Genomic DNA, 54,585 nt, shown 5'->3' on the forward strand with positions numbered 1-54,585 from the left:
GTCAGCGCCGACGGCATTTCAGGACCAATCGCTGGATGTCGATTGGTCCTGAAATGCCGTCGGTCATGACCTTGCGCCGAAACGCCGAGGCTTACTTGTCCTTGAGCTTGGTCGCCTTGACGGGCGGCGCTTTCAGGGTCGGGGCAGCGGCGGGTTTCTTTGCGTCCTTCTTCGGCTTGCGGGCTTCTTTGCCCGCCTTCATCGCACCTTTAGCCATGATTCGTTTCCTCCGATTGTGGCAAGCGAAATGAACCAAGAGAAACGTCCGACCGCAAGAGGCATTATCTGGCGCGCCTGCGTCAGCCGGCGGCCGTCAACCGTTTCTAATTCGCTCGTAAACCGCGCTGGTCCGTGCGATGATCTTTTTTGCACTGCAGCACAGCCCGTGCCTTCGCCGGGTGATGATCCGGCAGGCCGGTCAGGACGACAATGCGAATCCATATCGGCTGCGAGATGAGCTTCGATTTTCCGCAGGAAACGCCGTTGATCGCGATGCTCAACGTCCACTATTCCCGCGCGTCCGATCTCGATCGGCCGGATTTCCTGACCTCGAACCCGCCGGTACCGATCGAGAGCTACCGCGACAGTTTCGGCAATTGGTGCAACCGTCTTGTTGCCCCGCCCGGGCGCTTTACCTTCGGCACGGACGCGGTGATCCGCGATCCCGGAACCTTCGAGATCGGCGATCTGGTGGCGTGGCAGCACGAGGTGCGCGACCTGCCGTCGGAGACATTGCTGTTCCTGCTGCCCAGCCGCTATTGCGAGAGCGACGTGCTGGCGAGCGAGGCGTGGCGGCTGTTCGGCCACACACCGCTCGGCATTCCACGCGTGCAGGCGGTCTGCGATTTCGTCCACAACCACATTATCTTCAATTACGGCAATGCGCGGCCGACGCGCACCGCGGCAGAGACCTATCGTGAGCAAAGCGGCGTCTGTCGCGACTTCGCCCATCTCGCCGTCGCCTTCTGTCGCGCCTTGAACATCCCGACGCGCTACTGCACCGGCTACATCAGCGACATCGGCCTGCCGAAACCGTGGTCGGACATGGATTTCGCCGCCTGGATGGAGGTCTATCTCGGCGGCCGCTGGCATGCCTTCGATCCGCGCAACAATGCGCCGCGCATCGGCCGTATCCTGATCGCCTCCGGCCGCGACGCAGCCGATGTGCCGCTGACCCATATTTTCGGGCCGGGCACGCTGGCCGGCTTCAAGGTCTGGACGGAAGAGGTCATCGAACAGGCGTCGGCGCAGCAGTCTTGAAACGCCGGATGCTTCGCGCGTTGTGAATGCCTGTGGAACTGCGGCTGCTGCGCCGTGAACGCGTCGAGGCGCAGCCGAAGGGAGGAGCGAAGATGAAAATCGACGGCGGGTGCCATTGCGGCGCTATCACCTACGAAGCGGAGGTCGATCCGGAAAAGACCAGTATTTGCCACTGCATCGATTGTCAGCAGCTGACGGGCACGGCCTTCCGCGTGACCGTGCCGGCGCCGGAGGACCACTACCGGATCACCAAGGGCACGCCGAAGATCTACATCAAGATCGCATCGAGCGGCGCCAGGCGCGCCCAGGCCTTTTGCGGCGAGTGCGGTTCGCACCTCTATGCCACGTCGGTCGGCGACGGGCCGAAAGTCTACGGCATCAGAGTCGGCACGGCGCGGCAGCGCGAACAACTGATCCCGAGAAAACAGATATGGCACCGCTCGGCGCTGCACTGGCTGCCGGAGTTCGAAGGCATGACGACCGTCGAGGAGCAATAGCCTCTCAGTCGTCGCCCTCGACGACCCTCAGTCTCAGCTGACCGGTCTTGGAGTCGGCGACGCGCGCACCCGCTTCGGCCTTCGCGCTGGCCCCCGATCCGGCGTCGCCCTCCGTCGGCTGCGCGCCGAACTCCAGCGCCTCGATCTTCTGGCCGCGCTTGGTCACCTTCGACGTCGAGACGAGGATATCGTCGATATCCTTGGCCGACTGGCCGAAATGGCTCTGCAGCTTGCGCACCCGCTCGTCGAGGCGCGAGACATCCTCCATCAGCCGGATGACTTCGCCCTGGATCAGATGCGCCTGTTCGCGCATGCGGGCGTCCTTGAGGATCGCCTGGATGACCTGGATCGACAGCATCAGCAGCGACGGCGAGACGATGACGATGCGGGCGCGGTGCGCCTTGTGGACAATCCCCTCGAAATTCTCGTGGATCTCCGCGAACACCGATTCCGACGGCACGAACATGAAGGCGGTGTCCTGCGTCTCGCCCTGGATCAGGTATTTTTCTGAAATATCGCGGACGTGCACCTCGATGTCGCGCCGAAACGCTTGGGCTGCGACCTTCTGCAAATCGACGCCTTCGGCGGCACGGATGGCGTTCCAGGCTTCCAGCGGAAACTTGGCGTCGATGGCAAGTGCGGGCGCGCCATTCGGCATCTTCACCAGGCAGTCGGGCCGGCTGCCGTTCGACAAGGTCGCCTGGAATTCGTAGGCACCGTGCGGCAGGCCGTCGGCGACGATCGCCTCCATGCGAGACTGGCCGAAGGCGCCGCGCGTCTGCTTGTTGGAGAGGATCGCCTGAAGCTGAACGACCTGGCCGGCGAGCGACTGGATGTTGCCCTGCGCCGTATCGATGACCGCCAGCCGCTCCTGCAGTCTGGCGAGGCTCTCATGCGTCGATTTCGTCTGCTCGGTCATGGTCTGGCCGAGACGGCCGGTCATCGCGTCGAGGCGTTGACCGATCGATTGTGTGAGTTCGGCCTGCCGCGCTCCGAACACTTCGGCGATGGCGCCGATGCGGCCCTGCATCTCGGCCTGGCTTTGCAAAATGCCGGCCATCCGCGCCTCCGCGTCACGGGCGTGGTCGGCGGCTTCGGCGGCAGCCACCGCACGCGCCTTGGCCGAGCGCCAGAGCGCGACGACAAGCGCCACGAACAGGCCCAGAAAAAGGATCGCGCCGAATGCCAGTGCGTGGCCGAGCGTGATCGTGGTGGCGCCGAGCCGGGCGATTGGTTCGGACAGGATGGTGGTCAGGTCATTCATATTGGGCAGCATAGATGATTCGGCCTGATGGCACAGATCAAAACGTGAACGCCGCTGCAAATGCCCCGGTTGACGCCTTTCGTGCGAGGTCTTAGGTGAGACGCCATGTCGATCAAACCGCTCATCATCCTTCCCGATCCCGTCCTGCGCCAGGTTTCGAAACCGGTCGAGCGCGTCGACGCCGCTTTGCGCAAACTTGCCGATGACATGCTGGACACGATGTATGATGCGCCGGGCATCGGTCTGGCGGCGATCCAGGTCGGCGAGCCGCTGCGCATGCTGGTGATCGACCTCGCCAAGGAAGACGAGCCGCCGGCGCCGCATGTCTTCATCAATCCCGAGATCCTTGAGAGCGCCGATCAGCGCTCGGTCTACGAGGAGGGTTGCCTGTCGATTCCGGATTACTATGCCGAGGTCGAGCGCCCCGCCGCTGTGCGGGTGAAATATCTCGATCGCGACGGCAAGCTGCAGGAGATCGAGGCCGAAGGGTTGATGGCGACTTGCCTGCAGCACGAAATCGACCATCTCAACGGAGTTCTGTTCATCGACCACATCTCGAAGCTGAAGCGCGACATGGTGGTGAAGAAGTTCAAGAAGCTCGCGAGGGACAAGACGCCGGGCAAGTTGGTGGGATAGGGCGATACTCGCGCAGTTTGATGCTGAACCTTTCGAGAATATTGGCGGGACAGCGCCCCTCTGCCCTGTTCCAGATCAGGAATGGAGACGCCGATGAGCGACATGCTGATCAGAAATATTCCCGAACCCTTGAAGCGGGAAATCGAGCAGGCGGCGCGTAAGAGCGGCCAGAGCGTCTCGGGCAAGGCGATCGCTCTTCTGCGCGAAGGCATGGTCGCCGAAAGGCAAGCCAGGCTGGAGCCGGGTCGCTCGGCATGGGACGCTATTCGCGCGACTTTCGCTGCTGAAAACGCAATTGGCGATGAATTCGCCAAGCTCATGAACGAAATCGAAGCAGAAAGGAAACGCGACTTCGGTCGCCGACCCGCAAAGTTCGCGACTTCGACTGAGCCGACTTAGCGGCCAGACCTAGACCGGACCCGGAACAAAAATGCCCCTGCGCGTCATCTTCATGGGTACGCCCGAATTCTCCGTGCCGACGCTGCGGGCGATCGCCGAAGCCGGGCATGAGATAGAAGCCGTCTATACCCAGCCACCGCGCGCCGCCGGTCGCCGCGGCCTGGAACTGACGCCGTCGCCGGTGCAGCGCGAGGCGGAGCGGCTGGGCATCGAGGTGCGGACGCCGGTGTCGCTGAAAAGCGAAGCTGAGCAGCAGGCGTTCCGCGCCTTGCGGGTCGACGTCGCCGTGGTCATCGCCTATGGATTGCTGTTGCCTAAACCAATTCTCGAGGCGCCGCGGCTCGGCTGCCTCAATGGTCACGCGTCGCTGTTGCCACGCTGGCGCGGCGCCGCCCCTATCCAGCGCGCCATCATGGCCGGCGATACCGAGACAGGTATGATGGTGATGCGGATGGAAGAGGGCTTGGACACCGGCCCGGTGGCGATGGTCGAAAAATGCGCCATCGGCCCCGATATGACGGCCGGCGAACTGCACGATCGGTTGATGCACATTAGTGCCGCGCTGATGGCGGAAGCGCTGGCACGAATGGAAAGGGATGCCCTGACATTTACCGCACAGGCGACGGAGGGGGTGACCTACGCCAAAAAGATCGATAAAGCGGAGACGCGCGTGGACTGGACGCGGCCTGCTGGCGAAGTCCACGATCATATTCGCGGCCTGTCGCCCTTTCCCGGCGCATGGTGCGAGACCGAAATTGGCGGCCGCTTGGAGCGGCTGAAACTGCTTCGCTCGACGCTTTCGGATGGCGCCGGCGAGCCGGGAGGAATTCTCGACGACCGGCTGACGGTCGCCTGCGGGTCAGGCGCGATCAGGCTGGTCGAAGTTCAACGTGCGGGCGGAAGGCCCATTGCCGCGCAGGAATTTCTGCGCGGGGCCAAGCTCGAAGAAGGAATGAAATTCTCATGAGCATGATGTCGATACGCGCGGCAACGCCGCGGGACCGCGAGGCGATCCGCCTCGTCGAGGAACACGCCTTCGGCCAGCAGGCGGAGGCCGGACTGGTCGACGCGCTGGTCAGCGGCGGCGATGCCATCGTCGAACTGGTGGCGGAAGAAGATGGACAGGTGGTCGGCCATATCCTGTTTTCGAGGCTTTTCGTGCAGAACGACGGCAAGAGCTTTCCGGCGGTGGCGCTGGCGCCTCTGGCGGTCGAGCCGTCATTCCATGGCACTGGCATCGGCGGTGCGCTGGTCCGCGAGGCGCATATCCGGCTGAAGGACGCCGGCGAGGTGCTGGCGGTTGTGCTTGGCGATCCCGCTTATTATGGCCGCTTCGGCTACAGTCATGCGCGCGCCGAAAGGTTCGAAAGCGAGTACCAGGGCGAAGCCCTGCAGGCGCTGGCCTGGGGCGAGGCGCCTGAGACCGGCAAGCTGGTCTATGCTTCGGCTTTTAGCTCCGCGCTCGCCGCCTAACCTCATCCTGCTTAGGAATGCCGCGTTTTCGCCTCGACATCGAATATGACGGCAGCCTCTATGCCGGCTGGCAGCGCCAGGCAGACCAACCTTCGGTGCAGCAGGCGATCGAACAGGCGATCGAGAAATTCTGCGGCGAACGGGTCTCGCTGCGCGGCGCCGGCCGCACCGATGCCGGCGTCCATGCGACCGGTCAGGTGGCGCATGTCGATCTCGTCAAGGCATGGCCTGATGACAAGGTGCGCGATGCCGTCAATGCCCACCTGCAAACGGCCAAGGCGCGCATCGCCATCCTCAAGGCGGCCGTCGTGCCTGATAGCTTCGATGCGCGTTTCTCGGCGATCGGCCGCCACTATCTCTACCGCATCGTCAACCGGCGCGCGCCGGCGGCACTCGACAAGGGCAAGATCTGGTGGGTGCCGAAGCGGCTCGACGCCGAGGCCATGCACGAGGCGGCAAAGGTGCTGCTGGGGCGGCATGATTTCACCACGTTCCGCTCGACCCAATGTCAGGCCGACAACCCGGTGCGGACGCTCGATCGGCTGGATGTCAGTCGGCTGGGGGACGTGATCGAAGTGCGAGCCTCGGCGCGCTCGTTCCTGCACAATCAGGTGCGCTCGATGGTCGGTTCGCTGAAGCGCGTCGGCGAAGGCGGCTGGACAATTGCCGACCTGAAGGCGGCGCTCGGCGCGCGCGACCGTGCAGCCTGTGGCCAGGTGGCGCCGCCCGACGGCCTTTTTCTCGTTGGGGTAGATTATCCGAAAGTCGACTAATTCGGCGCACCGATGCCGAGCAGCGCCTGCAGGCCGAACAGAATGACCAGCGACGCCACGAACATGCCGGCGAAGACGGCGGTGCCGACAGCCGCGCCCCTGCCGATGGCGACGTTTGTCATCCGCCAGGTCAGGATCATCGACAACGCAAACAAAAGCAGCGACGCCAGTACGGCGAACTCGTTGGTGGACGGCAGGAAAAGCCTGATCAACGCCGCTGGCAGCATCAGCCAGGCGATGATCGCCGACGCCCAGTTGCTGGCGACGACATAGTGGACAAAGCGTCCGCCAATGCCGGCGCGCGGCGCGACCAGGGCAAGGCCAACGAGCGGCAACACCCAGGCGCCGATGTCGACCGTCGCCAGACGGATCAGCATGCTGAAGCGCCCCGCGAATGCATTCGGATCGCCGATCTCGTTGGCAAGGCCGACCCAGCCGACGATCAGCGCCGGTGCCGCGACGATGATGGCGAAGAAGGAATTCCAGAAACCGTCGGCCGAAAGGTCGAGCTGGCGCAGCCCGTCGGCCTTGCCGAGCATCAGTCGCCAGGCGCCGGTCAGCGAAGCATAGGTTTCATCCGACGAAAGCATGATTACGGTATGCCTCGCTCGAACCAATCTTCGATAAAACGCTGATAGATCTGCGTCAGCGTCTCGAGGTCGGCAAGCGCGACGCGTTCATCGACCATGTGCATGGTCTTGCCGACCAGCCCGAACTCGACCACCGGACAATAGTCCTTGATGAAGCGCGCGTCGGAGGTGCCGCCGGAGGTGGAAAGCGCCGGCTTCCTGCCGATCACCGCCTTGACCGAACCGCTGAGCGCTTCGATCAGCCGGTCGTCTCGGGTGAGGAAGACGTGACTCGGCCGGTCGCGCCAGACGAGTTCGTAATCGACTAGGGTCGTCTTGCCGGCCCGGTATTTCTTGCGCTTCGCCGCCTTGTCGAGACGGTTGTGGATTTCCGCCTGGATGGTCTCGGCGGTCCATGTGTCGTTGAAGCGGATGTTGAAGGTGGCGGTCGCCTTTGCCGGAATGACATTGGTGGCTGGATTGCCGACGTCGATCGAGGTCACCTCCAGATTGGTCGGCTGGAAGTCCTTGGTGCCGCTATCGAAGACGGGGTGCAGCAAGGCGTCGACCAGCGTCATCAGCCCACGCACCGGATTGTCGGCAAGCTGCGGGTAGGCAGCGTGGCCCTGGCGGCCGTTGACGATGATGCTGCCGGACAAAGAGCCGCGCCGGCCGATCTTGATCATGTCGCCCAACGTGTCGGGATTGGTCGGCTCGCCGACGATAGACGCGTCCCATTTCTCGCCCTTGGCGGCCGCCCATTCGAGCAGCTTTGTCGTGCCGTTGATGGCCGGCCCTTCTTCGTCGCCGGTGATCAGCAGCGAGACCGAGCCTTTCAGGCCGCCTTTCGAACCGAGATGGCGCGCCACCGCGGCGATAAAGCAGGCGATGCCGCCCTTCATGTCGACGGCACCGCGGCCGAACATCTCGCCTTTGGCGATCTCGGCGGCGAAAGGCGGATGCGTCCATGAGGCCTCGTCGCCGACCGGCACCACGTCGGTATGCCCGGCGAACATCAGGTGCGGACCGTTGCCGGAGCGCCGTGCATAGAGATTTTCGATATCGGGTGTGCCGTCCTCGGAAAATACCGGCCGCTCGACGGAAAAGCCGAGTGGTTTCAACATTGTTTCCAGTGTGCTCAGTGCCCCGCCCTCAATGGGCGTCACCGAGGGGCAGCGGATGAGGGCGGCGAGATTTCCAGCAGGATCGGTCGGCAACGTCATGGGCAAAAGCGATAGTCGAAAGCGCAAGGCCTGTCACGGCCAGACATAAGGGCCAGCCATCCCGCCGACATTATGGTTCTCATGGCGTATAGTCGAAGGCCTAACGCATGTCGCCCAAAAGCATGCGCTCGGGCTTAAAGCGCGTCGCACGAATCGCTTCAGACCCAACGCGCCTTTAGGCTGGATATTGGATGGACGGAGGCGACAAAAGGCCCAATGATCACTAGGATCGTCAGTTCGCGGCCCGCACATGCGCCCAGTAACGGCCCTTGCCGGTGCGCTTGGCTTCGTAGAGCGCGTGATCGGAACAGGTGAGGAGGAGTTCCGGCTCGCCGCCGTCGGCAGGCGCAAAGGCGCTTCCAATGCTCAGCCCGATGGGTATTGCGGTGCCCACGCCAAGGTCGAAAGGCACCGAAATCTTCTCAATGGCCCGCTTTGCCAGGTAGGTGGCTTCAATCTCGGATGTGTCGGGTAGCAGGATGACGAATTCGTCACCGCCGATGCGAAAGACCACATCCCCCGCTCGGAAAGCGCGTTTCAATCGTTCGGCCACCTTGCGCAGCAGCATGTCGCCGACCGCGTGGCCGAAGCGGTCATTGACGTGTTTGAAGCCGTCGAGATCCATGCTGAGCACGGCAAACGGCCTGCCGCCATTTGCGGCCGGCGCCGCAAGCTCGCTGCACATGCCGCGCAGTTTCTCCTGGAGGAAGATGCGGTTCGGCAGGCCGGTCAGGGCGTCCTTGATCGCCAGATCGCGATTGTCCAGTTCGGCGCGGATCATGCGGGCGTTAATCGCATGATTTTGAAGCAACACGATGATGACGCCGGCCACATAGAACGGCACTTGAAATCCGACGATAGACATTCCCGGCGCTGGAGAAAACAGCGCGCCAACCAGGAAAGGCAGGCCTACGGCCAGCATAACGAATATGGCGTAGCGCGGAGTCGCTGCGTTGCGCGACGACACCACGCCGACGACGCCTGCGACATTCAGGGCAGCCAAAACGGCGAGCGCCATATGCCCGCTGACGACGCAGCCATAGCAGCCGAGGCCGAAAATCACCGACCACGGGCCCCCGGCGGCCATGAGGCCTGCCAGCGGCCCCGTTCCCCCACGCTTGCGGGCCCGCTCACATTCCCGCATCAGCAGGAAGCGGACGGCAAACAGGATGAGGTCGGCCGCGATCCAGGCGTAAGGCCACCGGTCGCCGGTGACGACCGCGGCGCTGACTGCCAGCACCAGGACGCTGATGGTGCCGAACAGGACAGCGAATTTGCGGTCGAAGGCGGTATCGAGAAGCCGCGCACGGACAGCTTCCGGTTCCGCTCTCATCGGCGAAGAAAACCAGGCGAACAGCCGCGCGCCGGCACTTCGCTTTCCGCGCGTTTTCGGGTTGGCCAAGGGTTCGTCGTGTGCCAGTCGAGCGCTCCGTGCCGGGCGACACAGTCTCCACGGGCATGCTGGACCAAGGTGATTAAGATTAGCTTAGGTACCTGGACGAGCCGACCGAAACGAACCGTCGATCAGGGTGATCTTTTGCCAGATCTTCCGCGACAGGTTGGAGCTCAGGGTTTCGATGTCGTTGACACCGTCGACGACCACATTGTCGTTGACCGACTGGGCGAACAGCGCGGCGATCTTGCCGGTGATCGACAGCATTTCGGAGCAATAGTCGAGGTAGCGGGCGAGATCGGCACGGTCGGTTATGCGTGCCGGTGAATGGGATGTCGGCTTGAAATCGGTTGAAAGCGCTGCCGGATCTTTGGTCAGCTGATGCATGTCGATGACATGGATCAGCGATCGCAAGCCGTGAAGCTTGCGAAACACCTGCTTGCGCTTGATGCGCTCCTCGGTTCGGATCAGGGCCAGGAAGCCGAGCATCGCGAGGATGATCATGTTGATCAGGGATTCGATGCCTTGCACCGACTGGATGGCATCGTGGGTGCCCGAGATACGGCCGAGCGGCAGGATGGTGCCGACGAACAGGAACGTCAGCGCGCCGGCGGCAATGGCGGCGATGACGACGCCGCGCAGCCACCAGATCGGCGCTTCCAGCGCCTTCGCCGCCTTGGCCAGATCACGCGACAGCGACACGAGTTCGATGGCGACGCCACGCAAGCCTGCATCGGGAAAACGCTCGGAGACGCGTTTTTCCAGTCGCTCGGCAGTTTCGATGATCAGTTTCGAATCAAGCGTGCGGTAGCGCATGGCTAGATACCCGACCGGCGCTCAGGATTCGGCCGGCGCATTGGTGCGTTTGCCGTAGCGATTGGGTCCGGGATCGCTTTTGAAGAAGGCCAAAATAATAAGGAGAATGGCGCCGACGATGAGAGAGATCAATGCGTAGTAGGTAGGCTTGCCGAAATCATGGAACCGCTTCGCCGTTAGCGCAAAGGTCGACCATGTCGAGACAACCACGGCGATCCACCAGGCGAGCGCCCAGTACTGACTTGCGGCAGTGCCTAGCGGCGTTCGCGAGAACTGGTAGAGCAGGAAAAGCTGAACCAGGAGCGGCAAAAGACCGGCCAAAACGTAGGCACTTGGGTTCACTCGCCCGGAAAGGCTGAAGAAAAGCCATAGAAATCGAGGTCTGTCGAGCAAGCGGGTGCGTCCGTTTTTTTGCGAAGGATCAATCGCGAAGCAGTTCGTTGATCGAGGTTTTGGAGCGGGTCCTGGCATCGACGCGCTTGACGATGACGGCGCAGTAGAGGCTCGGACCGGGCTCGCCATTGGGCAACGGCTTGCCGGGCATCGAGCCGGCGACGACGACGGAATTGGCCGGCACTTCGCCGTAGAAGACCTCACCGGTGGCGCGGTCGACGATCTTGGTCGACTGACCGATGAAGACGCCCATGCCGAGCACCGAGCCCTCGCGCACGATGCAGCCTTCGACCACCTCGGAGCGTGCGCCGATGAAGCAATTATCCTCGATGATGGTGGGGCCGGCCTGCATCGGCTCCAGCACGCCGCCGATGCCGACGCCGCCCGACAGATGCACATTCTTGCCGATCTGGGCACAGGAGCCGACCGAGGCCCATGTGTCGACCATGGTGCCGCTGTCGACGTAGGCGCCGACATTGACGAAGGACGGCATCAGCACGGCACCTGGCGCGACATAGGCGGAGCGCCGCACGATCGACGACGGCACGGCGCGGAAACCTGCCTTCTCGAAATCGATGGCGCTCCAGCCGTCGAATTTCGACGGCACCTTGTCCCACCACACAGCCTGGCCGGGACCACCCTTGATGATCTCCATCGGGTTGAGCCGGAACGACAGCAGCACCGCTTTCTTCAGCCACTGGTTGACATGCCATTTCCCGTCGGCCTGCCGCTCGGCAACGCGGGCGATACCCCGATCGAGCAGGTCGAGCGCCGACTGGATGGCGTCGCGCGTCGCGCCGCGGGTTGCCGTCGAAATCGTCTCGCGTTCCTCGAAGGCGGTTTCGATGGTGTTTTCGAGGCTCGTCTGATCGGGCTTCGACATGAATTCGCTCCATTACCAAGCTGTTAAGGGGCCGCACCTTAACCTGTTTTGAAAGTCGCCGGACCCTATGTGAAGGCTTGGTGAGGGTCAATCGCGGCTGCGTCACGGGACGGCGCAAGTGAATAATTGGACGGGTAGGTAATATGACTCCTATGGAAAAGGCGGGGTGGACGCCGCTGCCGCATTCGGACGAGGATCTGGAGCGGTCGAAAAGCGTGCCGGACACGCCGCAGACGCGTGCCGAGACCTACCGGTTGGCCTGGAACGATCCCGACTTCATGACGCGGCGCGAATTGCGCGCGGTCAGACTGCAACTCGAACTGTTGAAGCCGGAGATGATCCTGGCCGAGCGCGGCATCCGCTCGACCGTCATCCTGTTCGGCGGGGCGCGCATCCCCGAGCCGGACGGTGAAGCCTGGGCAGCCAAAAACGAGACGCAGAAGAAGAACCTCGAGAAAAACAGTAAATATTACGAGGAAGCGCGAAAATTCGCCCGCCTCTGCTCGCAGCAGTCGGCCACCTCTTATTATCGCGAATTCGTCGTGGTGACAGGCGGCGGACCCGGCGTCATGGAAGCCGGCAATCGCGGCGCCGACGATGTCGGCGCACCGTCGATCGGCCTCAACATCGTGTTGCCGCACGAGCAGGCGCCGAATGCCTATGTGACGCCGGAGCTCTGTTTCAACTTCCACTATTTCGCTGTCCGCAAGATGCACTTTGTCATGCGCGCCAAGGCTGTCGCGGTGTTTCCGGGCGGCTTCGGCACGATGGACGAATTCTTCGAGACGCTGACCCTGATCCAGACCGGCCGCATGGAGCGCGTGCCGGTGATCCTGTTCGGCAAGGCGTTCTGGAAAAGGGCGATCGACCTCGATTTCCTCGCCGAGCAAGGCACGATCACCCCCGGCGACCAGGATATCATCGATTTCGTCGACACCGCCGACGAGGCTTGGGGGATCATCAGCCGCTTCTACAAGCTTTAGGCCGCGGGCTGTATCGATCCGGCTGCACGAAGCAACTGCCTCAAGCGGTGACGTCGACGATCGCGGTGAGGAATTCGGCAAGGTCGTCGGTGACGAAATCCACATCGTCCTCGTTGGCCGGATCACGTTCCCAGATCTCCGAGAAGGTCGGCTCGAAGTTGCGCGGCACGACCAGCACCGTGGTCATGCCCAGCGATTTCGGCACGGACAGGTTGCGTGCCAGATCCTCAAACATCACCGCATTGTGGCCGGTGACGGCGTGGAGTTCCGCAAACTTCTCGTAGGTGCGGCGCGCCGGCTTGGGGTTCAGCCCGGCAGCGACGATATCGAAGATGTCGTCGAAATGGTCAAGGATGCCGAGCTGGCGCGCGGTGCGTTCGGCATGCCTGCGGTCGCCATTGGTGAAGATGAACTTGCGGCCGGGAAGCTGGCGGATGGCGGTGCCGAGAACGGGATCGGGAACCAGCCAGGAATAGTCGATATCATGGACCTTCTCGAGAAAATCGTCGGGATCGATGCCGTGGCGCGCCATCAGACCGTTCAGCGTCGTGCCGTATTCCCGGTAGAGTTCCTTCTGCAGCTTGCGGGCATCGTCGCGTGGCAGCGTCAGCAGTTCTCCGACATAGGCGGTCATCTTCACGTCGATCTGCGAGAACAGGTTCGAATGGTGCGGATAGAGCGTGTTGTCGAGGTCGAACACCCAGTCGGTGACATGGGCAAAACGGGCGGGATCCGGGAGCGTGGTCATGCAATCCTTATGGCACGAAACAATGCTTTTGGCAGAGGCTTTATCCACAACTTATGCGCGTTGCGAGTGGCGAAAATGGCGCCATGATTCAAATTTTAGGCATCGCCGAAAGGTGGCATTCAGCGCTTGCTGGCACAGAGACGGTTCAGGGGGAACCAGCGATGAGCCGCATATTTCTGAAGTCTGCCGCCGTCGCTTTCGCCTCCGTCGCGGTCTCGCTTTTGTTGACGCTGATCATCGTCCCGGCAATCGGCTTCCCGTTCAACCGCACGATCTGGCTAACATCCACGGTCTGCCCGCTCGCGCTTGCCTGGATCGCTAGCGCCTACACCTTCTGGCAGGGGGAGAGGTTGAAAAGCGCCCATCGCGACCTCGCCCGCGCTCATGCACAGCTCGCCGCAGCGCATCGGCGCCTGTCGGAAAAGGCGAGCCGCGACGACATGACCGGCATGCTCAACCGCGAGAGCTTCTTTGCGGCGCTCGAGGCCTCCCGGCGTAAATCCGATCGCGGAGCGTTGCTGATCATCGATGCCGACCACTTCAAGATCATCAACGACAGCTACGGCCATCTGACCGGCGACGAGGCGTTGCTCCTCATTGCAAGCGCGATCGAGCGCGGCGTGCGCAGCGGCGACGTGATCGGCCGCATCGGCGGCGAGGAATTCGGTGCGCTTCTGGTCGGTGCCACCGAACAGGAAGCCAAACGCGTCGCCGAACGCATTCGCGGTGAAGTCGAGCTGATCCGCTTCCGTCCCGTCGATGAGCGGGTCATACCCCTCACCGTCAGCATCGGCGGTGTCACCTGCGGCGAGGATGCCGGCGTGTCGGATCTGATGCGTGCCGCCGACCACCGCCTTTACCAGGCCAAGCATCGCGGCCGCAATCTGACCATCCTGGACAGGGACATTCCCGAAGCGGCCTGAGCGGTCCCATCGGGACGTGCTTTATCTGCCCGAAGTCCAAGACATCCTGGAACTTCCCGGCTTCCTCCCGGCTGGGCGACCACCGCGGCAAGGTCATCGGCGTGTAGAAGGCCGGCTCAGCCGACCTGCCGAGGGATCGCCATCACAGTGCGCCACCAATAACGCCGGCGCCGATCGGCTGGAGCGTCCGAGCCGCCCAGCGTCTAAAGTTTCGCCGGGTCGAGCGGCGGCTTGCCCTTGTGGCGTCCGATGATCGCTGCCATTTCGGCGACGTTCTGGAAGGCATCGCGCAAAACGTCGAAGGACGGCACCACGAAATAGGCGCGCTGGAACTTGTCGATCTCGTAGCTGGTGCGCATCACCGTTTCCAGATCGAAGGGGACATGGTGCGCGTCCTTGCTTTCAACCGCGAATTGAAGTTCCGCAAAGGACGACATCAGCCCGGCGCCGAAAGCCTTCAGCGGTTGGCCTGCTTCCTGGATCAGCCCGTATTCGACAGTGTACCAGTAGAGGCGGCTGATCATCTCGTCGCCGCCGAGCGCGATCAGATGCTCGGCCTTCTCGCCATACATCTGCATGAAATCGGCAAAGACCGGCTGCGTCAGCGCCGGCACATGGCCGAAGAAGTCGTGGAACATATCCGGCTCGACGATGTAGTCGAGCTCTTGTTTCGTCCGCAGCCAGTTGGTCACCGGGAAGCGGCGGTTGGCGAGGTGGACGAAGAAGGCTGGCGCGGGAATGAGGCCCGGCACGGCGACGATTTCCCAACCGGTAAGCTTGCGCAGCTTTTCGCTGACGACACCGAAATCCGGAATCTTGTCGAGCAGGCCCAGCGTGGCGACGCCGTCGAGATAGGACCGGTGTGCCAACTTTTTAGTCAGCTTCGTCTGGCGGTCGCACAGCGTACGCCACACCGCCTGCTCGTCAGCGGTGTAGTTGTAGCTCTGCTCCACGGTGAAATCGGCACGGCAGACCGAATAGTCGCCGCGAAGGCCTTGTGCCGCGCATTCGCGGGCGTAATCGGCAACGCTCATCGTCATGGCTGTTCTCCCTGGAAATCACGACTAACATTATAAAAGTTTAGCCGGGTCCGGTGAGGCAAATCCGCTTTGATGATGGCCCGAACAGGCGATTTGAGGTTAAAAGCCACCACAGAAAAGCTGCAGGAGAGTGAAAGTGCCTCAGTTTGACGATTTTGAGATCAAGATGCTCGATATCTTGCAGCGTGATGGGCGCAAGCCGGTGTCCGAACTGGCCCAGGAGATCGGCCTTTCGACGACGCCATGCGCGCGCCGCTTCGAGGCTCTTCAGAGCGCCGGCATCATCAAGGGCTTTGCCGCTGTGCTCAGCCGCCGCGCCATCGGCCTGATGGTCGAAGTGTTCATTCAGGTGCGCTTGGTAACCCACAGCGACGGTTCGCCCGAAACCTTCATCGCCGCCGTGCAGCGCATGGACGAGGTGTCGTCCTGCTGGACGATGACCGGCGACTACGATTTCCTGCTGCATGTGATGGTGCCGTCGGTCGATGAGCTCAACGCCTTTGTCATGCACCGGCTGATGCGGCTCGACGGCGTGCGCGATGTCCACACGCAGCTCGTGCTGCAGAACATCAAGGGGCCGGGCCACGTACCGCTTGGGCACCTCAGGCGATGAGTCTGTATCTCGCCGTCTGCATTTCTGCGGAAAAGCTGCACGGAAACTGCTGAACCGGGCCAGCTGCAGGCCCAGATCGCCGACCAGGATGACCGGACCATCGCAAAAGGTCCTTCATGAAAATCGTCCTGATCAATCCGCCGCATACCGCAATCGGCAGCCGCGTGCCCGACGACCATTTGCCGCCGCTCGGCCTGCTGGCACTGGGCGGCCCGCTGATCGACGCCGGCCATGACGTGCGGCTCGTCGATGCCGAGTTCGGACCGATGCCGCTTGCCGCGGCTGTGCAAGATGCGTTGAGCGATCATCCCGATTGCATTCTGATCGGCCATTCCGGTTCGACCTCGGCGCACCCGACAGCCCTGGAAATTGCACGAATGGTCAAGCACCGCGGCCCGGCGACGATGGTGATCTATGGCGGTGTGTTCCCGACCTATCACTGGCGCGACATCCTTGCCGAAACGGATGTCTTCGACTTCATCGTGCGCGGCGAAGGCGAGGCGACCATCGTAGCCCTGGTCGAGGCGCTGGACAGGCGCCGGCCGCTGTCTGACGTGGCGGGCATCGCCTTTCGCGACGATTTGCGCCGTCCCTTTGCCACCAAGCCGGCAGGCACCATCGCCGACCTTGATGAATACCGCGTCGGCTGGGACCTGATCGATGTCAGTCGTTACAGTTATTGGGGCGGCAAGCGCGCGGTGGTCATGCAGTTTTCCCGAGGCTGCCCGCATCTGTGCAACTATTGCGGCCAGCGCGGCTTCTGGACGCGATGGCGGCATCGCGACCCCGTGAAATTCGCGCAGGAGATCGCCTGGCTGCACCGCGAACACGGCGTCGAGCTGATCAACCTTGCCGACGAGAACCCGACCTCGTCCAAAAAAGCCTGGCGCGCCTTTCTCGATGCGATGATTGCGCAGAACGTGCCGGTGCTGATCGTCGGCTCAACCCGTGCCGACGACATCGTTCGCGATGCCGACAGCCTGCATCTCTACCGCAAGGCAGGCGTCATCCGTTGGCTGCTGGGCATGGAAAACACCGACGAGCAGACGCTTGCATTGATCCGCAAGGGCGGCAGCACTTCATCCGACCGCGAGGCGATCCGGCTGCTGCGCCTCAATGGCATCCTGTCGATGGCGACTTGGGTGGCCGGCTTCGAGGACGAGCGTTTTCGCGATCTCTGGCGCGGCTTCCGGCAGCTCATCGCCTACGACCCGGACCAGATCCAGGCGCTCTATGTCACGCCGCACCGCTGGACGCCGTTCTTCAGGATCGCCAGGGACCGCAAGGTGATCCAGCTGGACGCCCGCCTGTGGGACTACAAGCATCAGGTGCTGCAGATGACCCGGCTCAAGCCGTGGATGCTGTTCTTCAGCGTCAAGCTGATCGAACTGGCGGTACAGTCCCGGCCCAAGGCCCTGGCGCGCATCCTGTTCCACAAGGATCCAGAGCAACGGCATTCGATGCGCTGGTATACGAAAATGGGCCGCCGCGTCTGGTTCCGTGAAGTCTGGGGCTTTCTCGCGCGGGATCGCCGTCTTGACGACGGGCCGACACTGGCCGCGTTCTGGGGTGCACCGCAGGACGAGGAAGAGCAATCGATGACGTTCGTACATCAGGTCCGCAAGTCTGCTGAACCAGCCATCGGGATTTCGCCGAGCGCCTGAGTCCAACAATGCCCTACAAGCTGTCAGCCTGCGCTTATGGCACGATCAGCGTGCCGGCGCCGTGTTCGGTAAACAGTTCGAGCAGCACCGAATGCGGCGTCTTGCCGTTGAGGATGACGACGCCCTCGACGCCGCGCTCGATCGCCTCGATGCAGGTCTCGACCTTGGGGATCATGCCGCCCGACACCGTGCCGTCCTTGATCAAGGCCTTGGCCTCGGCCACGGTCAGCTCATCGATGAGCTTCTTGTTCTTGTCGAGCACGCCGGGCACGTCGGTGAGGAACAGAAGGCGTGTCGCCTGGCAGGCACCGGCAATCGCGCCGGCGAAGGTGTCGGCATTGATGTTGTAGGTGTGGCCGTCGCGGCCCGGCGCCACCGGCGCCAGCACCGGGATCATTTCGGACCGCGCCAGAAGGTCGAGCAGCGTGCGGTCGACCTCGATCGGCTCGCCGACGAAGCCGAGATCGAGCACGCGCTCGATATTGGAGTCCGGGTCGATCATGGTCTTGCGCGCCTTTTCGGCGAAAACCATATTGCCGTCCTTGCCGCACAGGCCGATCGCCCATTCGCCCTCGGCATTGATCAGCGCGACGATCTCCTTGTTGATCGAGCCGGCCAGCACCATCTCGACGATCTCGACCGTCTTCTGGTCGGTGACGCGCAGGCCGCCCTCGAACTTCGATTCGATGCCCATCTTGCTCAGCATGGCGCCGATCTGCGGCCCGCCGCCATGGACGACGATCGGGTTGACGCCGGATTGTTTCAGCAGCGCGATGTCGCGGGCGAAGGCCTTGCCGAGTGCAATGTCGCCCATGGCATGGCCGCCATATTTCACCACGACCGTCTTGTTTTCGTATCGCTGCATATAGGGCAGCGCCCTCGAAAGCAGAGCGGCCTGCATTTCGGCGGTGGCGGCGAGGTCCGTCATCGGCATGGTTCCCAGTTTGGCATGAACGGCGGCGTCTTAGCGGGAATTGGAGCAGGGGGCAAACGGCTTTGCTGTCACATCAGGTGAAATCGGCCCGCTTTTATGCCGGCAACTGCAGCGGCGCCCGCCGCTCCTGCCATCCCGAAATCTTTTCCATTTGCGCGGCGAAGGACAATAAGGTCTCCTCGTCGCCGGGGCGGCCGGCGGCCTGGATGCCGAGCGGCAGGCCGGCATCGGTGACATAAACAGGCAGCGCGATCGACGGCTGGCCGCTGACGTTCTGGATCGCCGGCCAGTGGGTGAACCACAGGCTCTTGTCCATCAACTGGCCGAACAGCGGCTTGAATTTCAGCAGGCGGGCAAGCCGCAGCCTGTCGAGCACGTCCTCTATGAACGCATCGGCGCCCTTCGGGTCCATGGCGCCGCAGGCGAGCGGAGGATGGGCAATAACAGGCATCAGCACGGCATCGTACGGCGCGGTCTCGGTAATCAGGCGGCGCGACGTGGCGTGCAGCCGCTGCAGGCCGGCGTAGATCTCGCCGGCCGAGACGATCTCGCCGAAGCGGCTCATCAGACGCGTGGCGCGCTCGACGTCGCCCGAAACGGAGCGGCCGACGCGCAAGACTTCAATGCGCATCGCGCCGGCGACTGCCGCAGCCACCGTCCTGCCGAAATCGGCGATGAAGTCGCGGCCGATATAGGGCAGGTCGATCTCCTCGATCGTGTGGCCGCCTTCGCGCGCCAATGCCACAGCCGTGTCCAGCGCCGTCAGCGTCTCGGCCGATATCGGCAGGCCGAGCGGCGATTTCCGAAAGACGGCCAGTTTCAGCTTGCCGGGGTCGCGCACTGCTGCGGCGGCAAAAGTTCCCCTCGGCGGCGGCGCCGCATACGGTGACAGCGGATCTGGTCCATGCGTCAGGTCGAGCAGCAAGGCCGAATCCCGGACCGAGCGGGCAACGGCGTGGTCGACGACCAGACCGTACCAGCTTTCGGTGACGAGCGGCGACAGCGGCACACGGCCGCGCGAGGTTTTCAGCCCGACCAGCCCGGTGCAGGCGGCGGGAACGCGGATCGAGCCGCCGCCATCCGAAGCATGTGCCACCGGCACGACGCCGGCCGCGACCAGCGCCGCCGCACCCCCGGACGAGCCGCCGCTGGTATGGGCCGTATTCCACGGATTGCGGGTGATGCCGAAAGCGGTGGATTCGGTCATCAGCCTCAGCCCATGTTCGGGCGAGGTGCTGGTGGCGATCGGGACAAGGCCGGCGGCCAGATGGCGTTCGGTCATCACCGAGTCGAAATCGGCAACGAAGGCCGGAATGCGGCTGCCGCCGTGCGTCGGCACGCCTTTCATGGCGATGCCGAGATCCTTCAGGGCAAAGGGCACACCGGCCAGCGGCAGCTTGCGATCGATGGTTTTCGCCCGCGTCCGCGCCGCCTCGTAAAGCGGCTCGGCGATGGCATTGATGTCCGGGCGAGTGGCCTCGGCCCGCGCGATCGCCGCATCGACGAGCTCCTGCGGCGAGATTTCTCCCTTGCGCACCAGGCCGGCCAGGCCGATTGCGTCATGTTCCCACAAGGCCCGTTCGACGGACATTCTTGCTTCCCCCAAATATTGGCAAGCTAGAGCATCGGACCCAAAAGTGGAAACCGGTTTTGAGAAAATCCGATGCTCAAACAAAATCGGCTCTTTTCTTGGCAATCGAAGTTCACGACGCTCTCCCTGCCCAGAACGCTTCCGCCGTTGCAAATAGATTGCAATCGCCTAATTTGACAGCCGATGACGCCGCAGGATATCAGCAACCTGATTGTTCGGACTTCGATGAAGGACCGGGCTGCGTTCGATCTGCTCTACCGGCAGACCAGCGCGAAACTTTTCGGGGTCTGCCTTCGTGTATTGAAGGACCGGGGAGAGGCAGAAGAGGCGCTGCAAGAGGTCTTCGTCAAGATATGGACGAAGGCGGATCGTTTCGCCGTCTCGGATCTAAGCCCGATTTCCTGGCTGGTGGCCATTGCGCGCAATCATGCGATCGACCGGATAAGGGCGCGGCGAGAGCCTGCCGCCTACATCGATGCCGCGCTGGACGTGGCCGATCCGGCGCCGGGACCGGAGGCTGCGGCTGTTGCGGGCGGTGAATCCGAGCGCATCTATCGTTGTCTCGATGAATTGGAAAAGGACCGGGCGGCGGCCGTGCGGGGCGCTTATCTGGACGGCGAAAGCTATGCCGAACTGGCCGCACGCCATGACGTGCCGCTGAACACGATGCGGACCTGGCTGCGGCGCAGCCTGTTGAAGCTCAGAGAGTGTCTGGAAAGATGACGCCGGCAGAGGATAACGGACCGGAACCTGGCGGCGACGACCTGTTCGCCGCCGAATACGCTCTTGGCGTGCTTGACGCGGACGAACGCGAGATCGCGTCACGCCGCATCGACGCGGACGCCGCTTTCGCGCGCCTTGTCGATGCCTGGGAGGCGCATCTTTCGCCGATGGCCGCCGCCTATCCGGAGACAGAGCCCCCGATCAGGGTCAAGGAGGCATTGGATCGCCGGCTGTTCGTTGCAGGGCCTCGCGCCGGTCTGTGGTCGAGCCTTGCCTTCTGGCGCGGCCTTGCCGCCGCTGCTGTCGCGGCGCTGGCGATCTATGTCGCCGTGCCGTACTTCAATCCGCCTGTCGAGCAGCCGCGGCTCATCGCCTCGCTGGCTGCCGACGGCAGCGACGTCAGATATCTTGCCGTCTATGACGCCGCCCATCGCGAGGTCGGCTTGTCGCATGTCTCCGGCGAGCGCGCCGCCGGCAAGGATTTCGAGCTGTGGATGATCGAGGGCAAGAACGCGCCGGTCTCGATGGGCGTCATCCCGGCCGGTCAGACCGCGCGTATGACCATCTCCCCGGCCGTGCAGGAAAAACTTGCGCAGGGCGCCGTTCTTGCGGTCAGCCTTGAGCCGGCCGGCGGTTCGCCGACCGGCCAGCCGACCGGCCCTGTGGTCGCTGCGGGCGATTTGAAGAGCATCTGATAGCCTCTGCCTGCCTAGTTTCGAGAAGATTTAAAATCTATCGCCTGTGGTAAAGTGAGCTTGGAAGCATGCAGGTTGGCGCCTTCCTGCTTTGAAAATTATGCTCGCCGTTGTGAAAAGTAAAAGTTTCTCCTGAACGACGAAACTAACGCGTTCATCTCCCGTATCTCCTTGCGCCCCGAAAGAGGGGAAAAATAAACTGAGGAGATTGACATCATGCGTAAATTCGCCACCCTTTTGCTTGCCGGGACGGTCGCCGTTACCGCGCTCGCCACCGCCGCCTATGCCGAAAATCCGATGGTCGGCGGAGCCGCCATGTATGCCACCAAGAATATTGTCGAGAATGCCGTCAATTCGAAGGATCACACGACGCTGGTCGCGGCCGTCAAGGCCGGTGGCCTCGTCGACACGCTGCAGAGTTCCGGTCCCTTCACCGTGTTCGCGCCGACCAACGAAGCCTTTGCAGCGCTTCCGGCCGGCACCGTCGACACGCTGCTCAAGCCCGAAAACAAGGACAAGCTGGTCAAGATCCTGACCTGCCACGTCATCGGTGCCAAGGCGATGGCTGCCGACGTCACCAAGATGGCCATGGACGATGGTGGCGCGCACAAGGTCAAGACGGTTGGCGGCTGCGAGCTGACGCTCAAGGCCGACGGCGGCAAGGTCACTGCGACCGACGAGAACGGCAATGTCGCCAATGTCACGGTCGCCGATGTCGAGCAGTCGAACGGCGTCATCCACGTCATCGACAAGGTCCTTCTGCCGAAGATGTAACGAAGGGCTCGTCACGAAGGGCTCGTCGCCAGCGAAGATATGGCTGAGGCTCCATGCCGATAGGGCGGGTATCCGCTTGCGTGACCCGCGCAATCGATAAGCGTACACTCCGCACGGTCCGCCAGGCGTGGCTGGTGCGGAGTGCCCGTTGTTAGGAGCTGGCCGTCACCAGCTTTTGATTTCCATGTGACGGTCGAATTTGGCAAACCGACAGAGGAGGAATGGTGATGATCCGGCGCGACTTTCTTTGGAGCGGTGCCGCTGTGGCATTGTTGGCAGGCACGGCAGCAGCGCTGCGCATGGGCCGGCCGCAGGACGCACACGCGACCGAAACCTTCGAGGTCACCAAGACCGAGGCCGAGTGGCGCGCCATCCTGTCCGATGCGGCTTTCAATGTGCTGCGCAAGGAAGGCACCGAATATCCCGGCACCAGCCCGCTGCTCAACGAACACCGCAAGGGCATTTTCGCCTGCGCCGGCTGCGACCTGCCGCTCTATTCCTCCGAGACGAAATTCGATTCCGGCACCGGCTGGCCGAGCTTCTGGCAGGAGATTCCCAATGCCGTCGGCAAGACCGTGGACAGGTCTCTGGGCATGACCCGTACCGAGGTGCATTGCCGCCGCTGCGGCGGCCATCTCGGGCATGTCTTCGACGACGGCCCGCCGCCGACCGGCTTGCGTCATTGCATCAACGGCGTCGCCTTGACCTTCAAGCCGGCCACCGCCTGACCTACAGCGCCGCGCGTCCTTTTGGACGCGCCAGTTGCGCTATCAGTGTCCGCCGCCTCCGCCCGCCGGCTCGGCCGGCTTGCGGATGACTATGGTGAAGATCGCCAGCGTGGCGAACAGCGCCGTCAAGAGATAGAACACGTCCATGAAGGACAGCAGCGAGGCCTGCTGCTGGACCATAGCAGACAGTTTGGAGATCGCCGCCTTGGATGCGTCCAGGCCGGCATTCTGCTGGAAGTCGAGCGTCATGTTCTGCAGCTTGGTCTGCGCCTCGGCACTGCCCCATTGAACATGCTCGGCCAGCCTTGCGTAGTGGAAGGCGTTGCGATCGATCAGCACGGTGTTGATGACGGCAAGGCCGACAGCGCCGCCGAGATTGCGGGTGAGGTTGAACAGGCCGGATGCGTTCTTCAGCCGGTCAGGCGGCAGCGTTCCCAGCGCGATGTTGTTGATCGGCACCATGCACAGCATCATCGAGGCGCCACGCAGGATCTGCGGCACCAAAAGTTCCCAGAAATCCCAGTCGGCGGTCAGATAGGTCATGCGCCAGGTGCCGGCAGCGAAGCCGAAGAAGCCGATCATCATCATCAGCCGCGGATCCATTTTGCGCGACAGGATGCCGGAAATCGGCGCGGTGGCGAACATCGCCAGCCCGCTGACGAACAATGCCTCGCCGATCATCAGGGAATCGTAGCCGCGGATCCGCCCGAGGTACACCGGATAGAGATAGGTCAGGCCGTAGAGGCCGATGCCGATGACGAACGAGAACAGCGAGCCGAAAGCGAAGTTGACATTGGTGAAGGCTTTCAGGTCGACGATCGGCTCCTCTGCGGTGAAGGCGCGCCAGAAGAACAGCACCGCGCCGGCCGTCATCAGGATGGCGCAGATGAACACGGCCTGGTCCTGAAGCCAGTCGTTGTTGGGACCTTCCTCGAGCACATATTCCAGCGAGCCGAGGAAGGCCGCCATGCCGGCAAGGCCCCACCAGTCGAACTTGCGGAACAGACTGAGATTGGGCTTGTCGAAGTCGATCAGCGACCACGCCGCGGCGGTTACCAGGATGCCGGGCACCACATTGATCAGGAACAGCCAGTGCCAGGACGTGGCATGGCTGATGTAGCCGCCGACGGTCGGGCCGATGGTCGGCGCCAGCGTCGCCACCAGGCCGATCATCGGCGACACCATGGCGCGGCGCGACGGCGGGACGATGGTGAAGGCGGCAGCGAAGACGCTTGGAATCATGCCGCCGCCGATGAAGCCCTGGATGGCGCGGTAGACAATCATCTGGTCGATGTTGGTGGCGGTCGCCGCCAGCGCGCTGGCCGCGGTGAAGCCAGCCGCGGAGACGGTGAACAGCACGCGCGTCGACAGCATCCGGCTGAGAAAACCGGACAGCGGGATCATGATGACTTCGGCGATCAGATAGGCAGTCTGCACCCATGGAATTTCGTCGGAACTGGCGCTCAAGCCCGCCTGGATTTCGGCCAGCGAGGCCGAGACGATCTGGATATCGAGGATCGCCATGAACATGCCGAACACCATCGCCAGGAAGGCGATGATGCGGCGCGGCTCGATGTGATCGACCGGCTTGGCCGGCGCCGATCCCGCGGTCAGGGTTGCGGTCGCCATGGCGTTGCTCCGGGGCCTGCTTATTTCGACGCAGAAGGTGCGGTGCGGCTGTCGACGGCGACTACGACGCTGAGGCCGGCGCGCAGCTTGCCTGTCTTCAGCACATCCGCCGGCACGTCGATGCGGACCGGGACGCGCTGCACGACCTTGGTGAAATTGCCGGTGGCGTTTTCCGGCGGCAGCAGCGAGAATACCGCGCCGGATGCCGGCGCCAGCGACGAGACGGTGCCTTCGAAATCCTGGCCGTCGATCGCGTCGACCGAAATCCTGACCTTTTCGCCAGGCACCAGGCGGGCAAGCTGGGTCTCCTTGAAATTGGCGACGATGTAGAGCTTGTCCATCGGCACGATGACGGCGAGCTTCTGTCCGGGGCTGATCAGGTCGCCTTGCTCGACCGAGCGGTTGCCGACGACACCGTCATAGGGCGCGCGCAGCACGGTGAAGGACAGGTCCCGCGCGGCCTTGTCCCGGGCCAGCTGCAGCGACGCCAGCGTGCTTGCCGTCTCCGCGCGCTGCGCCTGGAGCACACCGATATTGGCCTCAGCCGCCGCGATCTGGGCGTCGGCGCCTACAAGGGCGGCATTGGCCTGCTCTACCGCGGTCTGGGCATCATCCAGTTGAGCCTGGGTGCCGACATGTGTCTTGAGCAATTGGGCGGCGCGCGCTTGAACACGCGTCGCATTGGCGGCGGCGGCCTGGTCTGCGGTCTTCTGCGCCTGAGCCTGCTCAAGCGATGCGCGCGCCGCCTCGGTCTGGGCGTCAATACGGTCGAGCGTTTTGCTCAAGGTGGCGATCTGCGCCTCGGCCTGGGCGACCGCTATTTTATAGTCGCCATTGTCGACGACCAGCAACGGGTCGCCGGCCTTGACCTGCTGGTTCTCGGTCACCTTGACCTGATCGACATAGCCGGAAATTTTCGGCGATATGAACGCCATGTCGGCCTGGACATAGGCGTCGTCGGTTGAGATCATGAAGCGCCCGTCGGTCCAGTAATCGTAGCCATACCAAGCGCCAGCGCCCAGCAAGCCAAGCGCGATGATCGGCAACAGAAAGGAGCGTGCCGAACGCTTCTTTTTCGCCGGCGCCTCGGCCGGAGGACTTATTGCGGGCTCAGTCGGTGCGTTCGGCGCTTCGGTTACTGGCGCGACCTTGGCGTTGGGGAATGGACGGACTTCGGCGGTGGGGGTCGCGTTCGAGGACATGGGGAATCTCTCTTGGCATCTCTTTGGAAAATCAGCCATACTGAACCGTTCGGTTCGATGCGAACGTTGACTTAGCGCGGAGAGAGGCCCATATCAAGGGCGATCGAACCGATCGGTTCGAATTTTTTTCGAGGTGTGACGTTATGACCGAACCCGACAAGGACCAGTGCGATCTGCTGGATGGCCTGCGTCGCGGCCGCCCGGCGGCGGGACAGGACCCGGTCAAGCGCAGCCAGATCATCGAAGGCGCGCGTCGTGTCTTCATCGACAAGGGCTTTGAAGCGGCGTCGATGAACGACATCACCCGCGAGGCCGGCGTTTCCAAGGGCACGATCTATGTCTACTTCGCCAACAAGGAAGAGCTGTTCGAAGCGCTGATCGAGGAAGAGCGCGGCACGATCTTCAAGAACATGTACGATATGCTCGACCGCGCCGACGACCTTCGCGAGACGCTGGTGAAGTTCGGCAAGGTGCTGTCCCTCAAGATCACCTCGGCCAAGGTCATCCAGGCGCAGCGCACGGTAATCGGCGCGTCGGACAGGATTCCCGAACTTGGCGCGCGTTTTTACGAACGCGGCCCGAAACGCGGCCATGACAAGGTCGTTGTTTTTCTGAATGCCGCCATCGAGCGAGGCCTGCTCAAGATCGACGATGTCGATCTTGCCGCCTATCAGTTCACCGAACTGTGCCTGGCAGGTCTTTTCCGTCAGTGCATATTCGCCTACCGCACCAAAGCCCCGAGCCAGGATGAAATCGACCACATCGTCAGGTCGGGCGTCGGCATGTTCCTGAAGGCTTACGGCACCGAAAGGCTTGCCGCGGAAGAAAGCACCCAGACGATTGCCCTAGAGGCAAAGTCCTAAAGCGCGTCGCGTTTGACCGGCCTCACGCGACGCGCTTTAGGTTGTTGTTTTATGCATGTCGTTATCGCAAAACCGCTGCACACTTTTGCGCGACATGCATTAGCCGCCATTGGCCGCCAGCACGATCGCCGCGCGCAATTCCTGGAGGCCCTCGTTCTTTTCCGAGGACGTGGCGACAACGAACGGAAACGCGGCCGGCCGCTTCTTGATCTTCTGCAGTGTCTCTTCGATCAGTCGCGGCACGCCGGCCGCCTTGATCTTGTCGGTCTTGGTCAGCACGATCTGATAGGACACCGCCGCCTTGTCGAGCAGCGACAGCACTTCATCATCCTTGGCCTTGATGCCATGGCGGGCGTCGATCAGCACGTAGACGCGCTTCAGCGTGACGCGGCCCTTGAGATAGTCGAAGACGAGTTTCGTCCAGTCGTCGACCTTTTCCTTGGGCGCGGTGGCGTAGCCGTAGCCCGGCATGTCGACCAGGGCCATCGGCGGCAGATCGGCGCCTTCGCCGGAAAACCCGCCCGGAACGAAATAGTTGAGTTCCTGCGTCCGCCCCGGCGTGTTGGACGTGCGCGCCAGCCCCTTCTGGTTGACCAGCGCGTTGATCAGCGACGATTTGCCGACATTCGAGCGGCCGGCAAAGGCGATCTCCGGCGGTCCCTCAGGCGGCAGGAATTTCATTGCCGGCACGCCGCGGATGAAGATCCACGGCCGCGTGAACAGCTCGATGCCGATCACGGTCTTGTTCAACGCGTTCAAACCGCTGCCTCCAGAAGAGAAATATCGGCGCCACGAATGGCATTGAGGTTGCGGCTGATCTTTTCCACCGGCCAATCCCACCACGCCGCCGCCAAAAGCCGCCAGATGGTCCTGTCGTCGAAGCGCATCCTCACCACCTTGGCCGCATTGCCGGCGACGATCGCATAGGGTGGCACCTCATGCGTCACCACCGATTTTGCCGCAACGATGGCGCCATGGCCGATCGTCACGCCGGGCAGGATCACCGCTTCCATGCCGATCCATACATCATTGCCGAGCACTGTGTCGCCGCGCAATTCCCTCGACCAGGTCGCCGGGTCGAAACCCACTTCCCAGCCATGACCGAAGATGTTGAACGGATAGGTCGAAAAGCCGGACATGGCATGATTGGCGCCGTTCATGATGAAGCGCGCGCCCTCGGCGATGGCGCAGAACTTGCCGATGATCAGCCGGTCGCCGATGAATGGATAATGATGCAGCACGCATCGCTCGGCGAATTTGTCCGGTCCATCCGGATCGTCATAATAGGTGAAGTCGCCGATCTCGATATTCGGCGCCGTGACCAGTCCCTTCAGGAAACCGACGCGGGTATGCATCGGGATCGGGTGCTTGATGTTGGGGTTGGGTCCGATCATGGTCTGGCTCCATCGACGAAAAAAACGGGCAAGGTCAAAATAACGCGATCCGCCCGGCAGCACCAACCGCGTGCTTAGCGGATCATCCTTACCTGTTCATCGACGAGCGCTCCTGAAACGACAGCGAGCTTATAGGGATGTGCCGCGGCGGCGTCTACCGCCGGGCCGACTGGTTTCGCCGTTCGCCGGCCGCTCGGCTTGTGCGAAAAAAGCCCCGGTCGAACCGGGGCTTTCCTGGATTCGCAAAAAGGGAGCGCCGGCTATTCCGCCGGTGACGGCTTCTTCCGGAACAGCGCGACCAGATTGTCCCACAACTCGATCTTGGCGCCCTGTCGCTTCATGATCACGCCTTGCTGGATGATCGAAAGCAAATTGTTCCAGGCCCAGTAGATGACGAGGCCGGCCGGAAAACCGGCCATCATGAAAGTGAAGACCACCGGCATCCAGGTAAAGATCATGGCCTGCGTCGGGTCGGGCGGCGTCGGGTTCATGCGCATCTGCAGGAACATGGTCACGCCCATGATCAGCGGCCAGACGCCGATCATCAACATGTCCGGCAGTGCGATCGGAATGAGGCCGAACAGGTTGAAGATTGAGGTCGGGTCGGGCGCCGCCAGATCCTGAATCCAGCCGAAGAACGGTGCGTGCCGCATCTCGATGGTGATGTAGAGCACCTTATAGAGCGCGAAGAAGACCGGGATCTGCAGCGCCACCGGCCAGCAGCCGGCGAGCGGATTGATCTTCTCGGTCTTGTAGAGCTCCATCATCGCCTGTTGCTGCTTCATCTTGTCGTCCGCGTATTTCTCGCGGATCTCAAGCATCTTGGGCTGCACCTTCTTCATGTTCGCCATCGACGCGTAGGACTTGTTGGCGAGCGGGAAGAAGAGCGCCTTGACGACGACGGTGGTGGCCAGGATAGCCACGCCGAAATTGCCGAAGAATTTGTAGAGCGTGTCGATCAGATAGAACATCGGCTTGGTGATCCAGATGAACCATCCCCAGTCGATCAAACGGTCGAACAGCCTGATGTTGCGGTCTTCTGCATAGGCGTTGACCTTGGCGACTTCCTTGGCGCCGGCGAAGATTTCGGTCTCGACCGTCGCCGACTGGCCGGCAGCAACGGTGATCGGGTCGGTGAGGAAGTCAGCCTGGTAGCGCGGGCGGCCGTCCTCGAAATAGGCGTAACGCGGCTGGAACGGCTGCTTCTCGGTCGGCACCAGCGTCACCGCCCAGTATTTGTCGGTGATGCCCAGCCAGCCATCGGTCGACTTGCCCGGCGTAAACTGCTTGTCCTCCTCGACCGCCGCGTATTTGTGTTCCTGCAGGCCTTCCGTGCCGGTGACGCCGATCAGCCCCTCATGCAGCACATAGATGCTGGCAACGGCAGGCTTGTCGAAGCGGGTGACACGGCCGTAATTCGACAGGGTAACGGCGGCCGACCCCGAATTCTGCACCGTGTCCGAGACCGTGAACATATAGTCGCTGTCGACGGAGAAGGTGCGCTTGAAGGTCAGGCCCTTGTCGTTGGTGAAGCTCAGCGTGACCGGGGTCGCCGGGGTCAGCGTCGCATTGCCGTCGACGGTCCACACGGTTTCCGGGCCCGGCACCGTGCCGGTCTTGTCGCTGCCGACAAAGCCGATCTCGGCATAGTAGCCCGTAGGCAGCGCTGCCGGGTTGAGCAGTTCGATCTCGGGCGAGTTCTTGTCGACCGTCAGCGTGTAGTGCTTGAGCTTGAGGTCGTCGAGACGAGCGCCGGTGAGGTTGATCGAGCCCTCCAGGCTCGGCGTGTCGATCCTGACGCGCTTGGTCGACGCCAGCGCCTGCTCGCGGCCGGCCGGCGTCGTGCCGTCGGTTGCCGGTGCATTGGGTGCACTAGGAATGGCGCCTTGCTGCGGCACCGGCGTTCCGCTGCTGTCCGGACTGGTGCCTTGGGCCGCCTTCTTCTGCTCCGCTAGCCGCTGTTCTTCGATACGGGCCGCCTCGCGTTGCGCCTCGCTGTGCGGCAGCACGTAAAAATACTGCCAAAGCGACAGGATCAGCACCGACAGCGCGATGGTGATGAAGAAGTTCCGGTTGTTTTCCATCGAAAGCCTTGGCCTATCGTGTTCCGCGCAGTCGGCGGGAGAGTTCGGCCTTCAACTGGCCGAACGGAATGGTAAGCACATCTTCGCGCCCGACGATGACATAATCATTGCCAGGCTTCATGTCACCCGCGGCATGCGTGCGCACGGCTTCTCTCAGCCGCCGCCGGATGCGGTTGCGGACGACCGCGTTGCCGACCTTTTTGGTGACCGTGTAGCCGATGCGAGGCGCCTCTGCGTCGCTGCGGTCCAGAACCTCGACGAGAAAAAGCCGCCCGCGGCGCTTTTCGCCACGCCGGACGGCCAGGAATTCCGCGCGCTTCAGAAGCCGCTTGGGATGTGCTCCCACTGGCTTGCCGGTTGCGGGCAACGATCTCGTCTTCCGTTCAGGCGCTGAGCCGCTTGCGACCGCGGTTGCGGCGGGCTGCGACGACGCCACGACCACCCTTGGTGGCCATGCGGGCACGGAAACCGTGCCGGCGTTTGCGGACGAGTTTGGACGGTTGGTAGGTACGCTTCATTTGTTTTAATACCGCGGGGTGCGGCCCTTCTTGATTCTGTCACTCTGTAACAGGAGCTTTGCCCGGCCGGTTTTGGCGCGATCGAAACCGCGCCGGGACGAATGGCCCGAGCGTGAGCGGGCTTATAGAAAGAAGGGTTTTGGAAGTCAATCCGGCGCCGACATCCGGCACCGTCAGGCCGATGGCTGAAGTGATGGCCGAAGTCTTGGTGGTCTTATCCCGTATTGGGACGAAGGATGAAATTGGCAAAAAAGCCGCAATGGCCTAATCTTGGCTGATCAAGTGATCGTGAAGAAGCAGCATGAGTGAAATCCCATCCGCGGAGGAAAGGACCGATCGGGCGACCGCGGCCGCCCGGAGGGTGCCGTTGTCGCGTGGATTGTCGACAAAGCTCCTGCTGCTCACCATCGTATTCGTGCTCCTGGCCGAGGTCCTTATCTTTCTGCCTTGGATCGCCAGCTACCGGCTGAGTTGGCTGAAGGAGAGGCTGAGCACCGCCGCGGCCGTCTCGATCGTGCTGGTGCAGGGAGAGCCCGCCTCGCTGTCCCGCGCCGCCCAGAACGATGTGCTGATGGCGATCGGCGCCAAGGCGATCGCCGTGCGCGACGGCGGTGTCTCGCGGCTTCTGGTCGTGGCTGAAATGCCGCCGCAGGTCGACGAGCATATCGACATCGCCAATGTCGGCCTGATCAACGGCATGACTGGCGCTTTGGACACGCTGTTTTTCGGCGGCGAGCGGATGCTGCGCGTTTTCGGCCCGGTCGGCGACAGCGACAAGGAATTCGAGCTGATCATGCCCGACTACAGCCTGCGCAATGCCATGCTCATCTATTCGCGCAACGTCGCCTTCGTCTCGCTGCTGATCTCGCTGTTCACCGCCATGCTGGTCTATGCCGCCATAGACCTGATCATGATCGGCCCGATCCGGACGATGACGCGTTCGATGCTGGCCTTTTCCGAGGCACCGGACGACCCCGGACGGATCATCCGCCCAGCCGCCCGCGCCGACGAGATCGGCGTTGCAGAGCGCGAGCTCTCGCAGATGCAGGAGCGGCTGCAAAAGATGCTCTCCGAGCAGAAGCATCTCGCCGACCTTGGTCTCGCCGTGTCGAAGATCAACCATGATATGCGCAATATCCTGGCCTCGGCGCAGCTAATGTCGGACCGTCTGCGCCAGGTCAAGGACCCGACCGTGCAGGCCTTCGCGCCGAAACTGCTGCGCGCGCTCGATCGTGCCGTATCCTATTCGGAAGGTGTGCTCGCCTATGGCCGTACCCAGGAGCCGCCGCCGTCGCGCCGCAGGCTCAGGCTGCGCCAGCTGGTCGACGACGTCCACGGCCTGCTCGACACCGAAGGCGGCATCGAATTCGTCAACGCCGTCGATCCGGCTTTCGAGGTGGATGCCGATTCCGATCAGCTTTTTCGCGTGCTCACCAATCTTTGCCGCAACGCCGTGCAGGCGATGGCGGTGGACGCGGAAAATGCGGTGGTGCGCCGGCTGGAGGTGTCGGCCGAGCGCGTCGGCAGCGTCAGCCGCATCACGGTCACCGACACCGGCCCCGGCCTGCCGCCGAAGGCGCGCGAGAACCTGTTCGCGGCGTTCCGCGGCTCGGCCCGCAGCGGCGGCACCGGCCTTGGCCTGGCGATCGCCTATGAACTGATCCGCGCCCATGGCGGCACGGTGGAGCTCGTCGAAAGCAGAGGCGGCCGCACCACATTCGCGGTTACCATTCCGGACCAGCCGGTCCGGCTCGACCAGGCCCGCAACGGCCTGCGCCGCCCGGCCTGATCCTGCCCCGCCCGATCCTCAAGACACGAACAGCAAAACTTTTGCCGGATCGGCTTGCTTTTCGGAAATTCAGTCGCTAGGGAACACGTCACATCGCGGCCGGTCGTCAAGGATCGGATCGCGGGCCATGCAAAGCATGGCCTGTTGCGCGCCCGTAGCTCAGCTGGATAGAGCACCAGACTACGAATCTGGGGGTCAGGAGTTCGAATCTCTTCGGGCGCGCCAATAATCTCAAAAGCTTAGCCAAGTTGCACCGTTTCAAATCAGCAAACTGAAACGGTTTTTGAAACGGTTTTGTAGTTTCGGATAGTGCAGCGCGCGATTGAGCGGGCGCAGCGAAAGATCGGCAACGCCTCTGTGTGAACAGTACACGTCCTGACCGCTCAGGGGCCGAAAGCTGCCTGCCTGCGGCCATCGACGATCAGCGTCGCCAGATAGCCCTCTAGGACCTCGACCACGGTCGCTGGATCGCGGATGCAATCCACTTCGAGCTCGAAGGCCGGCCCATGCGAGGCCGCTTACCGTTACCGCCCGGCCCCCTGTGGTCCTCGTCTCGCCCTCCATGAGAGTACGAACATAATTTAATGCTTGCCTTGCGACCACCCAACGGCTATTGTAGTATGAACGTAATTCAAAACTTCAGGAGCTTATGATGACAACAACTCCGCAGGTTGCGCTCGTAACAGGCGCCACCTCAGGCATCGGCAAGGCCACAGCGATCGCCTTGGCCGCCGCAGGTTTCCAGGTGATCGGAACCGGCCGCAACACCGCGAAACTCACCGCGCCCGCCGGGGTGACCTACCTGGACCTCGACGTGACCCGCGACGAATCGGTCGCGTCAGCGGTCAAGCAGGTGATCGACCGGTTCGGGCACATCGACGTCCTGGTCAACAACGCCGGCGTTGGCACAACCGGCGCGCAGCCGAGGAGTTCTCGATTACCCAGACGCAGGACATCTTCGACATTAACGTCTACGGCGTCATGCGGACGACCAAGGCGGTCCTGCCGCACATGCGCGTCCAAGGCCGCGGACGCATCATCAATGTCTCCTCCCTCAGCGGGTTCGTCCCCAGCCCGTTCATGGCCCTCTACGTCTCGACCAAGCACGCGGTCGAGGGCTACTCCCAATCGCTGGACCACGAGGTTCGCGATTACGGCGTCCGGGTCCTGCTCGTCGAGCCCGGCCCGATCAACACTCCGTTCGCAGGCCACAGCGTGGAGGCCGACACCCCCATGCCGCTCTACGCGGCGGGACGGCGCAACTACGACGAGCTGCTGGGGAAGAACCTCAGCAACGGCGACGACCCCGCCGTCGTCGCCAAGGTGATCGTCGCGGCGGTCACCGACCGGAACCCAAAACTACGGCGCACCGCCGGTACGACCGCCCGGACCATCAACGCGGTGTACCGCGTCGCCCCGGCCCGGATCTTCGACCGCGTCATCCGCAGATTCAACCGGATGCCGAGCTGATCGCTGCCGAGATCCACTAACCAGTCATTCGCAGGTCTACCGAGGAGAGTAATCTAGCAGCAGAGCCAGCAGACGGCCCGCCACCACGCACCGTACATCACCAACGGCGGCCTCCCCGAGCTCCACGACTCGAAAGTGCAGACCGCGAGGATCAACGTCCCGGCTCTCCTTGCCAACGCTGCACACTGACTTGGCCATAGCGGTATCCGGAGCGCAAGCCCGGCTGGAGATGGAGGAACGCATGGTGCGTTACACGAAAGAACACAAGCAGGAGACAAGGCAGCGGATCATTGCGACGGCCGGTCGACGGCTCAAGCGGGACGGTATCGACGGCTCCGGAGTCGCGACGCTAATGAAGGACGCGGACCTGACCAACGGCGCCTTCTACGCCCACTTCGAATCCAAGGACAGCCTCGTCGCGGAGGCGGTCACCGACCAACTGCACACACTGCACGCGAACATCGTCGAGCTGGCGGAGCCCGGCCGGGCCGGCCTCGAACAGATCGTGCGCTGGTACCTGTCGGCCCACCACCGGGACAATCCCGGCGACGGCTGCCCCAACGCCGCCCTGCTCGACGAGATCGGGCGCAGCGCGGACGCAATCAGGCAGGCGTACACCGACGGCGTGCTGGTCGTCATCGACGACCTCGCCGCCCGAATGGCACCCGAAGATCCGCCCTCGGCCCGCGTGAAGGCGCTCAGCCTCCTCGGCCTGATGGCCGGGACGCTACAACTCTCCCGCGCCCTGACCGACCGACAGCTCTCCGACGACCTCCTCGAGCAGGGCCTCCGCAACGCCCTAGCCCTGGTGGACGCCGAGCTCCGACCATGACCTTCATTTCTGCGACTACCCCCGGCACACCCGGCGACGTCGCCCTCCATCAGATAGGAACACGATGACCGAGCAACCCTTCAACCCACAGCTACGAGCCGCGCGGTTCCTTCCCCGCACCATCATCAACGCCCGAACGCTTCCCGCGCTCCGTGTCCTCACCAAGCTCACCGGGATCACTCGGCGGCCGGACGCGCAGGTCGTATCCGTGGACGCCGATGTGTCAGTATACGTCTTCCGCCCGGCTTCGGCCCGGCCTCGGACGCCGGCACTGTTGTGGATCCACGGCGGCGGAACGGTGCTCGGCGACGCGGCGCAGGACAGCGGCTTCTGCCGCCGGATCGCCGATCAGCTCAACATCGTCGTCGTCTCGGTGGAGTACCGGCTCGCGCCCGAGCACCCGTTTCCGGCGCCGCTGGAAGACTGCTACACCGCGCTGCAATGGCTCGCCCGCCAACCCGACATCGACCCCGCACGCATCGCCATCGGTGGCGCCAGCGCCGGCGGTGGTCTGGCCGCCGCGTTGGCGCTGCTGGCGAAGGAACGCGGCGAGATCCGTCCGGTTCTGCAACTGCTGTCCTACCCAATGCTGGATGACCGGACCACCACCCGCACCGACATCGACCCGCGGCGGCTCCGCCTCTGGAGCCCGGCCAGCAACCGGTTCGGCTGGCGCGCCTACCTCGGCCCCGCCACCGCGGACGGCAACGTGCCCCCGCTGGCCGCGCCGGCCCGCTACGACGACCTCTCCGGCCTGCCGCCCGCATGGATCGGCGTCGGCACCAACGACCTGTTCCACGACGAGGACGTCACCTACGCCCGGCGGCTGCAGCAGGCCGGCGTCGCCAGCACCCTGCACGTAGTGCCCGGCGCCTACCACAACTTCGACGCCATCGAAGCGAAAGCCGCCATCTCCCGGGCCTTCGTCAAGGCCCAGACGACGGCACTGGACGAAGCACTCAACGGCGGCTGAACGGACGTACACGACAGGTCAGCCTCGCGCGCCTACCTCGCGCGGCTGAAGGAACGCACGACGGGGCACGACATGCCGGCCAGCCCGGGGACGTACCGCGCGAGCCGACCGCCCTGCGCCGCTGGGGCCTGCAGGCGCCCGCCGAGTGGTCGTCGGCGGTCGGCCCAGGTGCTCATCGTCCACGGCGACAGCGACCGGCTGGTGCCGCCCGCGAACGCCAGAATCGGGGTCCCTCGGCGACGTTGGCACATACTGGTGCGGCTAAGCCCGTAGAGGTGGCGCAAGCCGAAAGCACGGTGCGAGGCCCGCTTCGGGTCGGATGCGGCGAGAAGATCGGGGGCCGGGTGGTAACGGAAATAGAGCTGCGCCCGCTCGACCGGCGTAATGACCACCGCCAGGCATTCAACGCCTTTCTCACGCAGGGCCGGCTTGAGTTGCGCCATCGCCGCGACATGGCTCCGGCAGAACGGACAGTGTAGGCCTCAACCGCTGCACGGCGTAGCCTTATCCGCTCGATCACAAGTCATATCGCCGACGAAAACTCATCGAGCGCATGTTGTGCAAGCTCAAGAACTGGCGCGGCATCGCAACACGATACGATCGCCATGCACAGAACTACCTCTCAGCCCTCGCTCTCGCTGCAATCATTTCAGCCTGGATCTGAACGAGTCCTCAACCTAGCTAGGCCGGCTGAGTGCGCCGCCCGCTCGCGTCGGCAGCGGCTCGGACAGGCATGCTTGCGCCGGTGTCGCGCGGATGCGGCCCGACCGGCATGATCGCCGGAAACGGCGTCGCGCCGAAGGCGAATGTCCATTTGTAGCCGACTAGCCCGTCTTCGGGCGTTGTGTGCTGGTCGTGATGTGCGAGCAGTCTGGCGCGATCGGCCAGTTCCTCCGCCTCACGCCTCAGCATTTCCGCCGTCTCCGGCCGCATCCGCCTGGAGAAGCTGACGAATGTCGCCTCGCGCTGCAGATGCGTAATCGCCCAGCCGATGAAGTTCTTGTTGGTCATCTCGAACAGTGGCCGCAGCGGCCCTTCGAAATTCCACTGGATCGGCGTCTCGACCAGCAGCCTGGCCGACAGGCCGCGGCCAAGCGCGACCAGCCCCAGCTCCTCGAGGTCACGCAGATAGAGGAACATCGAGGCCTCGCTCAACCCTTGTGAGCGCATGATGCCTTCGGGCGTGAATTTCTCGGAGAGCATGACGAAGATGAACAGCAGCGCCGGCCGGCTGGCCAGCTTGCGCTCGATGTCCGGCGCGATGTGGTTGGCCGGCCCCGGTCCCCTGTTCATAGAGCCGAGCACGTTTTCCAGTTCCACGCCGGCAGCGGCGCAAATCTCCACCAGCCGGTCGAGCTTGCAGTTGCGCTCGTGGAAGATACGCTTCACCGTCGGCTCGGAAACACCCATGCGCTCGGCAAGCACGCGATAGGTAACGCCCTTTGCCTTTAGCGTCCGCTTCAGCGCCTCGAAGATCAGGCTGTTCATGGGATGCATCTCTTTTGGGTGATTTCGTATCGATCTTCGATACTAGCTGCAATCAGCCTTCCAGAAAAGTATCGGAAAATCTAGGTCTCCGCTGTCACCACAGGAGATCAGCCATGAAAACCATTGTCCGCTCGACTCTTCTCGCCATCGTCGGCATCGCGACGATGTCTGCCGCCCACGCCGGGGAAATTTGGCGCGCCACCGGCTTTGAGCAGCCGGAATCGGCGCTGTTCGACGCCGTCAACAAACGCATCATCGTTTCTAACATCGTCGGCAATCCCGGCGACGCCGACGGCAACGGCTACCTGTCGGTGCTGTCGCTCGACGGCAAGGTCACCACCCGGCACTGGACCGACGGCATGGACGCACCCAAGGGCATGGCGATCTCAGGCGACAAGCTCTACGTCGCCGACATCACGAAAATACGCGTCGTCGACCTCGCCAGCGGCAAGCTCGCCTGGACCATTGACGTGCCGAATGCCATCTTCCTCAACGACATGACCACTGATGTGTCCGACAAGGTCTATGTCACCGACATGCTGGCCGATGCCATCTACCACATCGACGACGAGCGGCCGGAATTGTTCGCGAAGGACACGGCGCTTGCTTCGCCCAATGGCATCTTCGCCGATGGCAACAGGCTGATCGTCGCCTCCTGGGGCAAGGGCATCAAGTCTGACTTCAGCACGGCGGAGCCGGGCGGCCTGGTTGCAGTCGATCTCGCCACCAAGGCGATTTCGCAACTGCCTGGCGCGCAAAAATTCGCCGATCTCGACGGCGTCATTGCAATCGGCGACACCATCTACGCCACTTCCTACATGACTGGTACGCTCTATCGCTACAAGGTTGATGGCACACCGGAGACGGTTGCGACCTTCAAGCCGGGCAGTGCCGATATCGGCACTTACGGCAGCAGGATTTTCGTGCCGTTGATGAACGACGGCGAAGTCGTTGCGCTGACGCTCGACTGAGCCGGTTTCTCGGTCAGCTCAGGACGCGGGCGCTGCGTTCTTCAACTGCGCCGGCGCATCAAGGCCATCGCCGCATGGGCGGACCATCATAAGCTACGTTGAAGCATGTCAGGATGCGGCCATCGCATGGGTGGTGGCCGCCGATATCGTCGGGGGCGGAAAATGGCCCGGGAACGTCGGCAATGCGATCATCTTGCGCCATAGCGCACTCGAACCCGAAGTTCCGGAACGGGCCCGACTCAAGCCGTAGCGCGGACGGCGCTCTGGAGAAAGCACCAGGAAGGTCGGCAATTGGGCGCAATTACGATGTCCAGGGTGATCGCCGGCAGCGTCTGCTATCGGGCAACAGCAAAGATCACCTCAATGGCCGACATGAGGCGCAAAGCTTTTCAGCAGCCAAGGGGGCGAGTACGAACGGCAGCTTCGGGGATCGGATCTTAAGAAGCGGACCTTAAGGTGTCCACGGCATCGACGTGATCTGACCCGTCGCAGTCAACTAGCGCTGGCCTAGTATCTGGCCCGCGATGGAAAGCCTGCCCTTGTGGATCGACCACTACAACAGCCTTCATCCCACACGAGGCCGTCGGCTATCGTTCACCTCGCGAGTTCATCGCGGATCAAACCCACTCTGATCGTGTCCGATCATTCGGGGGCAACAACACGTCGGCCCTTCGGATCTCAGACCAGGCGGCGCGTGAGCTCCACGATTTCGCGTCCAAGGTTGTCCTCATCCGTGTTGAAGTGCGCAATCAGCGAAATGTGGTTGTGCCCGGCAGGCGTACGAAGCGTGGTGCGCGGCGGCGCGCAATGGCGATGCGATGTGCGAACTCCAGGCCGTAGAGATCGAGCAAGGGATTCTCGAAAGCGGCCGGATAGGCTCGGGGCGTCTCGGAGATCCTTGCGTCCGAAACCCACCATTCAGCCACGGTCAGCCCGTGAGACGCCCACGAAACAACGTTGAGCCGTCCGTCAGGCGCGACCTGGAGATAGCCCGGAATCCAGCCTCGGTCATCCACGCGCGATATTGACCTTCAGTGTACGATTCGCCGTGGCGATAGAGGTTCAAGAAGGTGAGATTCAGAAAGACACCCTCAGGCGGGCCGAGGCGGTCGTCATCGACGACACCCCACCCCGCAATTGCGATCTCGCCTCCGGGTGTGAGGCAACGCGCCGCGTTCAGGATCGAACTGCGCGCCTGGTCCGGCGGAAGGACCTGGACGACGGCCTTCAGGATCGCCAGATCGTGGCGACCGATCGAGGGCGCGACAGTTATGTCCCCCTCTTCGACAACCACGTCGTCGGCACCGTATTCTGACAGGATATCTGGCGCGACCGCTGCGACCGTTGGGAGTTCCATCAGCGTCGCCGCAATCTGCGGCCGCCGCTCGCGAAGTCCGACGAGAATGGTCCCGGGGCCCCCGCCGATGTCGATCACCGAACCGATCGCCGATAGGTCCATCTCCCGGGCCAGATGCCGGCCGAAAATCACCCCGCCCGGTGCGAGCATGCGGCTGAAGGCCACCGCGGCCTCGGGCCCCGCTTCGGAAAAGTCGTGCAGCGCAGCCGGCCGGTTCTGTCGCAGCGACTCTGCGGTCAGCAGGTCGGCTCCCCAGATCTCGCGCAGGAGCGCATGATCGCCGCCGCGATAGTTCGGCTTGGACGCGTCGAGGAAGGCCGACGCTTCGGCTCCGTTGCGAAATTGACCATCCTCGACTTCGAGGAGACCGATGCTGGCGAGCGCGTAGAGAAGCCGCGACAGACGATCGGGCTCGACTTTGAGCGCGGCCCCAAGGCTGTCAGCAGTCACCGCGCTGCCACCGAGCCGGGTGAAGATGCCAAGGTCCAGCCCGGCGCGAAGCGCCAAGGCGGGGGGCACCGCTGCGATCAGGTTGTCGATCCGATCAGAATCCACCATGCCACATCCCCTTCCGCGATCCAGGGCCGACTGTGAAGCAGCTCGGAAGATCGCATTCGACCGGAGCGGCGCTTTCCTCACCTATCGCAGCGAGGAGCGACCAGAAGTTTGTCACGAACCGAAGAGCGTTTGAAGTAGCATGGTCGACCAGACCGATATACGCGCCCGGTATTCGACGTCGAGACAGTTAGCGACGAGGGGCTAGCTGGCTGACTGTTGATCAAGCCCTGCGTTAATCCAGGCACGCGTCTGTTCCAGCACTTCATCCGAAAGCTTGGGATCGTCGATCGCCCGAGCGAGGATCACTGCCCCCACCAACCGAGGAGGAGTTCAGCGGCGCGCAGCAGGCGATTATGACTTCCTCTGCTGCCATCTCGGATGTAGCCTTGCTGCTGGCTGACGGCTGCGATGGCCGTGCTGCGACCTTGATGCGCAACCTGGCGGACTTCGCTGCCTTGGGCGGTTCGATCCCTGCAGGCGAGCCGATTGCCAGCCCGCAGGACTACGTCGCGGCCTTCAAGTAGTGGTCGAGAATCCGCTCTGCCGTGCTGGTGCCCGACAAGTGAGGTTCCGCTCTCCTGTCGGCTTCCGAGCGCGACTAGTTGAGCTAGCAGGGTGTTGAAGAAGTCGCTCACCCGTTTGGCCTTGAGACGATTCATTGGGCAGCGCCGATTTTGCGGAGGCGGTCTTGCGGGGGCGTCAGACGAGAGCACGGGGGCGTTGCTCAGCTAGCTAGTCGTTGATTGTGAGTCGACCTGGCTTTGAGTTGCGCTATCTAGGCAAAAACGGAGGCAGCCATGCGTATGAAGTTCCTACTGGTGACATCAGCGACGATGATGGCGACAATCGTTGCCCACGCGGACAGTCAGTCCTCGAACACAAGCTCGAATAGCTCGTCGAACAACGGCGTTGTGCGTGAGCGGATTGTCGAGACCTACTGTGAAAATGACTATTGTGAGACCTACGTCAAGCGCAGGGTTTATCAAGAGGACCGATCCACCCGTCGTTACCAGGACTATGATCGCCGCCGCTATCGCGACCGCTACATAGATGATGATGACGACGACGACTAAGGAAAAATGCCGCGCCGCTGACGCTCCGCGGGGGCCCGGTCCGGATGTAGTCCGGCACCATTGATCAATCACAGGACCAGGCTCGTCGTCGAAATGGCGTCCGTGGCGAGCGCGAAGCAGACGATGGCTGACGAAGGTCAGAACGGTATAGGCCCCAATCGTCACGCATTTGTGAGCTGTATTGATAAGCCTATTCGGGATTATGGGTCTAATTTTGGACCGTGCGTCGCCTTAAGTAGTCCGTGCATGGCCGCCGCTCAGGAATAATGCTGATGGAACGCAAGCTCGCGGCAATCATGGCCGCCGATATCGTCGGCTACAGCCTGCTGATGGCTGAAAACGAGGCTTCTACCTACGCGAAGCTGCGCGCTGTTTTTGATGAGCTCATTGACCCGACCACTGCTCGCCATGGCGGGCGCATCGTCAAGACGGCGGGAGACGGCTTTCTCGCCATGTTTCCCAGCGTCAACGAAGCGGTTGATGCGGCGCTGGCCATCCAGGAAGGCTTCGACAAGGGCCCGTTCGAGCTGCGCATCGGCATCAATCTTGGCGATGTCATCGAAGACGACGGCGACGTATACGGCGACGGCGTCAATGTGGCCGCCCGTCTTGAGGCCATGTGCGATCCGGGGCAGATATTCGTCAGCGGCGCCGTGGTGATGGCGGCCGACCGCAACAGCGCGGACAGGTTCGTCCGCATCGGCCGCAGGCGGGCCAAGAACATTCCCGAACTTCTCGACGTCTACCGCGTAAGGCGCGCGGGCTCTCCGTGGTCGCCATGGCGGCAGGTGCCGCAGGTGCTGCGCAGCACCGCCGCCCGCTGGTCTTATGGCGCGGCCGCCATAGCCCTCATCCTCATCGGCACCCAAATCCAGCCGCTCCCCCTGGCAGCTATGGTCAGCCGCATCCCGGCGGTCTTGTCGATGGACCAGAGCCGCGCCGACCCCCGGCCGTCAGTGGCGGTCATGCCTTTTGCCGCGATGAGCGGCAGCGGCGAGCAATCGTATTTCGCGGACGGACTGACCGAGGATGTGACGACAGCCCTTGCCCGCAATTCAGAGCTGCAGGTAATCGCGCGCGATTCCACCTACGCCGTGCACGGGCAGGGTACGGACGTGCGCAAGCTCGGGGCGAAGCTCGGCGTTGATTATGTGGTTGAAGGCAGCGCCCGCCGTGAAGGCGACCAGCTTCGCGTGTCGGCGCAGCTGATCGATGTAAAGACAGGCGCGCATCTTTGGTCGCGCAGTTTCGACCGGCAGGTCGCCGACGTGTTCACCGTCCAGAGCGAGCTGACCACTGAAATCGTCGCGCAGATCGCGCCCTATATCGGCAGGAGCGAGGCGGCGGCGGCAGCGGAACGCCCGACCGACAATCTGCAGGCCTATGACCTCGTGCTGCAGGCCCGCAACCGCTACCGGCACGGCGCCGATGACCCGCAGGACATTCTGGAGGCGCGGGGCCTCTACCAGCGCGCCCTTGAAATGGACCCGTCCTATGCGGCCGCCCGCGCAGGCCTCGCGCTGACCTTTATCGCCAGCGTGGCGCAGAGCGGTGACGGCCGGGCAAACGCGCCGGAACTCCATCTTGGGCTTAGCGAAGCCCGGCAGGCGGTCCGTCTCGATCCCAATCTTGGCCTTGGCTATCAGGTCATCAGCTTCGGGCTTGCCCTGCAGGGCGACTATTCAGGCGGCTTGCAGGCCGCACGGCGCGCTGTGGAGCTCAACCCTAACGATCCCGACAGCATGATGGCGCTTGCAAAGGCGCAGGTTCGCTTCGGGCAATATGATGATGCCGTCGCCAACGCAGAGCGGGCCCGCCGCCTTCATCCTATGGCGCCCGAGTACTATGCCTATGTGCACGGGCAGGCGCTCTACGCGGCTGACCGCCGCGATGAGGCTTCCGCCGTCATAGAGGAATGCCTGATCCGGGCGCCGCGCGATGCAAACTGCCTTCTGATTCAGGCCGCTTTGCAGGCCGGGGGCGGAGAGGTCGAGGCAGCCCAGCAGACGATGGCAAAGCTGGTCGAGGCGTACCCGGCATTCTCGCTGGAAGCAGAGCGCGCTTACCGCCGGTTCGGTGACAGGCCGCTGATGGAAGAGTTCCTGCAGGACCTCGCACAGGCCAAGGCTCCTGAAACCGGCTGAGAGTTTTTACAGAGCGACTTCAATCACATAGCGGTGCCCAGTTTCATCCTCTCCGGCGCGCCAATTTTGCCATTTCCACCACGCCAACACCGAAAATTGCCGCCCATTGCCGCTGGAACTACGTCCGCGCGAGGAGCGCGAAATAGCCAAGAGGCGAGAGAGCGTAGTAACGGCGGTGATCGGTGGTGAAAACGTTCGAATCGTTTGCGGCCGAATGACGTATTTTGGCCCACGGCAAAGCATATTGATCGTTGGACGGACATCGCGAGCCCGTGCCGGGGCGCGCCGCGCTGCCGTTTCCGCCGTCCGGGTACAATCGCCAATACAGAGACTGTGGGGCGAGCGATCAGCGCTTGTCCGCCGGTTGACTGCTGGTCGTCGAAGGGATGCGGGCGATGACCTTGATCTCAAAATCGAAGCCCGCAAGCCAATTGACGCCCACTGCCGTCCAGTTCGGGTAGGGAGGTGCGCCGATCTCTTCCGCTCGGACGGCCAGAACTGTCTCGATCTGTTCGTCCGGGTAGGTGTGGAACGTTGTGACGTCGACAACGTCGTCGAAGCTGCACCCGGCCGCGGCCAAGACTGCGCGCAGATTGGCGAATGCCCGTCGAACCTGATCCTCGAATACGGGCTCGGGCGAGCCGTCCTCACGGCTCCCGACTTGACCCGACACAAAGAGAAGATCGCCGGAGCGAATGGCCGCGGAATATCGATGAATATCGTATAACGCGTGGCGTTTGGCCGGATAGATGGCGTCACGTGCAGGCATTTCGTGTTCCTTTCTGTCTTGATGACGGGAGCGGACCGGCGGCGGGCCGGAGCCGGGGTATCTCCGAGTTGATACAAGCAGGAGATAGGGCAATCGCATTGCGCGCATTAGCCGTTGAAATCGGCATGAGATGATGCAAAATCCCCATCAATGCCCCGGCCGTCGCTCGACGATCTCACCGCCTTCGTGGCCGTTGCCACACACCGCAGCTTCCGCCGCGCAGCGGACGAGATCGGCACAGCACCTTCCACATTGAGCCATGCGATGCGTGCGCTCGAGGAACGCATGGGCGTGCGCCTTCTGAACCGCACCACACGCAGCGTCTCACCGACAGAAGCCGGGTTCCGGTTGCTCGATCGCCTTCAGCCGGCGCTCGCCTCGCTGGACGAGGCGCTCGACAGCGTCGCGGGGTTCCGGGGCAATGTCGCGGGCACGGTTCGCATCAACGCACCGCGATTGGTGGCCGGGCTTCTCGTTCGCTGGGTTCTTCCGCAGATGGCGGAGCGCCATCCGGACGTGACCGTGGACATCGTCGTCGAGGGGCGGCTCATCGATATCGTGTCCAGCGGGTTCGATGCCGGCGTGCGCCTCCTCGGATCGGTCCCCAAGGACATGATCGCCGTGCCGTTTGCACGCCCGTTGACGTTCATCTGTGTCGCCTCGCCCGCCTATCTCGATCGCTTCGGCGACCCGGGAACGCCCGAGGAATTGCAACGCCACCATAGCATCGGCCATCGTATGCCCAGCGGCAAATTCTATCGATGGGAGTTCGAACGCGCCGGCCAGGAACTCGTGATCGAGGCAAACGGCTCCATCGTCCTCGATGACGAGGAACTGATGGTCGAAGCCGCAATGGAGGGTCTGGGCGTCGCCTATGTGGCGGATTGGGCCGCCGAAGCGGCCATATCCGATGGCCGGCTGCGTAAGGTCCTGACCGCATGGATGCCCGCTCCGGAAGGGGTCGCGGTCTACTATCCCGGACATCGAGCCGTGCCGCCGGCACTGCGGGCTTTTCTCGATGTCGTGAAGGACTTGCGAAAGAAAGAACCTTAACTGGATCAAAGAAGCAGCAATCCGGGCAATCGTAGTGCAGAAGGAGATCCGGCATGATTTCTCGCTTCTGTCGATCGCCATCAGTCGATCTAGCTTACAACCGATTGCATAACGCAGTCAGAACCGCGCGGATGTGCCGCGTGAGGAAAGGAGGCGGGTATGGCTAAGCTCGTATTCGGAATGAACCAGTCCCTCGACGGCTACGTCGACCATCTGGCGTTTGCGCCTAGCCCCACGCTCTTCCGCCACTTCATCGAGGAGGCTCAGAGGCAGGCGGGCAGTGTGTACGGTCGCCAAATGTATGAGGTCATGCGTTACTGGGACGACGATCATCCTGAATGGGATGCAGAGCGACACGCCTTCGCGGCGGCGTGGCGGAACCAGCCGAAATGGGTCGTCTCGCGCTCGTTGAAGTCGGTTGGCCCCAACGCCACGCTTGTTGGGGATGATCTTGAAGGCGCGATCCGCGAGCTGAAGTCCGAGCGCGGCGGGGAGATCGAAGTTGCTGGTCCGGACTTGGCGCGAAGCCTCACCGAACTTGGCCTGATAGATGAGTATCGCATCTACCTGCACCCCGTCGTCCTTGGCCACGGCAAGCCATATTTCGCCGGCCCCCGGCCGCCGCTCCGCCTTATGACTAATGATCGGATTGGCGAGGACGTGATCAGGTTGACCTACGTTCCTGCTTGATCTCGCGGCCCGCCGGATGGAATCGCCGCTGAAGTCTGTTTTTGCGTTGCGCCTAAAGCGACGGGAACTGCGTGGGTCTCTCCTGTGTTCGCTTGATGAACTCCATCATGAGGGAAAGTGCTGGTTCGGCATGCGTCTCAAGCAGGAAATGCCCGCCGTCGAAAATATGCGCCTCCATACGAGGCAGATCCTGCATCCAGGACAGCGTTTCGGCGATATCGAAATAGGGCTCGTGACGGCCCCACAGCATGAGCGCCGGCGGTTGCCATTTTTCTAGATAGCCGGCGATCGCATCGAAACGCGCGGCGTGGCTCTTATGATCGGCGATGAGCGCGCGGTGGGTCTCCATGCGGCGGGGAAGATTCATCACGCTCCAGTCCTCGACCCAGGGTTCGCCTTTGATCGTGGCGGCGACCTCCTCTGGCAGGCCGCCGGTATATTGCTCGCGCGTGAATTCAAAGGTCAGGTCGGGGGTCGCGGCCGCTTCGTTCTCTTTTGTTGGTTCTGACCAGAATTTTAACACAGCATCCCACACGGGACCGAAGCCGGTTCGATGCGCGTTTGCGTTCTGGATGATGAGGCCCGAAACCAGCTCGGGCGCTTGCATGGCGATCTGCAGGCCCACAGCGGTGCCCCAGTCATGGATGTAGATGAAGCGGCGTCCGATCGCGAGGTGGGTCAGCAATTCGGAAATTGCCTCGCTGATCGCGGCGAAGGAGGGTGTCGGCGGGACGTCGGACTGGCCATGGCCCGGGAGGTCGGGCGCGATGACATAGGCTGCGCCTGCCAGTCCCGGAATCACGTCGCGGAATGTACGTGCGGAGCTGGCAAACCCATGCAGGAGGAGCAAAGCGGGGTAGGATGGATCGCCCGCAGTGACGTAGGCAAGCTCGGTTCCACCGGAAAGACGCATTCGGCGTTGGGCGGGCAGGCTCATGTCAAGATTCCGTTTTGCTGTCTGGAATGGAGCTCAACTCAAACGAGCGGCGCGAGTTCCGGATGTTGCCGAAGAGCGTGTGGCCGGTCTTCCCCATGTTCGCCTATTTGTCAGTGTCCGCGCAGCGACCGGCGCGAGCGAGTACTGCACCAAGGACGAGGATAACGGTATCGGCTTCGCGACCTTGCGGCGACGAGGATTATCGTCGCCAGAAGGGCTTGGCGATCTCTGCCTCGACCTGCCGTCTCGTCAGACCGATATCGTCGATCAAATGAGGATTGTCCCTCGACATTTGCTCAAGTTCCCAGCGAAAGCGCTTCCGCTCGTCCCAGGCCGCGATAATGCTTCGCAGGGTCGCTAGGCTGTAATGCCGACGCGACATTTCCGCCGGTTCCACGGGCGTTCCCGGCCGCGCTGCCTGATGCGGGGCCGATGCAAGGATATCGTTCATAGCAACCTCCATCGGTTTGAAGGTCCGGGGACCCTCGACCTGAAAGAGGATGAATTCTGCAGGATACGAACAGCGTCGTAATTAAGCTCTCCCAAATAGTTCTCAAAACTTCCAAACCGGCTATAGATACGCCGCATGCAGGGATCGCGCTTTGCCTTTGGTCCGTTCGTGCTTGATTCCGGTGCGGGAACGCTGCTTCGCAACGATGTCCCCGTTGCCGTTGGTTACCGCGGGCTAAAGCTGCTTGCGGCACTCATTGGACGGCCCGTCGAAATCTTGAGCAAAGCCGAGTTGATGGACGCGGCGTGGCCGGGCACGGCCGTCGAGGAAGGCAACCTCACGGTCCAGATCGCGCTGCTGCGGAAGCTGCTTGGCCCGGCTGCCGACGGCGGCGAATGGATCGCCACGGTTCCGCGCGTCGGCTACCGCTTCACGGGGGCCGTCGAACAGCTCGGTGGCGCGAAGCGAAAACCTTTGCCGCTGCCCGGCAAGCCATCGATAGCCGTGCTGCCCTTCGTCAATGTCAGCAACGATCCCGAGCAGGAATCCTTCGCGGATGGGTTGACCGAAGACCTGATCACCGACCTGTCCAGGATCTCCGGCCTGTTCGTCATCGCACGCAACTCGGCCTTTGCCTACAAAGGAAGGGCGATGGACGTGCGCGATATCGCACAGGACCTTGGCGTGCGCTACCTGTTGGAGGGGAGCGCACGACGCGCTGCGGGGCGCGTGCGCATCAACGCACAGCTGGTCGACGCGGTCGGTGGCGACCGTCTGTGGGCGGAACGCTTCGATCGCAGCCTGGAAGATATCTTTGCCGTTCAGGACGAGGTCACCGGTAAGATCGTGGAGGCGTTGCTCGGCAGGCTGCGCGCATCGCCGCCGCGCAATCGGCCCAAAAATCTCGAGGCTTACGATCTCTGCGTGCGGGCGCGCAAGCTGATGGATGATTCGCCGCAGACGGCGCGCGAAGCGCATCTGATGCTCACCCGCGCGATTTCGCTCGATCCGGAATATGCCGAAGCCTATCGCTGGCTCGCCATGAACCACTGGATGGGATGGGTGCATTCCGGCGGACCAACCGAAACGTCCCGTAGCGTTGCTTTGGAACTGGCGCGCAAAGCCGTGGCGATCGACCCCAACGATGCCGGCTGCCGCTGGGTTTTGGCTTACCTGCTTGCCTATGAGCGCAGCTTCGCCGAGGCGGATGCGGAATTCGCCAAGGCGATCGAGCTCGACCCGAACGAGGCCGATGCCTGGGCGGCATTATCCGACATCGCGGTCCTGGCCGGACGGGTCGAAGAAGGCCTTGAGCACATTCGCAAGGCGTTCCGGCTGAACCCGTTTCCGGCAAGTTGGTACTATCTGGCGCTCGGCCAGGCGCAATATGCGGCCGGCGAATACGAAGCCGCTGTCGAGACACTGCGCAGGGACGAGACTTATCGTACAAGCTCACGCCGTTTCCTGGCGGCAAGCCTTGCCCAACTGGGCCGGCTCGACGAGGCGCGCGCAGAGGCCGAACTGTTCCTCGTCGGCAACCCGCATTTCACCACCCGCCACTGGGCCACGACGGAGCCATTCCGCGACGCTGCGACGCTCGAGCATTTCGTTGATGGCTTCCGTAAGGCCGGTCTTCCGGAGTGACGTTGCCGGCGTGACCTCCCAAACGCTTTCGCACCGTTCGGGCGACTATTCCTCAAAGCGACTCGTTGCGTCACGATCGCGCTCGTATCGTCTCGTGAGCGGAAACGGCGGCAACCAGGACTCGCGACGGATGATCCAGCTTTCGTAGGTTGGCATCAGTTGGTCAGGGGCGTCCAGGGATCCCAGGTTCACTTCAATTTCGTCTGCGGTGCGTCCGAAAATGGTCGAGCCGCAGCGGGGACAGAAAAACCGCCCGGCGTAGTCGCGTGTCTCGCCTTCGATCGTCACCGCATCTTGGGGGAACACCGCGGAAGCGTGAAAAAGGGCCCCATGATGCTTGCGGCAGTCGAGACAATGACAAATGCCGACCCGGTATGGGAGTCCCGACGCCACAATTCGGACGTTGCCGCACAGGCAACCGCCAGTGAATCGGTCCATGCTGCATCTCCTCCAAAATCAAGCGGTCGCAATGGCTACAACGAAGGGCACTGTCATTGCAATTGTCCGACTGCGGGCGGGGGATGCGTCGTCTTCGGTAGTGGCGACAGATAGGTCGCTCGCTGCAGCCGCATGCCGTTGGAGTGTCGGCTTATCGGGGCGAAGCGGTCCTTTCGCTCTTGACAAATATACTCGTCAACGGCATTGACAGGAAAGCTTGTCAATGTGAGGGCTGCATGCTCGATATCGAAGTCATAGATCGGCCGAGCGCGGCCGCCGCCGCTTTGGAGCCCGTGCGGAGTCAGCTCCTCTCGGAACTGCGGGAGCCCGCCTCGGCCGCCACCCTCGCCACGCGGCTCGGTCTCAAGCGGCAGAAGATCAATTACCACCTGCATGCTCTGGAGGAGCACGGGCTTGTCCAAGTTGCAGACACGCGGAAGTGGGGTGGCCTGACGGAGCGGCTCATGGTGGCGAGCGCCACAAGCTATGTCGTCTCAACAAGCGCGCTGGGCCCGGTCGGCGCCGATCCGGATCGCACCGCCGACCGCCTGTCGGCGAGCTACCTCATCGCGCTCGGCGCTAGGCTGGTGCGGGAGATCGGGGCCCTCCAACGCGCCGCAACGGATGCCGGCAAGCGCCTGGCGACCTTGGCGATCGACACCGAAATCCGCTTCCGCTCCGCCGCCGACCGCGCCTCGTTCACGCGTGAGTTGACTGAGGCAATCACCACGCTCGCGGCACGCTATCACGACGATACTGCGCCGCAGGGACGGTCCCATCGCCTTGTCGTGACGGCGCATCCTTCCCTAGCCAATCCGCAAGGAAAGGACTTTCCATGCCAGTAAAGAAAGATGCTGCCGGCAATCGCTCGGTCGAGGCGCAAGTGGATGTCCCCGGTACAGCGCAGGACGTCTGGAACGCGATCGCAACAGGACCTGGAATATCTCAATGGTTCGTGCCGAGCGATCTCGAAGGCCGCATCGGAGGAACCGCCGTTTCGCATTTCGCTGCCGATGGAAGCATGGATGCGGTCGCCACCATCACAGCTTGGGAGCCGCCCAAGCGGTTTGTCGCAGAAGCACCGGGTGAGCCGGGAACGGTAGCGACGGAATGGACCGTTGAGGCAAAATCCGGTGGGCTTTGCACCGTTCGCGTGGTCCATCGCTGGTTCGCGACTTCTGATGATTGGGACGATCAGTTCGAGGGCCACAGCCATGGATGGATCGCTTTCTTCCGCCTGCTCCGCCTCTACCTCACGCATTTTCCCGGGCAGCACGGCTCGGCCTTTCAGCTCTTGGTCCCGTCCTCTGAACCTTTAGCTGATGCATGGCGAAAGCTGGTTGAACCCTTGGGCCTGGCGAATGCGACTGAACAACGGCGCGTGGCTTCGGACGCGCAGGCATTCGAGGGCGTCGTCGAACGAACAGGGCCGCAAGACCATCCCGAACTGGTGGTCCGGCTGGACCAGCCCGCGCCGGGCTTCGCGCACCTCTTCGCCTTGCGGATGGGCGGGATGACATACCTGTCCGTGCGGTTTTTCCTCTTTGGCGACGATGCAGCGAGCATTGCAAAACGGGAGGAGCCAAGGTGGCGAACCTGGCTTGAAAAGCACTTTCCAACTCCCGCGGAGTAGGACGGCTTTCTGATCCTGGAACTCGTCTCCGCGTGTTCTGCTTCAGGCGGGCGTTTCGACCGGCAGGCCGGCGGCTTTCCATTCGGGATAGCCGTCCTCGAGCCGACGGACGAGATAGCCCCGCCCCCGCAAGGCGGCGACCGCTTCGAACGACAGAACGCAATAGGGGCCGCGGCAATAGGCGATCACTTCCCGATCCGCAGGTAGTTCGCCCAAGCGACGTTCCAGTTCGGCCAGCGGGATGTTGAGGGCACCTGGAAGATGTCCGACCGCAAACTCGTCCTCTGGCCGCACGTCGAGAACCGTGACCATGCCGTCATGGAGCCTCGAGACGAGGTCGTCTCGCGACACCGGTTCCATCGCATCGCGAGCGCGGAAGTAGTCGGCCATGACGCGGCCGATTTCGGCCATGTTTCGCTCGCCGACGCGGCCGAGCGCCTTGATCAGCGCCACCACCTCGACATCGCCGGCGAGGCTATAGAGCACGTGCTTGCCGCGGCGCTCCGTCTCGACGAGGCGCGTCCGCCGCAGGATCTGCAGGTGGCGCGACGTGTTGGCGAAGCTCAGATGGGCTCGCGCGGAGAGGTCCTCGACACTGCGCACACCTTGCGCCAGGTGCTCCAGAAGCTCGAGCCGGTGCGGATGGCCGAGTGCCTGAGCCACTTCGGCAAGGCTCGTGTAGATCGCCTGTTTCGGTCCGGTGCTTGACACGGCTTCTCCTCAGTGAAACATTCAGCGGAATGATTGAATGTTTCTAGCCCTTTGCAACGAGGAGCGCAAGACCATGATCCTTCGCCAGTTCCTTCACACCGATCCGGTCGGCGTCTCCTACCTGTTCGGTTGCGGCGGCAAAGCAGCTGCGGCCGTCGTCGATCCGGCCGGCGACATCGAGTTCTACCTGCGTGCCGCCGAAGACGCCGGCATGCGCATCCATTTCGTCGTCGACACGCATGTTCATGCCGACCATCTCTCTGCCGGCCGCGCGCTCGCCGAAGCGGCGGGCGCCGCCTACGTGCTCTCGGCGGAGGCGGATGTTGCGTTCCCGTTCAAAGGCGTGCGCGACGGAGAGGTCCTCTCGCTCGGCAACGTCACCGCAACCGTTCTGCATACGCCCGGTCACACTCCTGAGCATATCTGCCTTCTCGTCAGCGACCGCACGCGTGCCGACGAGCCGTGGTTCGTGCTGACCGGCCACACGCTGATGGCCGGCGATCTCGGTCGCACCGAACTCGCCGTCAGCGCCGAGCAAGGCGCAGAGGATCTCTTTCGCAGCGCCGGTCGGCTCAAGGCGCTTCCCGATCATGTCGAGGTGCTCCCCGGCGCCTATGCTGGCTCGGTCTGCGGCCGACGCCTGAGCGGAAAGCCCTGGTCGACCATCGGTTTCGAGAAACGCCACAACGAGGCCCTCCGGATCGAGGACGAAGCCGCGTTCATTCGCTTCATGCTCGCCGAGATTCCGCCGGCTCCGCCGCAGGCCGCGGCGCTCCGGGCCGCCAATTCCGCCCTGGCTGCTGCGGCGGCCTGAGCCATGGACGAAGCGGCATCGGTTCCAGGCAAGGCGGGTTCACCCGTCAGGCTCGGCCTTAGGGAGAACTGGCCGCAATTCGCGCTGCTCGTCGTGATCAACGCCTTTGTCGGCGGGATGGTCGGAATAGAACGAACGGTGGTGCCGCTGATCGGATCGGAGGAGTTCCACGTCACGTCGACGACGCTCATCGTCTCCTTCATCGTCAGCTTCGGCGTCGTCAAGGCGCTGGCCAATCTGGTCTCGGGCCAGCTTGCCGACGCGTGGGGCCGCAAGCGCGTGCTCGTTTTGGGATGGCTGGTCGGCCTGCCGGTGCCGTTCATGATCATCTGGGCGCCGACCTGGGAATGGGTGATTGCGGCCAACGCATTGCTCGGCGTCAACCAGGGGCTCGCCTGGTCGATGACGGTGATCATGAAAGTCGATCTCGTCGGGCCGAAGTCGCGCGGCCTTGCCGTCGGCCTCAACGAGTTCGCCGGCTATCTCGCCGTTGGGGTGACGGCGTTCCTCACCGGCTATCTCGCCTCGCAATACGGACTTCGGCCAGTGCCGATCTATCTCGGCATCGGCTATGCCGTCCTCGGTGCCGCACTGTCGATCCTGCTCGTGCGCGACACGCGCGACCACATTCGGCTGGAGGCTTCATCCCACGCGCAGCAGGCCGCGCCGATCAGCTTTCGGCAGGTCTTCGCGCTCACCTCGTTCGGGGACCGCAACCTGTTCGCCGCCTCGCAGGCCGGTCTCGTCAACAATCTCAACGACGGCATGAGCTGGGGCATTTTCCCATTGTTCTTCGCGTCCTTCGGTCTCGGTGTCGAGCGCATCGGCATCCTCAAGGCAATCTATCCCGCGACATGGGGTATCTTGCAGATCGCCACGGGTTCCCTGAGCGATCGCTGGGGGCGCAAAGGCCTGATCGTCGCCGGCATGTGGGTTCAGGCCGCCGGTCTGTTTCTCACCGCGGCGACGCACCGGTTCGAGTGGTGGATCGTCGGCAGCCTTCTGCTCGGCCTCGGCACGGCAATGGTCTACCCGAGCTTGATCGCAGCCGTCTCCGATGCCTCGCATCCGACCTGGCGCGCCCGCTCACTCAGCGTCTACCGGTTCTGGCGGGATCTCGGCTACGCGATCGGTGCGCTCTCCGCCGGCCTCATCGCCGACAGCTTCGGGCTGTCATGGGCGATCACATCGATTGCCGCGCTGACGTTTCTCTCAGGGGTAGTCGTGGCTGTCGTGATGAGCGATGTCTCGCGCTCGTCTACAGATCCGTCCTCAAGGAGGGCAACATGACAACGGCAGATCGCTGCCCGAGCAATTGATCCGGCGCGAATTCGCCACGCCTTTGGCTTACATTGAAATTTGACCACGACCGGCGGTTTGCCGGCATTAGGGAAAGAGCTGAAAGCATCTCCGGCCGCAGAGCCGCCAGCGCCTCTGCCGAGCCCCATGAGAGGAAGGAGGATATTATGACGTTGATTGCACTGATGCGCGCGGCCGCGCTCGCCGCCATTGTCGCCGCCGGCGCGACGGCTACAGCCGCCGCGCAAACAACCGCAGCCGATCCCCACGATACGACGGTCGCGCAGGCGGCGCCGTCTCCCGAGCCTGGAGGTATGGCGGGACAAGACCAAGGTGCACAGCCCGCTCAACCCGGCATGATGCCTCCCGGCATGATGGGCCAGGGCTTGATGGGCCAAGGCATGGGCCGGGGCATGATGTGCCAAGGCATGGGTCAGGGCATGATGGGCGAGATGATGCAGCCCGGCATGATGGGCGCAATGCCGATGATGCGCATGCGCGGGCACATGATGAAGATCATGTTCGCCATTGCCGACACGGACGGTGACAGCGCACTTTCCTTCGAAGAGATCACCGCCATCCATAAGCGAATCTTCGACAAGGTGGACGCAAACAAGGACGGCAAAGTGACATCCGAAGAGGTTCAGGCATTCATGCGGGAATAGCCGCGCAAGCTGATCGCCGGGCGACAAACCGCGAAGGAGGCTCCCGGGCATGACATCGATCTATCTTGACTACAACGCCAGCACGCCGATCGATCCTTCGGTCACGGCTGCCATGCGGCCATATCTTGAAGAGGCTTTCGG

Annotated in this window: 60 protein-coding genes, 1 tRNA gene and 3 pseudogenes (1 of these 64 running past the window's edge); 35 read left to right on the forward strand and 29 right to left on the reverse strand. The window is 62.9% G+C overall.

From position 1 onward, the window contains the following. Positions 1-91: 91 nt before the first annotated feature. A complete protein-coding gene (locus BQ8482_RS39985) occupies positions 92-217 on the reverse strand; it encodes a hypothetical protein (protein ID WP_023801558.1) in 126 nt (41 codons plus the stop codon). Positions 218-429: 212 nt separating this feature from the next. Between BQ8482_RS39985 and BQ8482_RS02645 the strand changes: the two genes are divergently transcribed. Both BQ8482_RS02645 and BQ8482_RS02650 read left to right on the forward strand, forming a co-directional pair. Beyond that, positions 430-1,260: a transglutaminase-like domain-containing protein gene (locus BQ8482_RS02645; protein WP_123146154.1), complete on the forward strand. Its 831-nt coding sequence runs from the start codon at positions 430-432 to the stop codon at positions 1,258-1,260. A 92-nt stretch (positions 1,261-1,352) separates the two neighbouring features. Next, complete coding sequence (locus BQ8482_RS02650; protein WP_123147327.1) at positions 1,353-1,757, forward strand: GFA family protein; 405 nt, start codon at positions 1,353-1,355, stop codon at positions 1,755-1,757. A 4-nt stretch (positions 1,758-1,761) separates the two neighbouring features. Here BQ8482_RS02650 and BQ8482_RS02655 read toward each other — a convergent pair whose 3' ends face one another. Further along, complete coding sequence (locus tag BQ8482_RS02655; RefSeq protein WP_123147328.1) at positions 1,762-3,021, reverse strand: DNA recombination protein RmuC; 1,260 nt, start codon at positions 3,019-3,021, stop codon at positions 1,762-1,764. Between the two features lie 105 nt (positions 3,022-3,126). Between BQ8482_RS02655 and def the strand changes: the two genes are divergently transcribed. From def to truA, 5 genes are all read left to right on the forward strand, one after another. Further along, a complete protein-coding gene (gene def, locus BQ8482_RS02660) occupies positions 3,127-3,657 on the forward strand; it encodes a peptide deformylase (RefSeq protein ID WP_123146155.1) in 531 nt (176 codons plus the stop codon). A 93-nt stretch (positions 3,658-3,750) separates the two neighbouring features. Next, a complete protein-coding gene (locus BQ8482_RS02665; protein ID WP_165848400.1) occupies positions 3,751-4,056 on the forward strand; it encodes a plasmid stabilization protein in 306 nt (101 codons plus the stop codon). 31 nt (positions 4,057-4,087) lie between these two features. Beyond that, on the forward strand, positions 4,088-5,023 hold the full coding sequence (fmt, locus tag BQ8482_RS02670; protein ID WP_123146157.1) for a methionyl-tRNA formyltransferase: 936 nt from the start codon (positions 4,088-4,090) through the stop codon (positions 5,021-5,023). Next, entirely contained in the window at positions 5,020-5,529 is a 510-nt protein-coding gene (locus BQ8482_RS02675; protein ID WP_123146158.1) for a GNAT family N-acetyltransferase, read from the forward strand. Before fmt ends, BQ8482_RS02675 begins: the two co-directional genes overlap by 4 nt. A gap of 17 nt (positions 5,530-5,546) precedes the next feature. Continuing rightward, positions 5,547-6,302, forward strand: a complete 756-nt coding sequence (gene truA / locus BQ8482_RS02680; protein WP_123146159.1) for a tRNA pseudouridine(38-40) synthase TruA — start codon at positions 5,547-5,549, stop codon at positions 6,300-6,302. Here truA and BQ8482_RS02685 read toward each other — a convergent pair. The 6 genes from BQ8482_RS02685 to dapD all read right to left on the reverse strand — a co-directional run bounded on the left by BQ8482_RS02685 (position 6,299) and on the right by dapD (position 11,579). After that, a complete protein-coding gene (locus tag BQ8482_RS02685) occupies positions 6,299-6,892 on the reverse strand; it encodes a transporter (RefSeq protein WP_123146160.1) in 594 nt (197 codons plus the stop codon). The two genes, truA and BQ8482_RS02685, sit on opposite strands and share 4 nt — an antisense overlap. 2 nt (positions 6,893-6,894) lie before the next feature. Continuing rightward, positions 6,895-8,094: a succinyl-diaminopimelate desuccinylase gene (gene dapE / locus BQ8482_RS02690; RefSeq protein WP_123146161.1), complete on the reverse strand. Its 1,200-nt coding sequence runs from the start codon at positions 8,092-8,094 to the stop codon at positions 6,895-6,897. Positions 8,095-8,326: 232 nt separating this feature from the next. Further along, positions 8,327-9,496, reverse strand: coding sequence for a GGDEF domain-containing protein (locus BQ8482_RS02695; protein ID WP_123146162.1), 1,170 nt, complete (start codon positions 9,494-9,496; stop codon positions 8,327-8,329). An 84-nt stretch (positions 9,497-9,580) separates the two neighbouring features. After that, complete coding sequence (locus BQ8482_RS02700) at positions 9,581-10,303, reverse strand: hypothetical protein (protein WP_123146163.1); 723 nt, start codon at positions 10,301-10,303, stop codon at positions 9,581-9,583. 21 nt (positions 10,304-10,324) lie between these two features. After that, positions 10,325-10,825, reverse strand: a complete 501-nt coding sequence (locus BQ8482_RS39990; RefSeq protein WP_095494109.1) for a DUF805 domain-containing protein — start codon at positions 10,823-10,825, stop codon at positions 10,325-10,327. Then, positions 10,725-11,579, reverse strand: coding sequence for a 2,3,4,5-tetrahydropyridine-2,6-dicarboxylate N-succinyltransferase (gene dapD / locus BQ8482_RS02710; RefSeq protein WP_123146164.1), 855 nt, complete (start codon positions 11,577-11,579; stop codon positions 10,725-10,727). Before dapD ends, BQ8482_RS39990 begins: the two co-directional genes overlap by 101 nt. 143 nt (positions 11,580-11,722) lie before the next feature. Between dapD and BQ8482_RS02715 the strand changes: the two genes are divergently transcribed. Then, a complete protein-coding gene (locus BQ8482_RS02715) occupies positions 11,723-12,562 on the forward strand; it encodes an LOG family protein (protein WP_082982714.1) in 840 nt (279 codons plus the stop codon). Positions 12,563-12,602: 40 nt separating this feature from the next. On the opposite strand, the gene BQ8482_RS02720 is transcribed toward BQ8482_RS02715, so the two are convergent. After that, a complete protein-coding gene (locus BQ8482_RS02720) occupies positions 12,603-13,310 on the reverse strand; it encodes a pyrimidine 5'-nucleotidase (RefSeq protein WP_095494106.1) in 708 nt (235 codons plus the stop codon). Positions 13,311-13,471: 161 nt separating this feature from the next. Between BQ8482_RS02720 and BQ8482_RS02725 the strand changes: the two genes are divergently transcribed. Further along, a complete protein-coding gene (locus BQ8482_RS02725) occupies positions 13,472-14,233 on the forward strand; it encodes a GGDEF domain-containing protein (RefSeq protein WP_123147329.1) in 762 nt (253 codons plus the stop codon). 203 nt (positions 14,234-14,436) lie between these two features. On the opposite strand, the gene phhA is transcribed toward BQ8482_RS02725, so the two are convergent. Next, complete coding sequence (gene phhA, locus BQ8482_RS02730; protein ID WP_123146165.1) at positions 14,437-15,273, reverse strand: phenylalanine 4-monooxygenase; 837 nt, start codon at positions 15,271-15,273, stop codon at positions 14,437-14,439. A gap of 136 nt (positions 15,274-15,409) precedes the next feature. On the opposite strand from phhA, the gene BQ8482_RS02735 reads away from it, so the two are divergent. Both BQ8482_RS02735 and bchE read left to right on the forward strand, forming a co-directional pair. Then, on the forward strand, positions 15,410-15,886 hold the full coding sequence (locus BQ8482_RS02735) for an Lrp/AsnC family transcriptional regulator (protein WP_029347288.1): 477 nt from the start codon (positions 15,410-15,412) through the stop codon (positions 15,884-15,886). Positions 15,887-16,002: 116 nt separating this feature from the next. Continuing rightward, positions 16,003-17,550, forward strand: a complete 1,548-nt coding sequence (bchE, locus tag BQ8482_RS02740; RefSeq protein ID WP_123146166.1) for a magnesium-protoporphyrin IX monomethyl ester anaerobic oxidative cyclase — start codon at positions 16,003-16,005, stop codon at positions 17,548-17,550. 34 nt (positions 17,551-17,584) lie between these two features. Here the strand turns inward: bchE and argB are convergent, their stop codons facing one another. Both argB and BQ8482_RS02750 read right to left on the reverse strand, forming a co-directional pair. Further along, complete coding sequence (argB, locus tag BQ8482_RS02745; protein ID WP_095494100.1) at positions 17,585-18,478, reverse strand: acetylglutamate kinase; 894 nt, start codon at positions 18,476-18,478, stop codon at positions 17,585-17,587. 100 nt (positions 18,479-18,578) lie between these two features. After that, a complete protein-coding gene (locus BQ8482_RS02750) occupies positions 18,579-20,075 on the reverse strand; it encodes an amidase (protein WP_123146167.1) in 1,497 nt (498 codons plus the stop codon). 183 nt (positions 20,076-20,258) lie between these two features. On the opposite strand from BQ8482_RS02750, the gene BQ8482_RS02755 reads away from it, so the two are divergent. The 4 genes from BQ8482_RS02755 to msrB all read left to right on the forward strand — a co-directional run bounded on the left by BQ8482_RS02755 (position 20,259) and on the right by msrB (position 22,995). Beyond that, positions 20,259-20,798: a sigma-70 family RNA polymerase sigma factor gene (locus tag BQ8482_RS02755; RefSeq protein ID WP_123146168.1), complete on the forward strand. Its 540-nt coding sequence runs from the start codon at positions 20,259-20,261 to the stop codon at positions 20,796-20,798. After that, a complete protein-coding gene (locus BQ8482_RS02760; RefSeq protein WP_123146169.1) occupies positions 20,795-21,493 on the forward strand; it encodes an anti-sigma factor in 699 nt (232 codons plus the stop codon). Before BQ8482_RS02755 ends, BQ8482_RS02760 begins: the two co-directional genes overlap by 4 nt. Positions 21,494-21,709: 216 nt before the next feature. After that, the gene (locus tag BQ8482_RS02765; protein ID WP_123146170.1) at positions 21,710-22,267 is read left to right on the forward strand and encodes a fasciclin domain-containing protein; all 558 of its coding nucleotides are present in this window, start codon (positions 21,710-21,712) and stop codon (positions 22,265-22,267) included. A 227-nt stretch (positions 22,268-22,494) separates the two neighbouring features. Next, on the forward strand, positions 22,495-22,995 hold the full coding sequence (gene msrB, locus BQ8482_RS02770) for a peptide-methionine (R)-S-oxide reductase MsrB (RefSeq protein ID WP_123147330.1): 501 nt from the start codon (positions 22,495-22,497) through the stop codon (positions 22,993-22,995). A gap of 42 nt (positions 22,996-23,037) precedes the next feature. Here the strand turns inward: msrB and BQ8482_RS02775 are convergent, their stop codons facing one another. Together BQ8482_RS02775 and BQ8482_RS02780 are read right to left on the reverse strand one after the other, a co-directional pair. Further along, positions 23,038-24,624 (reverse strand): DHA2 family efflux MFS transporter permease subunit, encoded by a 1,587-nt coding sequence (locus BQ8482_RS02775; RefSeq protein ID WP_123146171.1) that lies wholly within the window; start codon positions 24,622-24,624, stop codon positions 23,038-23,040. A 20-nt stretch (positions 24,625-24,644) separates the two neighbouring features. After that, positions 24,645-25,826, reverse strand: a complete 1,182-nt coding sequence (locus BQ8482_RS02780; RefSeq protein WP_123146172.1) for an HlyD family secretion protein — start codon at positions 25,824-25,826, stop codon at positions 24,645-24,647. A gap of 143 nt (positions 25,827-25,969) precedes the next feature. On the opposite strand from BQ8482_RS02780, the gene BQ8482_RS02785 reads away from it, so the two are divergent. Further along, positions 25,970-26,689, forward strand: a complete 720-nt coding sequence (locus BQ8482_RS02785; protein WP_123146173.1) for a TetR/AcrR family transcriptional regulator — start codon at positions 25,970-25,972, stop codon at positions 26,687-26,689. Between the two features lie 99 nt (positions 26,690-26,788). On the opposite strand, the gene yihA is transcribed toward BQ8482_RS02785, so the two are convergent. From yihA to rpmH, 5 genes are all read right to left on the reverse strand, one after another. Then, positions 26,789-27,448, reverse strand: coding sequence for a ribosome biogenesis GTP-binding protein YihA/YsxC (gene yihA / locus BQ8482_RS02790; RefSeq protein WP_123146174.1), 660 nt, complete (start codon positions 27,446-27,448; stop codon positions 26,789-26,791). Continuing rightward, positions 27,445-28,083 carry a CatB-related O-acetyltransferase gene (locus BQ8482_RS02795; RefSeq protein WP_123146175.1) on the reverse strand — a complete coding sequence of 213 codons (639 nt, stop codon included), beginning with the start codon at positions 28,081-28,083 and terminating at the stop codon, positions 27,445-27,447. The genes yihA and BQ8482_RS02795 overlap by 4 nt, the downstream gene beginning before the upstream one ends. 260 nt (positions 28,084-28,343) lie before the next feature. Continuing rightward, positions 28,344-30,167, reverse strand: a complete 1,824-nt coding sequence (yidC, locus tag BQ8482_RS02800; protein ID WP_123146176.1) for a membrane protein insertase YidC — start codon at positions 30,165-30,167, stop codon at positions 28,344-28,346. Between the two features lie 13 nt (positions 30,168-30,180). Further along, positions 30,181-30,534, reverse strand: a complete 354-nt coding sequence (gene rnpA, locus BQ8482_RS02805; RefSeq protein ID WP_123146177.1) for a ribonuclease P protein component — start codon at positions 30,532-30,534, stop codon at positions 30,181-30,183. Positions 30,535-30,550: 16 nt separating this feature from the next. Then, on the reverse strand, positions 30,551-30,685 hold the full coding sequence (gene rpmH / locus BQ8482_RS02810) for a 50S ribosomal protein L34 (RefSeq protein WP_008833937.1): 135 nt from the start codon (positions 30,683-30,685) through the stop codon (positions 30,551-30,553). A 139-nt stretch (positions 30,686-30,824) separates the two neighbouring features. Here rpmH and BQ8482_RS39995 point away from each other — a divergent pair, with 139 nt between their 5' ends. The 6 genes and pseudogenes from BQ8482_RS39995 (at position 30,825) to BQ8482_RS02840 (ending at position 35,749) form a co-directional block, all read left to right on the forward strand. Next, positions 30,825-30,953, forward strand: a complete 129-nt coding sequence (locus BQ8482_RS39995) for a hypothetical protein (RefSeq protein ID WP_280178797.1) — start codon at positions 30,825-30,827, stop codon at positions 30,951-30,953. Between the two features lie 33 nt (positions 30,954-30,986). Beyond that, positions 30,987-32,474 carry a sensor histidine kinase gene (locus tag BQ8482_RS02820; protein ID WP_123146178.1) on the forward strand — a complete coding sequence of 496 codons (1,488 nt, stop codon included), beginning with the start codon at positions 30,987-30,989 and terminating at the stop codon, positions 32,472-32,474. A gap of 148 nt (positions 32,475-32,622) precedes the next feature. Continuing rightward, positions 32,623-32,699: transfer RNA gene (locus tag BQ8482_RS02825), tRNA-Arg, on the forward strand. Positions 32,700-33,198: 499 nt separating this feature from the next. Next, positions 33,199-33,944, forward strand: a pseudogene (locus tag BQ8482_RS02830) (oxidoreductase). Between the two features lie 241 nt (positions 33,945-34,185). Beyond that, positions 34,186-34,776, forward strand: coding sequence for a TetR/AcrR family transcriptional regulator (locus BQ8482_RS02835; protein ID WP_123147331.1), 591 nt, complete (start codon positions 34,186-34,188; stop codon positions 34,774-34,776). Positions 34,777-34,840: 64 nt separating this feature from the next. Then, positions 34,841-35,749: an alpha/beta hydrolase gene (locus BQ8482_RS02840; RefSeq protein WP_123146179.1), complete on the forward strand. Its 909-nt coding sequence runs from the start codon at positions 34,841-34,843 to the stop codon at positions 35,747-35,749. Positions 35,750-36,021: 272 nt separating this feature from the next. Here the strand turns inward: BQ8482_RS02840 and BQ8482_RS02845 are convergent. After that, positions 36,022-36,231 (reverse strand): annotated as a pseudogene (locus BQ8482_RS02845) (redoxin domain-containing protein); the annotation flags it as partial. 199 nt (positions 36,232-36,430) lie between these two features. After that, positions 36,431-37,237: a helix-turn-helix domain-containing protein gene (locus BQ8482_RS02855; RefSeq protein WP_123146181.1), complete on the reverse strand. Its 807-nt coding sequence runs from the start codon at positions 37,235-37,237 to the stop codon at positions 36,431-36,433. A 113-nt stretch (positions 37,238-37,350) separates the two neighbouring features. On the opposite strand from BQ8482_RS02855, the gene BQ8482_RS02860 reads away from it, so the two are divergent. Further along, positions 37,351-38,208, forward strand: coding sequence for an SMP-30/gluconolactonase/LRE family protein (locus tag BQ8482_RS02860; RefSeq protein ID WP_123146182.1), 858 nt, complete (start codon positions 37,351-37,353; stop codon positions 38,206-38,208). Between the two features lie 749 nt (positions 38,209-38,957). On the opposite strand, the gene BQ8482_RS38590 is transcribed toward BQ8482_RS02860, so the two are convergent. The 3 genes and pseudogenes from BQ8482_RS38590 to BQ8482_RS38960 all read right to left on the reverse strand — a co-directional run. Continuing rightward, positions 38,958-39,134, reverse strand: coding sequence for a hypothetical protein (locus BQ8482_RS38590; RefSeq protein WP_208867590.1), 177 nt, complete (start codon positions 39,132-39,134; stop codon positions 38,958-38,960). A gap of 2 nt (positions 39,135-39,136) precedes the next feature. Next, complete coding sequence (locus BQ8482_RS02865; protein ID WP_123146183.1) at positions 39,137-40,123, reverse strand: methyltransferase; 987 nt, start codon at positions 40,121-40,123, stop codon at positions 39,137-39,139. Positions 40,124-40,324: 201 nt separating this feature from the next. After that, positions 40,325-40,441 (reverse strand): annotated as a pseudogene (locus BQ8482_RS38960) (TetR/AcrR family transcriptional regulator); the annotation flags it as partial. A gap of 68 nt (positions 40,442-40,509) precedes the next feature. Here BQ8482_RS38960 and BQ8482_RS37965 point away from each other — a divergent pair. The 3 genes from BQ8482_RS37965 (at position 40,510) to BQ8482_RS02880 (ending at position 43,340) form a co-directional block, all read left to right on the forward strand. Next, on the forward strand, positions 40,510-40,647 hold the full coding sequence (locus BQ8482_RS37965; protein WP_165848402.1) for a hypothetical protein: 138 nt from the start codon (positions 40,510-40,512) through the stop codon (positions 40,645-40,647). Positions 40,648-40,920: 273 nt separating this feature from the next. Then, on the forward strand, positions 40,921-41,196 hold the full coding sequence (locus BQ8482_RS02875) for a hypothetical protein (RefSeq protein ID WP_244602602.1): 276 nt from the start codon (positions 40,921-40,923) through the stop codon (positions 41,194-41,196). Between the two features lie 272 nt (positions 41,197-41,468). Further along, complete coding sequence (locus tag BQ8482_RS02880; RefSeq protein ID WP_123147332.1) at positions 41,469-43,340, forward strand: tetratricopeptide repeat protein; 1,872 nt, start codon at positions 41,469-41,471, stop codon at positions 43,338-43,340. A 346-nt stretch (positions 43,341-43,686) separates the two neighbouring features. Here the strand turns inward: BQ8482_RS02880 and BQ8482_RS02890 are convergent, their stop codons facing one another. After that, positions 43,687-44,109, reverse strand: coding sequence for a RidA family protein (locus tag BQ8482_RS02890; protein WP_123147333.1), 423 nt, complete (start codon positions 44,107-44,109; stop codon positions 43,687-43,689). Between the two features lie 150 nt (positions 44,110-44,259). On the opposite strand from BQ8482_RS02890, the gene BQ8482_RS02895 reads away from it, so the two are divergent. Together BQ8482_RS02895 and BQ8482_RS02900 are read left to right on the forward strand one after the other, a co-directional pair. Continuing rightward, positions 44,260-45,162: a LysR family transcriptional regulator gene (locus tag BQ8482_RS02895; RefSeq protein WP_123146185.1), complete on the forward strand. Its 903-nt coding sequence runs from the start codon at positions 44,260-44,262 to the stop codon at positions 45,160-45,162. A 159-nt stretch (positions 45,163-45,321) separates the two neighbouring features. Next, the gene (locus tag BQ8482_RS02900) at positions 45,322-45,852 is read left to right on the forward strand and encodes a dihydrofolate reductase family protein (protein WP_123146186.1); all 531 of its coding nucleotides are present in this window, start codon (positions 45,322-45,324) and stop codon (positions 45,850-45,852) included. 52 nt (positions 45,853-45,904) lie between these two features. On the opposite strand, the gene BQ8482_RS02905 is transcribed toward BQ8482_RS02900, so the two are convergent. Then, positions 45,905-46,789 carry an alpha/beta fold hydrolase gene (locus BQ8482_RS02905; protein ID WP_123146187.1) on the reverse strand — a complete coding sequence of 295 codons (885 nt, stop codon included), beginning with the start codon at positions 46,787-46,789 and terminating at the stop codon, positions 45,905-45,907. Positions 46,790-46,988: 199 nt separating this feature from the next. Next, positions 46,989-47,240, reverse strand: coding sequence for a DUF1127 domain-containing protein (locus BQ8482_RS02910; RefSeq protein ID WP_123147334.1), 252 nt, complete (start codon positions 47,238-47,240; stop codon positions 46,989-46,991). A 135-nt stretch (positions 47,241-47,375) separates the two neighbouring features. Here BQ8482_RS02910 and BQ8482_RS02915 point away from each other — a divergent pair, with 135 nt between their 5' ends. Further along, positions 47,376-48,884, forward strand: a complete 1,509-nt coding sequence (locus tag BQ8482_RS02915) for a winged helix-turn-helix domain-containing tetratricopeptide repeat protein (RefSeq protein ID WP_123146188.1) — start codon at positions 47,376-47,378, stop codon at positions 48,882-48,884. Between the two features lie 45 nt (positions 48,885-48,929). Here BQ8482_RS02915 and BQ8482_RS02920 read toward each other — a convergent pair whose 3' ends face one another. Further along, positions 48,930-49,322 carry a GFA family protein gene (locus tag BQ8482_RS02920; RefSeq protein WP_123146189.1) on the reverse strand — a complete coding sequence of 131 codons (393 nt, stop codon included), beginning with the start codon at positions 49,320-49,322 and terminating at the stop codon, positions 48,930-48,932. Positions 49,323-49,558: 236 nt separating this feature from the next. Between BQ8482_RS02920 and BQ8482_RS02925 the strand changes: the two genes are divergently transcribed. Together BQ8482_RS02925 and BQ8482_RS02930 are read left to right on the forward strand one after the other, a co-directional pair. Further along, on the forward strand, positions 49,559-50,167 hold the full coding sequence (locus BQ8482_RS02925) for an ArsR/SmtB family transcription factor (protein WP_123146190.1): 609 nt from the start codon (positions 49,559-49,561) through the stop codon (positions 50,165-50,167). After that, entirely contained in the window at positions 50,158-50,955 is a 798-nt protein-coding gene (locus tag BQ8482_RS02930) for an SRPBCC family protein (protein WP_123146191.1), read from the forward strand. The genes BQ8482_RS02925 and BQ8482_RS02930 overlap by 10 nt, the downstream gene beginning before the upstream one ends. Before the next feature lie 42 nt (positions 50,956-50,997). Here BQ8482_RS02930 and BQ8482_RS02935 read toward each other — a convergent pair whose 3' ends face one another. After that, entirely contained in the window at positions 50,998-51,666 is a 669-nt protein-coding gene (locus BQ8482_RS02935; RefSeq protein WP_123146192.1) for an ArsR/SmtB family transcription factor, read from the reverse strand. 37 nt (positions 51,667-51,703) lie between these two features. Here BQ8482_RS02935 and BQ8482_RS02940 point away from each other — a divergent pair, with 37 nt between their 5' ends. The 4 genes from BQ8482_RS02940 to BQ8482_RS02955 form a co-directional block, all read left to right on the forward strand. Then, on the forward strand, positions 51,704-52,480 hold the full coding sequence (locus BQ8482_RS02940; RefSeq protein ID WP_244602603.1) for an MBL fold metallo-hydrolase: 777 nt from the start codon (positions 51,704-51,706) through the stop codon (positions 52,478-52,480). A gap of 3 nt (positions 52,481-52,483) precedes the next feature. Then, positions 52,484-53,770 carry an MFS transporter gene (locus BQ8482_RS02945; RefSeq protein ID WP_123146193.1) on the forward strand — a complete coding sequence of 429 codons (1,287 nt, stop codon included), beginning with the start codon at positions 52,484-52,486 and terminating at the stop codon, positions 53,768-53,770. A 176-nt stretch (positions 53,771-53,946) separates the two neighbouring features. Further along, positions 53,947-54,444, forward strand: a complete 498-nt coding sequence (locus tag BQ8482_RS02950; protein WP_123147336.1) for an EF-hand domain-containing protein — start codon at positions 53,947-53,949, stop codon at positions 54,442-54,444. 49 nt (positions 54,445-54,493) lie between these two features. Continuing rightward, positions 54,494-54,585 carry the 5' portion of a cysteine desulfurase family protein gene (locus tag BQ8482_RS02955; RefSeq protein WP_123146194.1) on the forward strand. It continues 1,027 nt past the right edge of the window, so 92 of the gene's 1,119 nt are visible here — the first part of the coding sequence; its start codon is at positions 54,494-54,496; its stop codon lies beyond the right edge, outside the window.

It is taken from the genome of Mesorhizobium delmotii (assembly GCF_900149755.1).
In the GTDB taxonomy this organism is placed as follows: Bacteria; Pseudomonadota; Alphaproteobacteria; order Rhizobiales; family Rhizobiaceae; genus Mesorhizobium; species Mesorhizobium delmotii.

Bases quoted from the DNA above. Each gene is read 5' to 3' on its own strand.
- BQ8482_RS02860 (WP_123146182.1), top strand. From the start codon at position 37,351: ATGAAAACCATTGTCCGCTCGACTCTTCTCGCCATCGTCGGCATCGCG.
- fmt (WP_123146157.1), top strand. From the start codon at position 4,088: ATGCCCCTGCGCGTCATCTTCATGGGTACGCCCGAATTCTCCGTGCCG.
- BQ8482_RS02945 (WP_123146193.1), top strand. From the start codon at position 52,484: ATGGACGAAGCGGCATCGGTTCCAGGCAAGGCGGGTTCACCCGTCAGG.
- BQ8482_RS02910 (WP_123147334.1), bottom strand. From the start codon at position 47,240: ATGAACGATATCCTTGCATCGGCCCCGCATCAGGCAGCGCGGCCGGGA.
- truA (WP_123146159.1), top strand. From the start codon at position 5,547: ATGCCGCGTTTTCGCCTCGACATCGAATATGACGGCAGCCTCTATGCC.
- rpmH (WP_008833937.1), bottom strand. From the start codon at position 30,685: ATGAAGCGTACCTACCAACCGTCCAAACTCGTCCGCAAACGCCGGCAC.
- BQ8482_RS02725 (WP_123147329.1), top strand. From the start codon at position 13,472: ATGAGCCGCATATTTCTGAAGTCTGCCGCCGTCGCTTTCGCCTCCGTC.
- BQ8482_RS02855 (WP_123146181.1), bottom strand. From the start codon at position 37,237: ATGAACAGCCTGATCTTCGAGGCGCTGAAGCGGACGCTAAAGGCAAAG.
- BQ8482_RS02645 (WP_123146154.1), top strand. From the start codon at position 430: ATGCGAATCCATATCGGCTGCGAGATGAGCTTCGATTTTCCGCAGGAA.
- BQ8482_RS02880 (WP_123147332.1), top strand. From the start codon at position 41,469: ATGGAACGCAAGCTCGCGGCAATCATGGCCGCCGATATCGTCGGCTAC.
- BQ8482_RS02750 (WP_123146167.1), bottom strand. From the start codon at position 20,075: ATGTCCGTCGAACGGGCCTTGTGGGAACATGACGCAATCGGCCTGGCC.
- BQ8482_RS02755 (WP_123146168.1), top strand. From the start codon at position 20,259: ATGACGCCGCAGGATATCAGCAACCTGATTGTTCGGACTTCGATGAAG.
- BQ8482_RS02785 (WP_123146173.1), top strand. From the start codon at position 25,970: ATGACCGAACCCGACAAGGACCAGTGCGATCTGCTGGATGGCCTGCGT.
- BQ8482_RS02925 (WP_123146190.1), top strand. From the start codon at position 49,559: ATGCTCGATATCGAAGTCATAGATCGGCCGAGCGCGGCCGCCGCCGCT.
- BQ8482_RS02795 (WP_123146175.1), bottom strand. From the start codon at position 28,083: ATGATCGGACCCAACCCCAACATCAAGCACCCGATCCCGATGCATACC.
- phhA (WP_123146165.1), bottom strand. From the start codon at position 15,273: ATGACGATGAGCGTTGCCGATTACGCCCGCGAATGCGCGGCACAAGGC.
- BQ8482_RS02920 (WP_123146189.1), bottom strand. From the start codon at position 49,322: ATGGACCGATTCACTGGCGGTTGCCTGTGCGGCAACGTCCGAATTGTG.
- BQ8482_RS02905 (WP_123146187.1), bottom strand. From the start codon at position 46,789: ATGAGCCTGCCCGCCCAACGCCGAATGCGTCTTTCCGGTGGAACCGAG.
- BQ8482_RS02865 (WP_123146183.1), bottom strand. From the start codon at position 40,123: ATGGTGGATTCTGATCGGATCGACAACCTGATCGCAGCGGTGCCCCCC.
- BQ8482_RS02665 (WP_165848400.1), top strand. From the start codon at position 3,751: ATGAGCGACATGCTGATCAGAAATATTCCCGAACCCTTGAAGCGGGAA.
- yidC (WP_123146176.1), bottom strand. From the start codon at position 30,167: ATGGAAAACAACCGGAACTTCTTCATCACCATCGCGCTGTCGGTGCTG.
- BQ8482_RS39985 (WP_023801558.1), bottom strand. From the start codon at position 217: ATGGCTAAAGGTGCGATGAAGGCGGGCAAAGAAGCCCGCAAGCCGAAG.
- BQ8482_RS02820 (WP_123146178.1), top strand. From the start codon at position 30,987: ATGAGTGAAATCCCATCCGCGGAGGAAAGGACCGATCGGGCGACCGCG.
- msrB (WP_123147330.1), top strand. From the start codon at position 22,495: ATGATCCGGCGCGACTTTCTTTGGAGCGGTGCCGCTGTGGCATTGTTG.
- BQ8482_RS39990 (WP_095494109.1), bottom strand. From the start codon at position 10,825: ATGGCGAGCCCGGTCCGAGCCTCTACTGCGCCGTCATCGTCAAGCGCG.
- BQ8482_RS02940 (WP_244602603.1), top strand. From the start codon at position 51,704: ATGTTTCTAGCCCTTTGCAACGAGGAGCGCAAGACCATGATCCTTCGC.
- BQ8482_RS02900 (WP_123146186.1), top strand. From the start codon at position 45,322: ATGGCTAAGCTCGTATTCGGAATGAACCAGTCCCTCGACGGCTACGTC.
- BQ8482_RS02875 (WP_244602602.1), top strand. From the start codon at position 40,921: ATGCGTATGAAGTTCCTACTGGTGACATCAGCGACGATGATGGCGACA.
- BQ8482_RS02890 (WP_123147333.1), bottom strand. From the start codon at position 44,109: ATGCCTGCACGTGACGCCATCTATCCGGCCAAACGCCACGCGTTATAC.
- BQ8482_RS02700 (WP_123146163.1), bottom strand. From the start codon at position 10,303: ATGCGCTACCGCACGCTTGATTCGAAACTGATCATCGAAACTGCCGAG.
- BQ8482_RS02835 (WP_123147331.1), top strand. From the start codon at position 34,186: ATGGTGCGTTACACGAAAGAACACAAGCAGGAGACAAGGCAGCGGATC.
- dapE (WP_123146161.1), bottom strand. From the start codon at position 8,094: ATGACGTTGCCGACCGATCCTGCTGGAAATCTCGCCGCCCTCATCCGC.
- BQ8482_RS02685 (WP_123146160.1), bottom strand. From the start codon at position 6,892: ATGCTTTCGTCGGATGAAACCTATGCTTCGCTGACCGGCGCCTGGCGA.
- def (WP_123146155.1), top strand. From the start codon at position 3,127: ATGTCGATCAAACCGCTCATCATCCTTCCCGATCCCGTCCTGCGCCAG.
- BQ8482_RS02655 (WP_123147328.1), bottom strand. From the start codon at position 3,021: ATGAATGACCTGACCACCATCCTGTCCGAACCAATCGCCCGGCTCGGC.
- argB (WP_095494100.1), bottom strand. From the start codon at position 18,478: ATGACGGACCTCGCCGCCACCGCCGAAATGCAGGCCGCTCTGCTTTCG.
- BQ8482_RS02650 (WP_123147327.1), top strand. From the start codon at position 1,353: ATGAAAATCGACGGCGGGTGCCATTGCGGCGCTATCACCTACGAAGCG.
- BQ8482_RS02915 (WP_123146188.1), top strand. From the start codon at position 47,376: ATGCAGGGATCGCGCTTTGCCTTTGGTCCGTTCGTGCTTGATTCCGGT.
- BQ8482_RS02780 (WP_123146172.1), bottom strand. From the start codon at position 25,826: ATGTCCTCGAACGCGACCCCCACCGCCGAAGTCCGTCCATTCCCCAAC.
- BQ8482_RS02840 (WP_123146179.1), top strand. From the start codon at position 34,841: ATGACCGAGCAACCCTTCAACCCACAGCTACGAGCCGCGCGGTTCCTT.
- BQ8482_RS02895 (WP_123146185.1), top strand. From the start codon at position 44,260: ATGCCCCGGCCGTCGCTCGACGATCTCACCGCCTTCGTGGCCGTTGCC.
- BQ8482_RS02760 (WP_123146169.1), top strand. From the start codon at position 20,795: ATGACGCCGGCAGAGGATAACGGACCGGAACCTGGCGGCGACGACCTG.
- BQ8482_RS02715 (WP_082982714.1), top strand. From the start codon at position 11,723: ATGACTCCTATGGAAAAGGCGGGGTGGACGCCGCTGCCGCATTCGGAC.
- BQ8482_RS02950 (WP_123147336.1), top strand. From the start codon at position 53,947: ATGACGTTGATTGCACTGATGCGCGCGGCCGCGCTCGCCGCCATTGTC.
- dapD (WP_123146164.1), bottom strand. From the start codon at position 11,579: ATGTCGAAGCCCGATCAGACGAGCCTCGAAAACACCATCGAAACCGCC.
- BQ8482_RS02775 (WP_123146171.1), bottom strand. From the start codon at position 24,624: ATGGCGACCGCAACCCTGACCGCGGGATCGGCGCCGGCCAAGCCGGTC.
- BQ8482_RS02765 (WP_123146170.1), top strand. From the start codon at position 21,710: ATGCGTAAATTCGCCACCCTTTTGCTTGCCGGGACGGTCGCCGTTACC.
- BQ8482_RS02675 (WP_123146158.1), top strand. From the start codon at position 5,020: ATGAGCATGATGTCGATACGCGCGGCAACGCCGCGGGACCGCGAGGCG.
- bchE (WP_123146166.1), top strand. From the start codon at position 16,003: ATGAAAATCGTCCTGATCAATCCGCCGCATACCGCAATCGGCAGCCGC.
- BQ8482_RS02720 (WP_095494106.1), bottom strand. From the start codon at position 13,310: ATGACCACGCTCCCGGATCCCGCCCGTTTTGCCCATGTCACCGACTGG.
- BQ8482_RS02930 (WP_123146191.1), top strand. From the start codon at position 50,158: ATGCCAGTAAAGAAAGATGCTGCCGGCAATCGCTCGGTCGAGGCGCAA.